Genomic DNA, 50413 nt, shown 5'->3' with positions numbered 1-50413 from the left:
AATTAGTACCCTTGTGGTATGAGAGAGAACCCCAGTTGCGATGCAGCTGGGGTTTTTTCGTTATGGCCGGAGATCAATCACGGCGACCCTCAGCACATTCGATATCCCTGCCAGATCAATCGGCTTCAGACTGGCACCGAACGCTCCCACCTATCACGACATTGTAGGGTTGTCTTCAGGCAACCCGGCAGGCTGCAGCTGCCTTCTGCCAATCACCTTAGTTCCGAACTTGAACAAGCCATCCGTGCTTCACCAAAGCGCTGGTCGCCTAAAGACGACCCTACAGTCTTGATGGTGAGCCTATTGAACGGTTACAACAGGCCCCACAAGGTGTCGAATACGATCTTCTGTGCGGCTGCAACCTCTGCAGAATCGATTACCACTGCGGTAGGGTAGTTCTCTGAGGCCAGTGAGATGATGGCACATTTTGGTGGGTAAACAGCGATATATGCGGCGTCAACGGGACCTTCGGTACGAATCCACTTACGTTCAGATAACTCGGCGTCTTCACCCCCGTCACCGATCGCAATAACACGTACCCCAATCCCTTTCTGTATACGTTGGTTTGTGAAGTTGGGAAAGGGTCTGTAGAGGTGGGGGCGGATAGGTTTGGAAGAGAACACGCAGTACTCTCTTTGTTGCTGGCTGGAGACCGTATTCAATATATCCTTGAGTACCAGCTCAATGCCCGCATCCCCTTCATAAAACTGTACGTTCGCCGCGCTGAAATCAGGTCGAAGGTGATTCAGGTCAGGAATAACTCTGCTTTTGAGTTGCTCAATCGCACTGTCTAACGATTGTCTTTTTTCCTCTGCCATTTGTAATAGGACGTCGGGATCTCGTGGTGCAAAATAACGCCGTTTACCTTTTGGGAGATAGGTGACAACGCCTTTGAGTTGCATCTCCTTTAGACATTCGTAGGCTGTACCACGGTTAATACCGGCCTGCTCAGCGATATTACGAATTGAGCTGGGACCCAATGTGAGTAGGGTACGATAAAGAATAACTTCTCGGTGAGAGAGGCCTAACTGTTCAAAAATTTTATCATTCATTTTGTCAATTTTTGTATGACAACCTGTATTGCAATCAGTGTGGATTAATTTAAAGTGCAATCAATCTTAGATACAAGTACTTATTTCTAATTGGGTCTGCGGACCAAGGAACATTTCTTACTCATGTCAGTTGATGTCGTTATTCTAGCTGCCGGCCAGGGCAGCCGTATGAAGTCTGCTTTACCCAAAGTTTTACATTCAGTGGGTGGTAAAGCGATGGTGCAGCATGTGATCGATAATGCCAGCAGTCTGGAAGACGCTGCGATCCATGCTGTCATTGGCCACGGTGCCGAAAAGGTACGCGAAACGCTTGCTACTCAACCGGTTCAGTTTGCGCTTCAGGAGCAGCAACTGGGTACTGGCCATGCAGTCGCACAGGCGATGCCTAATGTATCAGCTGATAGCACGGTGCTGGTTCTGTACGGTGATGTGCCACTGACAAGCGCTGCTACGATGCAGGAGTTGGTCGGAATTGCAGAATCTGGAGATTTTGGCCTGTTAACTGTGGACCTTCAGGACCCTACCGGTTACGGCCGTATTGTTCGTGATGACTCGGATAATGTTATCGCCATTGTTGAACATAAAGATGCTAGTGATGCTCAGCGTGAAATTCGCGAAGTGAACACGGGGATTCTTGCGGTATCGGCGAGTAAATTGAATGACTGGCTGCCTCAATTGTCATCTGAGAATGTTCAGGGTGAGTATTATCTGACGGATATTATCGCTATGGCTGCCAATCAGGGCTTGGCGATTAAGGCGATCCAGCCAAATACAGAACAGGAAGTGCAGGGTGTAAACAACCGTGTACAGCTGGCTGAACTGGAACGCTGGCACCAATTGCGTAATGCTGAGAGATTGATGCTCAATGGTGCAACATTGGCCGATCCTGCTCGCGTTGATGTAAGAGGCACGGTCACACAAGGCAACGATATCTGGATTGATGTGAACGTTGTACTGGACGGCGACGTATATATCGGTAATAACGTTCGTATCGAGTCTAATTGTGTTATTCGTAACAGCCGCATCGGTGATGGTACGGTGATCAAAGCGAACTCCCATCTTGAGGATGCTGTTGTTGCTGAGAACTGTGACGTAGGTCCTTACGCCCGCTTGCGTCCGGGTACTGAATTGGCGAACAAAGCCAAGGTTGGTAACTTCGTAGAGACCAAAAAAACGCTGATCGGCGAAGGCTCTAAAGTGAACCATCTGACCTATGTTGGCGATGCTAAGCTCGGTAAAAACGTAAACGTAGGTGCGGGTACGATTACCTGTAACTATGATGGCGTGAACAAATCACTGACCGAAATCGGTGATGGTGCTTTTATTGGTTCTAACAGCTCTCTGGTCGCGCCAGTTAGTGTCGGTGCGGGTGCGACAGTAGGCGCTGGTTCAACCATTACTAAAGCGGTAGACGACGACCAGCTGGCAGTAGCTCGTGGCAAACAAATCAACCTGAGCAACTGGCAGCGTCCGGTTAAAAAGAGCTAAGGAGAGGCATCTATGTGTGGCATTGTTGGCGCTGTAGCAGCGCGTCCAATTTCTGAAATATTACTCGAAGGTCTGCGCCGTCTGGAATATCGCGGCTATGATTCTGCTGGTATGGCGGTCTGGAACGGTGAAGCGATCGACCGTCGGCGTCGTACCGGTAAAGTTCAGTCCTTGGCAGATGCTTTGGCTGAACAGCCTTTGCCGGGTAGCTTGGGTATCGCCCATACGCGTTGGGCGACGCACGGAAAGCCGCTTGAGAAAAACGCCCATCCACACATGTCGACAGAGCGTGTGGCTGTTGTACACAACGGTATCATCGAGAACTTCGAAGTCCTTAAGCGTGAGTTGATCGAAAAAGGGTTCGCGTTTAGTTCTGATACGGATACTGAGGTCATCGCCCACCTGATTAATGATCGGCTGAACAATGGCGAAGAATTACTGGATGCAGTTCGTAACAGTGTTGCGCGTCTGGAAGGTGCATTTGCGCTGGGTGTGGTAGAAAAGAACCATCCTGATCGTCTGATTGCCGCGCGCCAGGGTAGCCCGCTGGTGATCGGTGTTGGTATTGGTGAGAACTTTATTGCATCTGATCAGTTAGCATTGTTGTCGGTTACTGACCGCTTTATCTTTTTGGACGAAGGCGATTTTGCGTGCCTGACAACAGACGATATCGCTATCTGGGATGCGAATGCACAGCCGGTAGAGAGAGACGTTCAACAATACGAACACAGTGTGTCTGCCGCGGATAAAGGCGAATTCAAGCATTATATGCTGAAGGAGATCTACGAGCAGCCAACCGTTGTAAAAGCGACAATGGAAGGACGTCTGGCAAATGGCCGTTTGTTAGAGCAGGCCTTTGGTGCAGGTGCATCCGAGATTTTCGATCAGGTTAAACAAGTACAAATTATCGCGTGTGGTACCAGTTACCATGCCGGTTTGGTGGCGAAGTACTGGATCGAAGAACTGGTTGGTATTCCGTGCTTGGTCGAAGTGGCGAGTGAATTCCGTTACAGAACTGTAGTCTTGCCGGAAGGTACTTTATTCCTGAGTATCTCCCAGTCCGGTGAAACGGCTGATACATTGGCCGCGCTGCGTGAGGTTAAAGACAAAGTACTGGCCAGCCTGACGGTATGTAATGTACCGGGCAGTTCACTGGTGCGTGAGTCTGATATCTGTCTGATGACCAATGCCGGTCCTGAGATTGGAGTTGCTTCAACCAAAGCGTTTACTACCCAGTTGGTTGCTCTGATGCTGACCACTCTGGCGTTAGGTCGTCGTCATGGTCTGACTGAAGAAAAAGAGATCGAGATTGTATCGGCTCTGCAAACCTTACCGGAACTGCTGGAAGAATCTCTGGCGATGGCAGCGGATATTGAAACGATGTCTGCGGCGTTTGCTGAAAAACAGCACAGCTTGTTCCTGGGACGTGGTCCGTTGTATCCCGTCGCGATGGAGGGGGCTCTGAAGTTGAAAGAGATCTCTTACATCCATGCGGAGTCTTATCCTGCTGGTGAGCTGAAACACGGCCCTCTGGCACTGGTTGATAAGGATATGCCGGTTGTGACGGTGGCACCCAAGAATGGCATGCTGGATAAACTCAAAGCGAATCTGCAGGAAGTACAGGCGCGTGGCGGCGAACTGTTTGTGTTTGCCGGTGACAGCAATGAACTGAAACAGGAAGAGGGCGTTCAGGTACTTCAGGTGCCCGAGGTTCCTGCTATTCTCGAAGCCATTGTCTACACCATCCCGTTACAGCTGCTTTCCTACTATGTGGCCGTATTGAAAGGTACGGACGTGGATCAGCCGCGTAACCTGGCTAAATCGGTCACTGTCGAATAACCCGCGTAGTCCTTTGGACTTTATGTTTATTCAGAAATAGCGGCTTAGGCCGCTATTTTTTTCAGGGATAAATCATTAAGTCATGTCAGTATTGTTCCGCTGATGGATACTAAGCGTCCTCAAAAAGCGGATGCGCCGTTAATGATCAATCAGTTACACTGCCAAAAATAACTCTAATAATCACTGGGATATGCCGCGAACTGGATCACGGATGTCTGTTGTGGAGGTGTTATGAACGACACAGTTACTAATTTCGCTATCAACTTTATCGCTTTTTCCGGTGCTATGTTGCTGCTGCTGGTTGTCGGAGGCATTGTTGCTGCTCTGGTGATTTATCAGGTTGATAAACATCAGACGAAGCAAGCGATTCGTCGTAATTATCCTCTGGTCGGACGATTCCGTTATCTGTTTGAGCATGTCGGCGAGTTCTTTCGCCAATATTTCTTTGCGATGGATCGTGAGGAGATGCCATTTAACCGAGCACAGCGTTCCTGGGTTTATCGTGCGGCGAAAAACGTCGATAACATGGTAGCGTTTGGTTCCTCGCGTGATCTGCGTGTTCCAGGTACCTATCTTTTTCTCAGTTGCCCGTTTCCGACCTTGAAGGAAGATGCCAGCGCGACGAAACCGCTGCGGATTGGCCAGTTTTGCCGTCAGCCCTACGATGCACCATCGTTCTTTAATGTGTCAGGTATGAGCTATGGCGCGTTGTCCCGGCCAGCAGTATTGGCACTGGCGAATGGTGCGAGACAGGCTGGATGCTGGATGAATACCGGTGAGGGTGGTTTATCGCCATTTCATATCGAAGGCGGCTGTGACGTTGTTTATCAGATCGGTACCGCGAAGTATGGCGTACGCAATGATGAGGGTGGGCTGGACGACGAGAAGCTGAAAGAGAAAGCAGCGCTGCCTCAGGTGAAGATGTTCGAAATCAAACTGAGTCAGGGTGCGAAGCCGGGTAAAGGCGGTATTCTTCCAGCGGAGAAGGTGAGCAAAGAAATTGCGGATATTCGTGGTATCCCATTAGGTGAAGCTTCCATCAGTCCGAACCGACACCCCGACATTGCATGTATCGATGATCTGCTGGATATGGTTGAACGTGTACGCGATGTGAGTGGAAAACCTTGCGGATTTAAACTGGTGCTGGGTGACGCGAGCTGGTTGGATGAGTTTTGCCTGAAAATAAAAAGCCGTGGTATAGAAGCCGCACCAGATTTTATTACGCTTGATAGCTCTGATGGGGGGACGGGCGCAGCACCGATGCCGTTAATGGACAGTGTTGGCCTGCCGCTGCGAGAGAGCTTACCTATTCTGGTGAATAAATTAGTAGAGCACGATCTGCGTGATCGTATCCGGGTGGTTGCATCGGGTAAGCTGATTAATCCAACGGATGTGGCTGGCGCGATCTGCATGGGGGCTGATTTTGTGGTGTCGGCGCGCGGTTATATGTTTGCGTTGGGCTGTATTCAGGCACTGCAATGCAATAAGAACACCTGTCCGACCGGAATTACTACACACGATCCTGATCTTCAGCGTGGTCTTGTTCCAGAAGATAAGGCAGAGCGTGTACGCAACTATCATGATCATCTGGTACATGAGGTTGAGATGATTGCACACTCGTGTGGTGTTTCCGAACCCCGTCAGCTGCGGCGCAAGCACGCCGCGATCGTGGTCGAAGGTAGCCGTTCAGTTCCGCTGGATATTCTTTACCCTGAGTACTGAGGCTCCACTGCTATAAGCGAAGCATCAAAAAGCCAGCGAGGTTAATCTCAGCTGGCTTTTTTGTTTGATTATTCGTTGAACCAGAGTTCGTCGATATCATCGTGCAGTTTTTTTTCTTCGAAGTGTTTTTCTATCGCGCGGCGGGCTCTTAAGGAGCGGCGGGAAGCAACTTTCTTTTTACTTAGCTGCTCTTCTTCTTGGTATCCGACCAGCAAGTCGAACACTTCTGTCTGAATAGTGTTGAGGTCCTGCTCTTTTCTAACCAGCATAATTCAAGCTCCTAGATCATCACAGTCAGGAGATCGATCTGCCATCCACCCGGACAGTCAAAGATCTCTCTGAGATAGTCTGTTGAAGGGTGTGCAAAGCTGGTTTTCCGCAATAAATACGCTGGTTACGTATGGGGAAATCAGCCTCTGCATTCATCCCTTGGTTTTTCTTTTATCGCAGATGTGAGCAAATATCAAACAATCTGAGAGTCAGAACGGATGCTAACGGCTCTGCATTGCAGAAAAATTAAAGCTGAGAAGGGAGAGGTAGACCTTAGTCTAAAAGCTAAAGATCAGTGGCCTGAACAGACCACTGATGCTGATCAGTGGAGGGTTATTCGTGATCCAGAGTGGATTGTCCCTGACGACGAATCGGAGGACGTTTGTCATTCTGGCGCAATGACCGCAGGCTACGCTTAATCGTTTTAAGGTGATCGAGCAAACCCGGTCCGAGCTTCATCGCCACACCCACTGCGAGGACGTCGATAACAACCAGATGAATCACGCGGGATGACATCAGGGTACTTAGATCTTTGTCTTCTTCCACATCAATGGGAATGGCAATGGTTGCCAGTTCGGCCAGAGGGGTACCACCCGGACATAAAGATATCACTGTAGCACCAGTCTCTTGTACCAGCTTCACGGTATGCAGCAGGTCTTTGGTGCGCCCCGTCTGGGAGATCGCGACAACAACGTCCCCTTCTTTGAGCGTCACAGCAGAGATGGTCTGCATATGTGGATCAGAATAAGACGTTGCGGTGATCTGCAGACGGTGAAACTTGTGCTGCGCATCCGTACATACCGGTGCTGATGCACCAAAGCCGTAAAATTCGACGCGGGTGGCCTTAGCCAGCACTTGAATGGCATCTTCAAGAATCTGCGGATCGAGCTGTTCGCGGATATTCATCAAGTTGCCGATCATAGAGTCGAAGATCTTGGTCTTGAACTCGGTGACTGTATCTTTGCGGTTCAGAGAAAATTGTTCAAAGTTAGGATTTGAAGCAACGCCCTGTGCCAGCGTCAGTTTGAAGTCCTGAAAACCGTCATAGTTTAACGCACGACAAAAGCGCACCACGGTCGGTTCGCTGACATTGGCTTCCGAGGCCAGATCAACAATACGCATGTGGATGACGTCATTGGGATGCGCCAGTACAAAGTCTGCAACCTTCTGTTCAGACTTTCGCAGCTTTGGCCGGGCATCGGCAATGGACTTCAACAGGTTAAAGGAGTTCAAGGTTATTCCCCACGGGCTAACAATCGCCAAAAGTATATCAAGCTTATCTACGATAGGGAGCCTTTTAGATCACGCTTTCATAGCCCCAACTGCTAAATATGTATCACAGCTCAAGTTTTTTCGGTGGTACCAGATGAAGATCAGGTGTAGTTCGCTGTTTCATGTCAATTGCGAGTCGGCGCCCTGAGTGCTATTTTCAATCCCACTGCAAAAAAAATAATTCAAGGGAGTAGGCTTGTGAAACGTCGTCAATTTTTGCAAGGCGCAGGTGCGGCCACATTGGCAGCCGGCGCAATGGCATCCGGCGCTGCCCATGCAGCACCAGAGTACAAATGGAAAATGGTCACTACGTGGCCGAAGAACTTCCCGGGACTGGGTACTGGCGCAAACTATCTGGCTAAGCTGATTGGTGAAATGACCAACGGCCGTGTTCAGGTAAAAGTGTACGGTGCAAAAGAACTGGTGGGTGCACTGGAAATCTTTGATGCTGTTTCACGTGGTACGGCAGAAATGGGCCACGGCGCTGCGTACTACTGGAAAGGTAAGAGCATCGCGGCGCAGTTCTTTGCTGCGGTACCTTTTGGCCTGACGGCTCAGGAGATGAACAGCTGGTTGTACCACGGTGGCGGTATGGAGCTGTGGGAAGAGCTGTACGCGAAGTTTGGTCTGGTGCCAGGTGCTGCAGGTAGCACGGGTGTGCAGATGGGTGGTTGGTTTAACAAAGAGATCAACAGCCTGGATGACGTTAAAGGCCTGAAGATGCGTATGCCTGGTCTGGGTGGCGAAGTCCTGAAACGTGCGGGCGGTACTCCGGTATTGCTGCCGGGTGGTGAGATCTTCCCTGCGCTGCAGTCAGGTGCGATTGATGCGTCCGAGTGGGTAGGTCCATACAATGACTTAGCGTTCGGTCTGTATAAAGCTGCTAAGTATTACTACTACCCAGGATGGCATGAGCCAGGTACTACGCTGGAAAGCTTCATCAACAAGGACGCGTTCGAAGCGTTGCCGAAAGACCTGCAGGTTGCGGTACGTAATGCTATCCGCGTGGCTAACCAGGATATGCTGGCTGACTTCACTGCGAAGAACAACCGTGCGCTGGAACAGCTGGTGACAGAGCATGGCGTACAGCTGCGCAAGTTCCCGGATGATGTACTGAAGAAACTGAAAACCTTGTCTGACGAAGTGGTTGCAGAAGAAGCTGCGAAAGATCCAATGGCACAAAAAGTGTATGACTCTTTCGTGAAGTTCCGCGATCAGGCGACTGCATGGCATGCGGTGTCCGAGCAGGCTTATATGAACGCTCGCTCCTTGAAATAAGATAAACGGTACACAAAAAAGCAGGCCCTAAGCCTGCTTTTTTTATGCCTGTTTTAGCTGCAGTCACGAGTCGCGTGCTGCAGCTTTAAATAGTTTACCCGTACACCAGATCCGGCAACCAGGTTGCCAGACTTGGCCAGTAGGCCAGTAGCGCCAAGGCAATCAACTGAATGGCGATGAACGGTATAACACCCCGGTAGATCTGCATGGTGGAGATACTATCCGGTGCTACCCCGCGCAGATAGAACAGGGCGAAACCAAACGGTGGCGTCAGGAATGAGGTCTGCAGGTTCAACGCAAACATCACACCCAGCCATACAGGATCCAGTCCCATATTCAGCAGAATCGGCGCGACAATCGGTATCACCACGAAGGTGATCTCAATGAAGTCGAGGAAGAAGCCGAGCAAGAAAATCACCAGCATGACCAGCAACATCGCACCGACTACGCCGCCTGGCAGTTCGGTGAGGAAGTCCCGCACCATGTCATCACCGCCATAACCGCGGAAGACCAGTGAGAAGATCGATGCGCCAATCAGGATGACAAAGACCATCGAGCTGACCTGAGTGGTGGAGCGCATCACCTCACGCAGTACATTCAAACTGAAGCTTTTACGTGCCATCGACAGCACAATCGCTCCGACAGCGCCGACAGATGCTGCTTCGGTAGGGGTTGCCAGTCCACCAAGGATGGAACCCAATACAAGGCCAACTAGCAGGACGGGCGGCACCAATGCTTTCAGTACCCGGCTACCAAGATTGTTAACGGCGTCACGCTCTTCGGCAGGAATCGCCGGTACTAGCTCAGGTTTCGTGATTGCTTTAAATACAATATAAAGAATATACGCACCCACCAACATCAGGCCGGGAATCAGTGCGCCAAGGAACAAGTCGCCGACCGTGACGGTATCCGGTGAAAAAATGCCCCGATCAAGCTGGGATTGCTGATACGCGGAAGAGATTACGTCACCCAGCAGTACCAGTACGATGGATGGCGGGATGATCTGACCCAGCGTACCGGAAGCACAGATAGTACCTGCCGCAATGGAGGGGTCATAACCACGGCGCAGCATGGTCGGCAGTGATAGCAGGCCCATCGTCACAACGGTCGCCCCCACGATACCGGTACTGGCTGCCAGTAGCATACCAACCAGAGTGACTGAGATGCCCAGTCCACCGCGCATGGGGCCAAACAGCAAGGCCATGGTATCCAGCAGCTCTTCGGCGATCCGGGATTTCTCCAGCATGACACCCATAAACACAAACAGTGGTACTGCGATCAGCACCTCGTTGTTCATGATGCCAAACAGGCGGTTCGGGATTGCTTCAAGGAAAACTGAATCAAAATGTCCGGTGTAAGCCCCGATGGCTGCAAACAGCAGACCGGTGCCCGCCAGTGCGAAGGCCACGGAATAGCCCAGCAACAGTACAAAAATAGCGCCAACAAACAGCAGCAGAGGTAGAAATTCCATCATAGTGCGTGACCCTCTTCTTCCTCTAGCAAGTGCCCCTGACCGGTCAGCACTAATATGCTGCGCAGGATTTCACCGATACCTTGCAGCATCATCATTGCAGGCATTAATAACAGACTGGTTTTAAGGATGTATCGAAAAGGGATACCCCCGGCTTCCTGAGAGCCTTCGGTCAGCTCCCATGACGTGGCTACATACTCCCAGGAGATATAGAAAATAAAACCGGTCACCGGTAGTAACAGGCACACTGTGCCGAAGAGGTTGATGATGGCTTTACCTTTTTCACCCATCGGGCGATAAAAAATATCCACGCGTACGTGGCCATCATGTTTTAGCGTATAGGCGGCCCCTAGCAGAAAGACGAAGCTGTGCATGTAGATCACAGATTCCTGCAAGGCGACATTGCCCGTGTTGAACAGGTAACGCATCACCACGATGGTAAACGTGGCCAGCACCATAGTCAGAGTCAGCCAGGAGATAGCCCGGCCAGACCACTCACTGATCCCATCGATCAGTCGCACGAGTGTGCTAAGAGGTGTATTTGAAGAGGTCATACGGTCGCATACCCTATGAAGCTTTTTATTATTAACGCCAAAGTATAACAATATTGCTCATGCTAATAGCATCCGTAGTATCGCGTACGTTGATCTTATTCGGATATTTGATTTAAAAACCGTACAATAGGCGCATATATATGTCCGTACCGGTGGAGAACAGAGACTATGTCCGATCAGTCTATTAACCCGCAGCTGTTTGAGCTGCAAGACTGGCAGCTGGTTGCCTTTAGTGCAGCCCTGAGTGAACGCATGTTTCCGAACTTTGCGCTTTTTTCGCGTCTGGTGGAGTTTGGCAACGCACAGCAGTTGCGCCAGATCCTGAATGGTGTCTGGGATAAGCTGGCAAACACCGGTGCCAAGATGAACTTCGAAGTTCAGCTTGATAAGGTTGAGGCCAATATTCCTGATCTGGAAGAGTTCTCGATGTATGGTGCGTTTCCGGCGAATGACGCGGTAGTTGCGTTGTACTCAACCCTCAACGTTGTGCTCGTCGCAGACGCTGAAGAAGCAGCCAATATTGCGAACTTATCCCGTGAATGCGTGGCGACATTTATCGAAGTGAGTGAAGCGGATGATCAGCTTTCCGACGAGGAGGTTGTTCGCCTGATCAACACGCATGAAATGATGGAGCAGGAAGAGGCGTTTCAGGAGGAAGTGCTGGCCCGAATTACTGCGGCGAAAAAGGCCAACAAAGAATTAATCACTGAACTGCGTGCGCTGGCGCACAACGAAGGTGTCAGCAATATCGGGATCACTGACAGCGAATGATTTTACGTATTGGTCTGTTGCTTCTCATATTGCCACTCGTGGTCATGATGGGTTCCTATTTCATTGAGTTGTCGGCGGTGAATGCCTGTCTGAGTGCTGGTGGCTCCTACGACTATTTTAACGGTGTGTGTGACCAGTCCCTGACCCATGCTTACAGCCCGTTTATGGAGCGCAACCCGCTGTTGGTAAACGGTGGTATGTTGCTGTCTGTGTTGGGGCTATTCCTCTGTTTGGCAGGACTCTATACCCGCGCACGTTGAGTCACGGCAACCCTCAGCGAGGGGCCATGAATGTGTGCACCAAGGATTGATCTGAGAGATTCACGAAATGAAAAAGAAACTGGGAATTGCCGCGCTGGCGGTAGTCATCGCAGGTGCATTGCTGCTTTTATGGATGGCAAACAGCGGTTGGCTGGAAGACTTCAATGCTGAGCAGAATCAGGTGTTTCAAGAAAGAATAGATGCCGGTACGGCGTTGGGTAAAGCGGCCAATCAGCAGCAGTGTCTGGATCAGGCGCTACAGGATTTTGATGGCTGCCTGGGTTATCAGTGCACAGTTTCTGCTGGCAAGTTTCTTAAAGCGTGTCTGGTACAGGCATCGCCGAGCGATGGATTTTGCGAAGGTGTTCCGGAGTTTCGTGACAAGCCGACCGAAGACGATAAGGACTGGGCAAAAGGTTACTGCCGTGAAAACAACATTCGTGGAGATAATTGCCGCTTGTTGATGCGTCAGCAACAGCTGTTCTGCAGCCAATAGTCACGAAACCTGACCTTACTCATCATACGGTTGCCCGTATTAGGATACACTCAGACCTTTACGGGCAGCTGACATATTTTGAGGAATATGGCACCCTTGCTCTGTTGTGGTGCGCGTTGCGTGACACACCATTTCGATAGCTGATTCTTCAGCGCATCACGTGTTTGGTGATTCTGAGCGCTTACGAAGTAGATTCTGCATGGAAAATCATAAAGTTCTCTTTATCGGGCCAGTAGGTTCGGGCAAAACAACTGCAATTCGTTCGATCAGTGACATCGATTGCCTGGACACAGAGGCTCAGGTATCTGATGTGACCGGACGTCGTAAGCAGACTACCACCGTTGCGATGGACTATGGTCGTCTTACGCTGAGCGAAGCATCACGTGTTCACCTTTACGGAACGCCGGGACAGGCACGTTTCCGCTTTATGTGGGAGCTGCTTTCGGAAGAGATTGCCAAAGATTGTGCCGGTGTTGTGATGATGATCGACAATACCCGCAACTACCCCATGCGTGACCTCAAATACTACGCCCGTGAATTTGCGAATGTAATTTCTGACAAGCGCTTAGTGGTTGCGGTGACACGTTCTGATCTGCGCGCACGTCCGTCACAGGATGAGTATTACGACCTGCTCAAAGAACTAGGCAAAGAAGCATCGGTGTGTTTCATCGATGGGCGGCGGAAGTCTGATCTATTGGGGCTGGTTGAACTGATTCTGGAAGGTCAGAGTGACTACAATGAATGGTCGACCCTCAAACGCATGGCTGAAGCCGAGCAGAAGGGGCTGCAGTTTTCCAGTGATGATACGGGCCTTGAGATCGATGACTATCATGGCGAACAGGTCGTTATCAAAGAGAGCGTCGTAAATGGGTTGCTCAAGATCGAAGGTGTTGAAGGCCTCGCGGCGACCGATATTAACGGTGATCTGATTACATCGTCGCTGGAAGGCAGCCAGTTGGAAAACTTTATCGCACTGGCCTCCGGTATCGTGCAGGATCAGGGTGAAAACTCTGCCTTGGGACAGGTGAACAATGTGGTCTTTCGTGATCGCAGTGAAAACAACCTGTCGGTGTTTGTCTGGGAAGGGATGGCCTTAGGTGTGGTATCGAGCCGAAAAACATCAACCCGCATGATTCGACAGCAGGTGAACGATCTGCTGCAGTGGGGGTAGACGTGCTAAGTATCTTACACGACCTGGAAGCATACAGCGGTGCGCAACATAGCGGTGTTAGTTGCCAGGGTAACCTGATCGCATCGACCTGTCCGGCGGACTTGCAGCAGGATCTGGTACGCAGCCAACAGGTGGTCAGTCAGCTGTTCAATGGCATTAACGAATGTGGCCACAGTTATGCCGAACTCCATCTGGAACTGGATCGCCATCTATTGCTGGCCTATCGCCTGTCAGAGGACTGCACTCTGCTGATGTTGACCCGTAAAGGAGTCAATATGGCATTGATGGCTACCTCTGTACGATCGGTTAAAAAGCGTATTTTGGGTGCCCTGAGCAAAGCGGCCGAGCTTCCGTCATCGGATCTTCAACCGGTTTTCCCGGTGGGTGAAACCGGCTTTATTCAGGCGGGTTCGGCGCAACATCAGGAAGACGCTGCGGCACTGAGCGAGCTGATGAATAAGCTCTGTGACAAGATGGTGGATACATTGGGATCGACCGGTGCGATCAGTTTCTACCGCATCCTCAACGAGTGGAAGCGCCAATACGGTATGAACAAATATAAGCTGCCCGCATTACTCAAGTTGCTGGCGGTCGAACTGGAAGCCGGTGCGTCACGGGACACTTTTCTGAAAGAAGCGGTCGTTCTGACCCGCGAGCTGGTACATCGAAGCTAAGAACGCTGCGAATGGGCCAGAGTCGTTTCTGACTCGTTCGCAGGTCCTCTAATTCGTTTTCCCTCCTGAATATCCTCCCGGTGTGTATGCCTATGCCGGGCTTTTCTATATCTGTCTTTTTTGCATATTTCCCGTGTTTCAGCTGTATTGCGGTGTCCAGTGGACAGCTGATCGTTCTTCGTTCGTCACACTAACGTCACACATCAGTGTTTCTATTGCGGTCTTGAATTCACGACCGGCGCAGAGGAAAGCGCCAGTTACGGACCGCTAACGGGATCACTCAGTCTTATGTCAGAACTTAAGCTTATCTTTGCAGGACCAGTGGGTGCGGGTAAAACCACGGCGATTAATGTCCTCAGTGATAAACCGAGTCTGAATACTGATGCTGCCGTGTCCGATGTTACTGCAGCGCGTAAAGCGACCACGACCGTGGCGATGGACTATGGCTCTCTGGCATTAAGCGATTCACAGAAAGTTCACCTCTACGGTACCCCCGGTCAGATGCGGTTTCGTTTTATGTGGGATCTGCTGGCCAATGATCTGGCGGCAGATTGTGCGGGACTGGTGTTGTTGATCGACAACACCCGAGCCTCGCCTTACAGGGACCTGAAATACTACGTGCAGGAGTTTTCCAACCTGATTGCGCGTAAGAAACTGATTGTTGGCGTGACCCGCTCGGATCTGCGTTCTGAACCTAAACTGGCCGAATACGAAGGCTGGATTGAGGAGTTAGGGTTGCAGGCAGAGGTCCGTTTTATCGATGCCCGCAGCAAGGTTGATCTGGTCAAGCTACTGCAGGACTTCGTCGGTGAAGAGGCACAGGCTGATTGGCAGCAGCTGTTGGATGATGCTGAGCAAGCGCCGGAGCGCAGTGTCGCCGATTCCCCCGCACCTGAGTCTCCCGTCAGTGATTACCTTGGAGAGAACATTGTCATGAAAGATTCCATTGTGGATGACGTATTAAACATCAAGGGTGTTCAGGGCGCTGCCTTGGCAACCGATATGGGCGATATTGTGACCTCATCGCTGGATGACACGGAGCTGGATGATTTTATTGGTTTTATGGCAGGGATTGTGCCGGTGTTCGAGCAGGTCTCTGATCTTGGACGCGTACGCAGCGTTGTGCTGAAGAGTGAGCGCAATGACAACGTTTCAGTGTACGTAGAGGAAGAGCAGGTGCTGGGGGTTGTATCCTCCAACCGTGCCTCCGTGCGGATTTTGCGTCAGCAACTTGATGATCTGTTGCAGTGGGGTTAAGGGCATGCAATCCATTCTGAAAGATCTGGAAATGCTGGGCGGTGTGCAACACGGGTGTGTTATCCATCAGGAGGCGGTTAAAGCCTCAACCTTTCCTTCGATTCTCAATGACAACCTGACTGGTATGGCCAAGGTCATGACCCAGATCTTTATGGGGGTTGAAGGCATGCAGCGGGATCATCGTGAACTGCATATTGAGCTGGAAGAGAACCTGATGATTGGGTACTGGCTGGAAAATGGCGCGGTACTGGCATTACTGGCGGATAAAAATATCAACTTGGCACTGATTAAAACCGCTGTACGTTCTGCAACCGCCAAATTATTAGATGCGTTGAGTGACAGTGTCCCCCTATCTGTTCCGTCACCGATGCCTGTTGAGTTGGCATCTGCCGAAGAACAGCCGGAAGTGCAAGCGGATAGCGCGCCGATCGCCGTTGCCGAGGCGTTACCGGCAGACGTGCTGAACGTGCACATGGAGAAACTCAAGTTGCTGCTGGCTGAGCAGATAGGTCCGGCGGCACGGGTTGTATTTGGCCGCGCTCAAAACAGCTGGCAAGCCGCCGGTGAACCGTTAACCGATCTGTGTGGGCGGCTGGCTGAATTTATCGACAACGAAGACAAACGGGCGGAGTTCATCCGTCGTGCCACTACATCACTGCCCAAAGGATAGAACGGAGAAACGCGGTGAAAACGATCAAGTCCAAAGTTGAGCGAGCCCTGATTCTGGTAGCTTTGCTACCCGTACTGATTCTCGCGGGTTACGTTTACTACTCCACCACCGATGCCCTGAAAAGCGCGAGTGTTAGCAGCCTGGAACGTCAGGTACAGCTGTTGTCAGGGTCCGCATTTGGGGTGCTGAAACATGTACCGGGTGACCTGAGTTATCTGCGTGATTCTGCATCGATGTTCCAGTACGGTCGTGCCTTGGTTATCAAGGATCAGAAAATTCTGGATGTAAACGGTCGTAGCTTGTCTCGTGATTTCCTGAGTTTGGCAAAAAACCGCCGTATCTATAATCAGCTGCGTTTTGTCGGTGCAGATGGCAATGAGCTGATTCGTATTGAACACAACGAAGACGAAGGTTTCAGTCGTGTCTTACAGCCGGAGCAGCTGCGTGACAAAAGCAACAGTCTGTATTTCCGCGAAGCCGCGAAGCTGGAGTTTGGGCAAGTCTACATCTCGCCGATTGATCTGAACCGTGAAGACGGGGAACTGGAAGACCCGGTACGGCCGACGATCCGCTTTGCAACGCCGGTGTTTGCCGTGGGTAATCGTTTGGTGGGTGTGTTGATTCTGAACGTGGATGCATCCGCTTTCCTGAATCAGATCAAAGCGGCTTCTACTGACAACGGTATTCAGTTTACGCTGGTGGATGATCACGGTTATTACCTGGCTAACAGCGATACAGGCCTGGAGTGGGGCAGTGCACGCGACTTGAATCACGGCAAGTCGATGTCAACGGAGCGGCCTATGCTGTCCCGTGAAGTACTGGCGGCTGACGGGATTGTACAGATAGACCTGTCAGATGATCTGGTCGCTACTTCACCTTTGTTTGCAGACGAAAGTAATCAGCACCAAATGGGTCGGCTGGTTGCCATTGCGCCGAAGTCGGTTGTCTTGAAGCTGCTGGACAGCTTTGTCATTGCACTGGCAGTGTTCGTTGTACTCGCGGTGGTGATGGCCTTCGTGATCGCAAAAATGCTTTCCAGTTCATTGACCAACCCGCTGATCTACCTGACTCAGGCGGCGGATCGTCTCAGTAAAGGTGAGGTTGATACCGCCATTACTATTCACTCGAATGACGAAGTGCAGCGTCTGGCGGAAGCGTTTGAACGCCTGCGTGAATCGGTGAAAATTTTGATGAAGCTAGGCTAAATTTCCGGGTGAGCGCTGTGTATACAAAGGCCGCATAAGCGGCCTTTTATGTGGTGACGAGCTAACAACCGTGATCCGCAGCTGAACATGGATTTATAGTGTAAGTACCAACTTACCCCGAACATGGCCTTCGGCACTGAGCCGAAACGCTTCGGCAGCCTGATCCAATGGATAGCTTTTCGCCAGACAAATACGCAAGTCACCCTGATCATACAGGTTGGCGATTTCCGCTAACTGCTGTGCGTTGGCTTCGGCACGGATGGGCAGTACGCTTAAGTTGAGTGCTTCGCCCGCAGCGATGACAGCATCTTTAGTGACGGACGGTAAGGTCACCATCGTGCCGCCGGGCTTCAAACAGGCAAGCGCTTCGATACCCGTTTCACCGCCCACGGCATCAATGATCAGATCGATGTTGTTGACGGCGTCCGTCAGGTTTGTGCTCTGATAATCGAACAATTTGCCGGCACCTAAGCTGCGCAGAAAGCTGTGATTTCGCCCCGAGGCGGTACCATACACGTCGGCCCCGGCCCATTTGGCGAGTTGGACGGCCAGATGACCGACACCACCGGCGGCCCCTAAGATCAGTACGCGCTGTCCGGCCTGGAGGCCTCCTTTGTCAAAGAGTGCCTGCCAGGCAGTCAGGCTCGCCGTTGCCAGACCGCCTGCTGTGACACTATCGAGACTCGGAGGACGTTTGCAGATTTCTGCTGCGGGAGCCGCGATGTACTCGGCATAACATTCGGCGCGATCAGGAAAACGGATCATGCCGAATACCGGATCGCCAGCTTTGAGGTGCGTAACATCCTCGGCAACCTGTTCGACCACACCCGCGAATTCCCAGCCTGGAATAAACGGCAAGTTGCCGATAAAGGGGGCAGCACCGCCACCGCTGCAGGTTTTCCAGTCGATCGGGTTAACCCCACAGGCCTGATTTCTGATCAGGGCTTCACCTGCGTGCAGTGAGGGGATAGGAACGTCCTCCAGCCTCAGGTTGTTTGTGTCGCCAAACTCACGGATCTGTATCGCTTTCATGGGGCTCTCCACTGAAGGATGCTGACTTGACGTGCAAACAGGTTGTCTTTGGACCTAGGGATTGCAGCCGTTTTGTTTAATTTTTGTTAGGCTTAATGCCTTTAGAAATTTAGCAGAAAGTAAGGCGAGTATGATGTATCTGGCTATGATTGAAGAATTTCTGTTCTGGGGCGGGCTGGTTGTTTTTCTGGTTTCGCTGGGGCTTTATGCAGGACGGACCAAAGATTTTAAGTCGGTTGTCATGTTCTGGCAGCCAACGGCTAACTTTAATGAAGTGGAGTTTAAGGTGAACCGCGCCGGGCTGAGCATGATGATCGTAGCAGTAGCGATGCGTCTAATTGCATTTTTTATGGGTTAAAAATACATGAAAGGTAATCCCGTTCGAGGTGCCGGATATCTGATTCAGGGACTAAAGATGCTGCCGGATCCGGCGATCCGTCCCTTTGTCCTGGTGCCATTAATGGTCAATATCCTGCTGTTTGTGGGTGCGATCTGGCTTCTGATGTCGCAGTTTGATATCTGGGTTGATTACTGGCTGGGGTTTTTGCCAGAGTGGGCATCGTTCCTGAGCTGGTTGTTGTGGCCGCTGTTTGCACTGCTGGTATTGCTGGTGGTTTATTACAGCTTCACGCTGGTGGCGAATCTAATTGCAGCGCCTTTTAACGGTTTCCTCTCTGAGAAAGTGGAAAAAAGCCTGAGAGGGGAAGTTGTCACGGATGAAGGCTGGCAGGCTGTATTGGCACTGATTCCACGCGCTGTAGGCCGTGAACTCTCTAAACTGGCGTATTACCTGCCGCGTTTTCTCGCGTTGCTGGTGCTGTCTTTTATACCGGTGCTGAACATTATCGCGCCTGTATTGTGGTTTCTCTTTGGGGCCTGGATGATGGCGATTCAGTATTGCGATTATCCGATGGATAACAACAAAGTCAGCTTTAAGCAGATGAAATTGCTGCTGAAGGCTAAGCGTATGACATCGGTAGGTTTTGGTGGCTTGGTACAGCTAGGGATGATGATTCCGATCGTTAACCTGATCCTGATGCCCGCGGCCGTCATTGGCGCGACCTGCTACTGGGTAGAAGAGCACGTAGAGGGACATTATGGAAATGAAACGTCCCCCGAGCAGCCGAAGCTTGATAACTAAACCCTGATACGGCTGGTCATAAAAAAGGCGTCGTTCCATAACTGGAAGACGCCTTTTTAGTATCCGGTCCGAGGGTTTAACCCACATCCTCCAAATCGTCATCATTGTCGCTGACAGAGACCAGCATCAGATATTCCAGCGGGAAGTGGCAGGTAAACGTACTGCCTTCACCTTTCTTACTGCGAATGGTCAGGTTACCGCCGTGCCGTGATAACACATGTTTGACGATGGCCAGCCCAAGACCCGTGCCACCACTTTCGGAAGAGCGGCTTTCATCCACGCGATAGAAACGTTCCGTCAGTCGGGCGATATGCATGGCGTCGATACCGATACCATTATCGGTGACGGAGAAATGCCCGCCATCCTTATCAACCCACCATCTGATCTCAATATGACCGTCCTGTGGCGTATAACGTGCCGCGTTGTAGACCAGATTGGAAAATGCGCTGTGGAGTTCAATTTCCTGACCTAGCAGGTCATGCTGCTGATCAAGTTCCAGATCAAAGGTATGGCCTTTGTCACGAGACAACTCGGTAGCCGCTTCATAAATATTTTGGATCAGGCTCTGAACCTTTACCGGATGTTCATCCGAAACCTGTCGGCTGGCTTCTAGCCGAGACAACAGCAGCAGGTCGGACACCAGGTTCTGCATCCGACGGGCCTGTTGTTGCATCTGGTTCATGCCGCGTTGCAGCGGTCGTGGCAGGTCGTGATCCAGAAAGGTCTCCAGATACCCCAGAATGACCGTCAATGGCGTACGCAGCTCATGGGAGGCGTTGGCGACGAAGTCCTGACGGGTTTGTTCAAGGCGCAACATCTGCGTGATGTCGCGGGCAACGAGCAGGCGATCTCCCGCGCCGAACCGGGTGATCTGGTACTGCAATTCCCGATCGTGGTTGATTGGCGATGGCAATTGCAGCGGGTCCTCATAACTATCGCGCTTGTAGTAGCGGATAAAACGAGGATCACGCAGCAGGTTCATGACCGGTTTACCACGATCTGCGGCGGCCTTGAAGCCGAGTAACCGTTCCGCGGAACGGTTCCACCACTCCAGATTATCCTGCGCATTGATGATCACAATCCCATCATTCAGTGCAGCGGAGGATTGTTGAAAGCGATTGATGACACTGCGCAGGAACACTTCGCGTGCGGCGGAGCGTTTTTGCTGACGGGATAATTCATCAAACAGATCTCCCCAGTGCCCAGAGTACTCGGGAGGTTCTTCGCTGGATTTATCGCGATGTAACCATTCGGTCAGGCGACCAAATTGTTTGACCTGCAACAGCGCCCAGATGAAGAGCCCGGCGGCAAGAAACTCAGCGGGATAACCGAATACGAACCCCACAAGCAACCCCAAACCTGAGAACAGGAATAGATTACTGAGCATTGAGTGGTGGTTACGCTGCATGCTGAACCTCAGGCCACGTTGATCGAGAAGCGGTAGCCGGTACCACGAACAGTCTGTACCAGGTAATCATGACGCTCACCCAGTGCTTTACGCAGGCGACGGATGTGTACATCGACGGTACGCTCTTCAACGTAGACATTGCCACCCCAGACCATGTCCAGCAATTGGCTGCGTGAATAAGCGCGGTCTTGGTGTGTCATAAAGAACTGCAGTAGACGGAACTCGGTTGGGCCCAGGTCAATGGGATTCCCCTCTGCGCTGACACGGTGCGAGACTGGGTCCAGCGTCAAGCCATCCACAGAAACCGGCTCTTCTACACCTTTAGGTGTCGTGCGGCGCAATACGGCTTTCAGGCGTGCAACCAGCTCACGGGGGGAGAAGGGTTTCGTAATAAAATCATCCGCTCCGGATTCCAGGCCTTTGATTTTATTCTCTTCCTCACCTTTTGCCGTCAGCATGATGATCGGCATATCGGCGGTCATCTCATCTTTACGTAAGCGGCGGGCAAAGTCGACACCACTGGTACCGGGCATCATCCAGTCCAGAAGGACCATATCCGGTTTGTTATCTACGATCAGTGCGTGTGCCTGATTAGCGTTTTCCGCTTCAAGACATTCGTAACCGGCCATTTCCAGTGCGACTGCGATCATTTCGCGAATTGGCGCTTCGTCGTCAACGATCAGCACCTTTTTCGTAGAAGACATGACGTCTGCCTCATTCAGGGTTATTTAAAGACCGCATCATTACAAGACAATATTGTTACACTAATATGACGTTGGCAGTATTTCCATCGCGTAGAGGCATATAAAGTAAAAATCTAGCCTGATCAGTGGTTTTACGCACTCAGATAGTGCGCAAAAATGCCCGCAAAGATAATCAGACCGACGTAGTGATTATTGAGAAAGGCCCGGAAGCAGGGATCGCGTTCGCGGTGGCGAACCTGATATTGCTGTCGGATAAAGAGGGCAGCAGCCCCTGTCAGTCCTGCGAAAAACCAGACAGATAGCTGCAGATGGAGACCCAGCCCGATGAGCAGAGCCAGCGTGATCAATTGCAGGATGGCGACGATCAGTTTATCCGCATCCCCAAAGAGAATAGCGGTCGATTTCACACCGATCTTCAGGTCATCATCACGATCAACCATCGCATAGAGCGTATCGTACGCCACAGTCCAGAGCAGTGTGGCGGCATAGATCAACCATGCATACCAAGGCACAGTACCTGTGACGGCACTGAAGGCCATCGGTACAGCCCAGGCAAAAGCGGCACCCAGGACGACCTGAGGGAGATGGGTGTAACGCTTCATAAACGGGTAAACCGCGGTCAGCGCGACAGCACCGAAGGAGAGCAACACCGTCTGCCAATTGGTAAATAGCACCAATACAAAGGCTAGCAACATCATGCCGCTGAACAGCAGAACCGCTTCTTTCGGCGTCACCCGGCCACTTGGAATGGGGCGTTGAGCGGTGCGTTTAACATGACCGTCGACTTTACGGTCGGCAAAGTCATTGATCGCACAGCCCGCCGAACGGGTCAGAAAAGCACCCAGTGTGAAGATAAACAGTAGCTTCAGGTCAGGGATGCCTTCAGCGGCAATCCACAGTGCCCACAGCGCTGGCCACAAGACCAGATAGGTACCGATGGGTTTGTCCATCCGCATCAATTGAACGTAGGCGGAGAGCTTCTCTTTTAAGCTGAGGGATTGTTGGGCCTGTGACTGCATAAGGGCTGCTTCTTGTGGTTGGTGAGCCTATTTTACCTGTTGCAGGGCGGGCAGAAAAACCTCGCAGACCAGCAACGGTTTATCGGATAGATAAAACAGTGAGCGACGGGCCCAGACATCGGTCTTTGTATCCTGCAAACGTAAGCGACTGATCTGCAGTGGACCGCGGCGCATTGTGGGATCGGTAAACAGCATCGATCCCAGCGAACGATTGCCCAGTAACTTTAATGGCCGCTGACGTCCGGTCAGGGTGGTGGCAGGCACAATGGTACGGGCATAGACCCACGGTTGCCCCTGGCCGATCAATTGAACTTCGCGGACCAGTGCATATTCGCGGCTGTTCATCCGTAAGGCCTTCGCTTCCGATCGTGTCGGTCGCTGCCAACCCTGACTGACCACCTCAACCCGGAAATCGCCCTTGCTCAGCTCAACTAGGCGTTTTGTCAGCGATCCAGAGTCGGTGAGCCAGCGACGCCATGCCTGTGGCGCCTGGGTCATACTAGGGCGACGCAGAGAACTCCAGCGGGTATCAAAGTTAGGTTGAGTCAGAGCTCGGGCAATAGGCACAGCAACATTTCCTTCAAAATCTGCGCGTATGTTATCACCGGCAGGGCGTAAAAGTCTGCTGTACGTCAACTCTCTGACAATCTGGTCTTTGCCTGTTGCAGGCCATCAGGTAGCATCGCCGCTATGAATACCAGACACTCACTCAAATATTGCCCTGAAAATGCCGAAGCACTTACCCGTCAGTGGGTTGAGTCGATGGTGGTGGGTCTTAATCTCTGTCCGTTTGCTGCGCCTGTGGTGAAACAAGCAACGATCCATTATGCCGTTGAAGAAGGCGACAAAGATGAGGCGGTGATTCAGGCCTTTCTCGCTGAACTGGACCGTATTCAGGCGAGTGAAGAGGATGAGCTGGCAACCACGTTACTAGTGACGCCGAATGCGTTACCTGAGTTTGAGCAGTATCTGGATATGTTGGATATTTTACAGGGCTTGCTTGATCGTTCAGGGTTGGGCGGGGTTTTTCAACTGGCGAGTTTCCATCCCAACTATCAGTTTGCCGGCGTATCGGCGAGCGACATCACTAACTGGACCAACCGCTCCCCGTTTCCCTGTTTTCATCTGATCCGCGAGGGCATGATGACACGGGTATTAATGAATTATGGTGACCCGGATGAGATTCCGGAGCGTAATATGACGTTAATGCAGGAGCTGGGACGGGACGGGTTAATCGAACGCTATCCGCCGTATGCGGACTACATTCGCGACTAACCCTGAATTAAATCAGGTGTGACCGCGTGGTTAGCTCGCCACGCAGTTACGGCCGTTATTCTTCGCTTTGTACAGAGCCTCATCCGCAATCTGAATCAGATCCCGCGGGCTACTGTTTTCAGCCGGATTCAGGCTGGCAATCCCCAAACTGATCGTGACGCATTCTGCGGCGGATGATTTGGCATGAGCAATCGCCAGATCTTCCACGGTTTTGCGGATTTTCTCAGCTAACACTTCTGCACCGTGCTGATCAGTTTCTGGCAGCAGTACGACAAACTCTTCACCGCCAAAACGACAGACCATATCCTGCGCACGTTTCACACTTTCGGTAATGGCGGTCGCGACATGCTGCAGACAGCCGTCACCGGTAAGATGACCGTAATGATCGTTATAGTCTTTAAAGTGGTCCACATCGAGCATGATCAGGCTCAGGGGCTGTTTCGAACGTTGGCCGCGCAGCCACTCGACTTCCAGGCTGCGTTCAAATTCACGGCGGTTATAGATCTGGGTCAGGCCATCAATACGGGCGGCCCGTTCCAGCAAATCATGACTACGTTTCAGCAACAGTAAGGTACGGATACGGGCTTTGAGAATACCATTGGCCCGGTCTTTGACCAGATAGTCGGCCGCGCCGGTTTCGTACACTTTGATCTCATCTGCATCAGATAGCATGTCGCCGACTAAGGCAACGGGTGTATGGTTCTCTGACGCCTGGTGCACAATCTCCGTCGTATCCGCCAGCATCTGCTGCCAGTGATTGATGCTGTTCAGCAGAATCAAATCCGGTGTTTCTCCCGGTTTATTGAGCATACCGCGCAGCTCTTGTATCGATGCAGGTAACAGGATGTTGTAGTCTTCGCGTACCGATGCAATCACGTTCCAGATCGACTGTACGCCGTCGTGCCCGTAAAAGGCGATGGTTTGCTGGTCACGCCCATGACACTGATCAAAGCTGCCCACAGGCCCCGGCGGCTGTTCTCCGCCAAAGAATGCACTGATATGTTCCTGACTGGGCAGTCCGAGCAAGGTGCGTTCATCATTATCGGTGGTCAGTACCGGAATACGCAGGTTGTAGCTACCGCGTTCCCACTGCTGCTGCCAGTTTTGCAGACACAGTTCATGGCTTTCTTCGATCGACAGTTCGCCCGGCAGACCTGCTTCCACAATGCAGTCGTAGATCACGGCAGTGGAGCTGATATCTTTGCCTTCAATCCAGAGTGCGCGGTAGAGGTTAGTCAGTAGGTCGAGCGCCTTAACTTCGTCGATTTCGCGGGCGGCGATAACACACAGAATGGCAAAGCGGCTGTCGCTTCGTAGGGGCGGCAGTGCGACTTGCACCTGCGGTGCACGGCTGCGTACGGTAAATACTTCGCTGGCCAATTCAGCCTGACTCTCGGGAGTCGCGTTAAATACGCTGATATCCGGGGCATGTTCGATTAAACGCCAATCAACCTGTTCGAGCAGGTCCATAGCGTGCAGTTGTTCCTGCATGGCATAACAGAAAGGGCAGTTCAGATCGGCGTAGATCACGTATTGCAGCATGATACTTCCTAGAGTGTTGACACAGCACTAGGGCAAAGTTACCACAAGTGATGGGTGGCAAGTCCAGTAATAAAACGGGCGTTTACCCGAATGGCTAGTCGGGTAAACGCGGGTGGGGCGGGTGCAGGTATGAAGCGGTTTATCCTTCGCCCTGCTGAGCGGCTTCTTTCATCTCTTTCAATGAGGCATGGCGGACATCCTGGCCGCTGACCAGATACACCAGATGCTCTGCCATATTGCAGGCATGATCACCGATACGTTCCAGACTGCGCAGTACCCAGATCACGTTCAGGCTGCTGGAGATCGCACGCGGATCTTCCATCATGTAAGTGATCAGGGAACGCATCGCCGTACGGTATTCCTGATCCACCGCTTTGTCCTGTTTTGCGACGCGGTATGCCAGTTCAGTATCGCTGCGGGCAAAGGCGGTCAGTACGTCTTTCACCATTTCACGGACCAGATTGCCAATGTGGCGTACTTCCTGATAACCGCGCTGTCCGTTGCCGTCGTCGGCCAGATCAATCGCGTGGCGACAGATACGACTGGCTTCATCACCAATGCGTTCCAGATCGGATACGGCTTTGGAGATCGCGGTGATCAGACGCAAGTCGCTGGCCGCAGGCTGGCGGCGGGCAATGATGGTGGTGCACTGTTCGTCGATCAGCAGTTCCATATCATTGGTTTGCTGGTCGGTCCGGCGCGATTTTTCTGCCAGATCAGCATCACCTGTCAGCAGTGCTTCTACAGCGTCGTTAACCTGACGCTCTACAATACCGCCCATGGTCAGAAGCTGGGTACGAATCTGTTCCAGCTCGTCGTTAAACTGCTGTGATATGTGGGTGGAGTAGTTGTCTTCAAAATTCACGTGTGTGTTCTCCATGCATGCAGTTACACAGTTATAGACCAGAGGGGATACGTGCGCATCCCCGCTTCAGCAATCAGCTGGGTCTTAACCGTAACGACCTGTAATGTAGTCTTCGGTCTGTTTCTTGGTTGGGTTGGTGAACAGGGTATCGGTTACACCAAACTCAATCAGGTCACCCATGTACATAAACGCGGTGTAGTCGGAGACACGTGCCGCCTGCTGCATGTTGTGGGTTACGATCACGATGGTGAAATCATTCTTCAGCTCGTGAATCAGCTCTTCAATTTTCAGCGTGGAGATTGGATCCAGTGCTGATGCCGGCTCATCCAGCAACAGAACTTCAGGTTTGACCGCAATGGTGCGTGCGATAACCAGACGCTGTTGCTGACCACCGGACATGCCGAGTGCACTTTCGTGCAGACGGTCTTTGACTTCATCCCACAGAGCAGCAGAACGCAGCGCCCACTCGACAGTGTCGTCGATCACACGCTTTTTCTTGATGCCCTGAATACGCAGACCGTAAGCCACGTTTTCATAAATCGATTTCGGGAACGGGTTGGGTTTCTGAAACACCATACCGACACGGCGACGCAGTTCAGCCACGTCAACACTGCGGTCATAGATGTTGCTGTCATCCAGCATGATCTGGCCGGTGATGTTGCAGCTATCAACCAGATCATTCATACGGTTGAAGCAACGCAATAGCGTTGATTTACCGCAACCGGATGGCCCGATGAAAGCCGTTACACGGTTCTTCGGGATTTTCATGTCGATGCCGTGCAGGGCTTCTTTATCACCGTAGGAAAGACGCAGATCCTTCACTTCCAGAGTGCAGGTTTCGTCTTCCAGATTCAGTACACGGTTGTCACGCTGCATGGCAGAAATATCAATGGCGTGGGTTTTTGCTTCACTAGTCATGGCTTAAACCTTTCGAATAAATTCCGCTATCCAGCGTTACATTTCAAGTGCTTTGTATTTTTCACGTAAGTGGTTACGAATCGCAATGGCTGAGAGGTTCAGCAGGGCGATAACGATAACCAGCAGCAGTGCAGTGGCATACACCAGCGGGCGAGCTGCTTCTACGTTCGGGCTTTGGAAACCCACATCATAGATGTGGAAGCCCAGATGCATAAATTTCTGATCCAGGTGCAGATACGGGTAGTTGGTATCCAGCGGCAGGCTCGGTGCCAGCTTAACCACACCAACCAGCATCAGCGGTGCGACTTCACCTGCGGCTCGGGCAATCGCCAGGATGACACCGGTCATCATCGCCGGGCTGGCCATTGGCAGTACCACTTTCCACAGTGTTTCCGCTTTGGTCGCACCCAGTGCCAGAGAGCCTTCACGTACCGCACGAGGGATACGGGAGAGGCCTTCTTCGGTTGCCACAATAACAACCGGTACGGTCAGCAGTGCCAGTGTCAGAGAGGCCCACATCAGACCCGGTGTACCAAAGGTCGGTGCCGGTTTTGCTTCCGGGAAGAATGCATCATCAATATGACCACCCAGGAAGTAAACGAAGAAACCCAGACCAAATACACCGTATACGATGGATGGTACACCAGCCAGGTTGTTCACCGCGATGCGAATCAGACGGGTCACAAAACCCTGTTTCGCATATTCACGCAGATAAACAGCAGCGATGACACCAAACGGGGTTACCATCACGGCCATCAGGATAACCATCATCACGGTACCAAAGATCGCCGGGAAGATACCGCCTTCGGTATTCGCTTCACGTGGATCGGCGGACATAAATTCCCAGATCTTGGCGAAGTAATGCAGGACCTTATCGGTGATGCTCATGTTGTTAGGCAGGAAGGCCCGCACAACTTTAGCGACATCGATTTCAAGTACCTGACCACCGGCCGCTTCTGCGGTGAATGTATCGCGGTTGATTTGTGTGTACAGATCCAGCAGGACTTGCTGCAGGCTCTGGTATTCTGCATCCAGCTCTTTACGGCGCTGATCGATCTCGGCATAGCGGGACTGATCAGTCACCTCTTTCAGCTGCAGTGAACGTTCCTTCAGACGCAGGCGCTCAAGCTCGTAGTTGATCGCCCCGATGTCGTCTTTTTCGATCTCTTCGATCTGATGGTGCAGATCCAGTGCGCGGTCGATACTTGCCTGGAATTTGTTCCAGACATTCATGTATTCCGCGTTTTTCTCGTAGCCATCGTGGCTGGCAACAACCTGACCGTTCTCTTTCAGGCTGCGCAGGTAACCGTAGAAGTTACCCCACTCACGACGTTCCGCCGCAAACATCATCTCAGGTGTGGTGCGGTTCAGCATGAAGTCGTCCAGTACCCAGATAAAGTCAGAACCGCCAACATCACGGTTACCAATCTTCATCAGGTCTCGCTGCATAAACTCGAGGCCTTCTGGCACGTTCACGCCGCTTTCGCGCAGCTGAGCCGCAGGTACATTTTCAATCTCAACCAGCTCACCTGCCATACGCAGGGTGTTGCCGTTTTCGGTGTAGTCTGCCTGATGGATGTTGGCAGGCCAGAAGTGACCCAAACCACGTACCGCAATCAGGGATAGCAGGCCAACCACCATGATCAGACAGATCGCAACGGCACCGGCGTTCAACCAAACCCACGGCTCGCCGGATTTAGTCCATTCTTTTAATGAAACTCGCATCGGTTATATTCCTCAATCAAGCCGGCTTACAGAGAGCCATACTTCTTGCGAAGGTGCTGACGAATGGTCTCGGCCAACGTATTCACCATGAAGGTGAACAGGAAGAGCACAAAGGCCGCCAGGAACAGAATACGGAAATGGGTACTGCCCACTTCAGATTCCGGCATCTCCACTGCGATGTTTGCTGCCAGTGTACGCATACCTTCAAAGATGTTGATGTCCATGATGGGGGTGTTACCGGTTGCCATCAGTACGATCATGGTTTCGCCTACCGCACGACCCATACCGATCATCACCGCAGAGAAAATACCCGGGCTGGCAGTTGGCATCACAACGCGTACCAGCGTCTGCCACGGGGTCGCACCCAGTGCCAGAGAACCGTAACTCAGATGTTTAGGTACGGCGAAGATCGCGTCCTCGGTGATAGAGAAGATGGTTGGGATAACCGCAAAGCCCATGGCGATACCCACAACCAGAGCGTTACGCTGGTCGTAGTTGATGCCCAGCTCTGTTGTGATCCATTCGCGCATATCACCGGCGAACAGCACCTGCTCAACACCGTCGGCGATCCAGAGGCCAAAGAAGGTTGCCAGAATGATCACCGGGATCAGCATGGCTGTATCCCAGCCTTCAGGGATCAGGTAGCGGATATGCTTAGGCATACTCGCCCAGGCAAATGCGAAGATCAGTATGGCGGCCGGTATCATCAACAGACAGACAAAGATGCCGGTCAGGTTGGTTTCCATAAACGGTGCGAGCCAGAGACCCGCCAGGAAACCCAGAATAACGGTGGGCAGTGCTTCCATCAGTTCGATGAACGGTTTCACCTTACGACGCAGAGCCGGAACCATGAAATATGCGGTGTAGATCGCACCACAGATCGCCAATGGTGTTGCCAGCAGCATGGCGTAGAACGCCGCTTTCAGTGTACCAAAGGCCAGTGGCATCAGGCTGTACTTGGGCTCAAAGTCGTTAGTGGATGCCGAGGACTGCCAAGTGTAATCAGGTTCCTGATATCCTTCGTACCAAACCTCACCCCACAACGCATCCCAGGATACTTCCGGATGTTCGTTGTCGATCAGCCAGAAGGACAGTTTATTGTCCTGTTCAACCAGCAAGGCATTGGAGCGTGGGGACAGTGCAATAGTCGAGGCTGTACCTGTTACTACTTGCTCTGTCAGCACGTTGCGGTTGGCGGTTGAGTTATACAGGCGCAGGCTACCGTTGGTATCAATGGTGGCAAAGCCTTTACGACGGTGTTCCATCGACATGCCATTGATTGCGGTGGTGCCGCCTTCAAATGAGCGAATCTTTTTCAGACGCCAGATGTTTTTATCGTCACGAATCAGGAACCACTGGCTGATGCCGCCATTATCGTCGGCCACCATCAGGGAGTTACCACCCAGCAGTAAGCTAAAGCCAGTGATGTTCCCCGTAGAAGCATCCAGAATCTGAGTGGTTTCTGAACCATCTGCGGCAAGATCCATGACGGCCAGTTTGTTGTCGTTGCCTGCGATCAGCAACCAGCGGCGATCCGGCATCAGCAATAGCTTGCTGACCGGTACGCGCAATTTAGGCAGCGCTTCGGTATCGACCGTGGTTTCGACTTCACCGGTGATGAAGTTTTCATCAAAACTCAGGTTTGCCAGTGCCAGACCTTGTTCAGTGCTGGCAATGATACGCCATGCTTCTTCGTCACCGTTCAGTGCCAGCTCGGTCACGGCACTGTCGGCTACGGAGAGAGGCTCTTCGCCGAACGGGAATTCGAGGAATGGAGTGATAACACGTTTGCCATCCGGGTAAGTGGATTTGTAGCTGTGTTTCATCGCAAGGACTTTACCGTCGCTCAGACCGACCGCAAAAATACGGCTGGCGTCTGAAGCCAGAGCAAAGCTGGTGATCTCCGTACCTGCAGGTACTGGGATATTCTGCTGCTGCAGAATGTCTCCGGTACGGGTATCGAAGAAAATGATCTCACCCTGATCCGTTACACGCAGACCAATCTCGGCCTGTTCTTCCATGGTCAGATAGAGGGTTTTTCCGCGACCTGGAGCTTCATACGGTGCTGCAGCCTGACCGTTCGCCTGCCATTGTTTAATTTCGGCAGAGTGGAACAGAGGCGCAACTTCATACAGCAGGTAGAAGAAGATCAGTAGGATTGCGACGATGACACTGATACCGCCAAAGGCGATACCAACAGAAGCCGACTTGTCTTTAAGCGCGCGAAATTTGCGCAGACGTTTGGCCGCTGGCGTGTCGAAATCGAGTTCGGTGGCTAGGGATGTGTTATCAATGCTCATGGCACAAAGGTCCTGAGAGGTCCTGAAATTAGCGTCGGGCGTACAATAAGACAAGTTTGTTACGCTTGTGTTACACGAAGCACACTAACGCAAACGGGGGGCTCCTTTCGGAACCCCCCTTTAATTGTGAGACCCTAAGATCTCGTCAGATGAACTGTGGGATTACAGGCCCAGAGCAGACATCTGTTTTTCTACCAGCTTAGCTGGCAGTGGGATGTAGCCGTCTTTTACAACAACTTCCTGGCCCACTTTAGACATCACCATCTTCAGGAACTCACGTTCCAGTGGAGACATAGGCTGACCTGGCTTTTTGTTCACGTATACGTACAGGGAACGTGCCAGCGGGTAAGAACCGTTCAGAGAGTTCTCAGGCGTTGCAGCAACAAACTTCTGACCAGGCTTTTTAGCCAGCGGCAGTGCACGTACGGAAGACGTTTTGTAACCGATACCGGAGTAACCGATGCCGTTCAGGGACGTGGAAACGGACTGTACAACGGAAGCAGAACCTGGCTGCTCGTTTACGTTGTTCTTGAAGTCGCCTTTACACAGTGCTTTCTTCTTGAAGTAACCGTAAGTACCGGATACAGAGTTACGACCGAAGATCTGGATGCTCTTACCCGTCAGAGTACCTTCTACGCCAGCATCGCCCCATTTGGTGATGTCAGCGGCGTTGCCACACTTACGTGTGGAGGAGAAGATTGCGTCAACCTGAGGAATCGTCAGGCCTTTCACTGGGTTATCTTTATGTACGTATACCGCCAGAGCGTCGATAGCAACGGCTACTGGAGTCGGCTTGTAACCGAATTTCTTCTCAAACGCAGCAATTTCTTTGTCCTTCATCTTACGAGACATAGGACCCAGGTTAGACGTACCTTCAGTCAGTGCTGGAGGCGCAGTAGAAGAACCTGCCGCCTGAATCTGGATGTTAACGTTCGGGTAGGCACGTTTGAACTCTTCAGCCCACAGAGTCATCAGGTTCGCCAGAGTATCAGAACCTACAGAAGACAGGTTTCCAGATACACCAGACGCTTTCTGGTAAGTAGGCAGGTTTTTGTCCAGCAGATCTGCAGCGTTTGCAGTCATGCAGGTTGCAGAGATAGCAACAGCTGCAAACAGCTTCTTCATCGGTTTCATCAGAATCTCCAGAGAGAATAATTTGGTTTGTATTTTGCGATGGAGGCTACTATAAAATCGATTTGTGACATTCATATGACATGTGCGTTCACGAATGTCTTTCGTGTGAAAAAGTTCTGATCCAAAGCAGAGATACCGAGGGTCTATAATGTGTAGACTTTAGTTGTAATCGGGTGTTACCTTGGGGCACGGCAGGTGCCCGCATTCAGCAAAGTGCCCTGTCTTGCTGTCTATATAAGGAGTCATGCGATAAGCAGGCCCGAGTAGCAGTTATCGGTACGCTGGTCTAATGTCCGGTACACTACAGACTATTACGATGTTACAAAGTACTCCAAGTGGAAGTCGCGCCATGATAAACAACAATGAAGATCAGATTCTGTCACCGGAAGGTCAGCTTACCCTGACATTACCCGCCGATCCTCAGGCCACCAACATGTTTGGTGATGTCTATGGTGGCTGGGTATCGTCCCAAATTGTGCTGGCGGCGGAGATTAAAGCGGCTGAAGTGACCAGTGGTCGGGTGGCGACGGTGTCTGTTGGCGGTATGGAGTTCATGTCTCCGGTGTTGGTGGGTACGGTATTGTCCTTTTACACCCGGGTTTTAGAATCCGGGCGCAGTTCATTACGCATTCGGGTCGAAGTCTGGGGACGTTGCCCGGATGGCAGTGATGTGCGTAAGGTGACAGAAGCTGAATGCGTTCAGGTGGCCATTGACGGTCATGGCCATATCCGGGCGATCGATTTCGGCTAACCATCCGGTCGTGCCTACGCAATAGAGGCGCGGCCTTGTTCGACTACGCTTGATTCATGATAGAGGTACACATGTTCATATGTTGCCTCACCTGCCAAGCGTTATCCGCTTAGGATAACGCTCTCTCATAAGACGCTTCTACCCAAAGAACCAGTACCCACATACGATAGCCGCAATAATGCCGGCTAAATCTGCTGTCAGACCACACGCCACCGCGTGTCGGGTATGACGAATACCGACCGAGCCAAAATAGACCGCCAGAACATAAAAGGTGGTTTCGGTTGATCCCTGAATAATGGATGCCACATGGGCGGCAAAGGAGTCGACCCCCTGCGAATGCATCGTTTCCAGCATCATCGCTCGTGCGCCCGAGCCTGACAGCGGTTTCATAATCGCGGTAGGCAGTGCCTCGGCAAAGCGCGTATCCATACCGAACAACGCAACGCCTTCACGTAATAACCACACGAACCCGTCCAGCGCACCGCTGGCCCGCAGCACTCCGATAGCCACCAACATGGCCAGCAGGTAGGGGATGATCATGATTGCGACATTAAAACCCTGCTTCGCACCTTCGATAAAGGTTTCGTAGATATTGACCCCTTTTCGATGGGCACTGACCAAAAAGAAAATAATGATGCTGAAGATCAGTAGATTGCCGATCAGCGATGACTGACGTTGTAACTCATCCACCGCCAATGTGCTGAAGTACGCGACAGAGGCCAGTAATACGGCGGCGAAACCGCCCAGATATAACAACGTAATACGATCCCAGAGCCGGATCTTTTGTACCCATGAAACCGCTAAGAGTCCGGCGAGCGTCGAGCAGGCGGTAGCGATCAGTATAGGAATGAAGACATCGGTTGGATTGGCTGCCCCTTGTTGAGCCCGATACAGAAACACCGTAATCGGAAACAGTGTGACCGACGAGGTATTGAGTACCAGAAATAGTATTTGAGCGTTGCTGGCGGTGTCTTTCTGCGGGTTCAGGCTTTGCAGGTCCTGCATCGCCTTCAAACCCAGCGGGGTCGCTGCGTTATCCAACCCCAGCATATTGGCTGACAAATTCATGGTCATTGAACCAATGGCTGGATGGCGGGGGGGCAGGTCCGGCATCAGCCGGGTAAACAAGGGGGTCAGCACACGGGCAAGCTTATCGATCAAACCGGCGGCTTCGGCCAGCTTCATGATGCCCAGCCAGAAGGCGAGGGTGCCGATCAGACCAATCGCCAGCTCGACCGACAATTTGGACATATCAAAGGTCGATTGCACCAGACGTTGAAAAACTTCGGCATCGTCCAGCCAGAGCCATTGGTAGAGGCCACCGGCAAACGCAGCCAGAAAAAAGAACAGCCATATCCGATGCAGCATAAGTGAGAAGGTCCTTATCTTGTTCAGAAGTATGATAGTGTAAACAACGGTTGATCGTAATCATCGTTCCTCACAAGATGGATTGCAGTTTCATATTTCTGCACCTAGACTTTTGAGCTAACTGTGCAGGTCAGGAAGACCGGCCGTCGCTTTAATAGGAGACTTCGTTTTGAGTAGCACGAAGAAAACTGCGTTTGATGACACGCTGGATGCAGTGCCATTGCTGGAGTATCAGCAGTCCCAGAAGTTGGTTCAGTGTTTTACCCAGAACGATAACGGGGAGCAACGGATGCGCCTTGTTGAGATGGAAAACTTCCGTCTCTGGGAATACATGATGACGACTAAGCATGGTCTTGAGATTCTGGAACCGGAGCCATGTCTGTGGATTCATCAGGGTGATTTCGACCGTAAGCAGGATATTTTTAGTCATGCGCCGAGTGTGCAAGCCGTTAATCGTGTTGTGCTGAGTATTTACGATGAAGCTTATGGTTTTAGTCACTTCATCAACCGTTTTGTCAGTGCCGCCGATACTGAGCAGCTGATTGAAATCCTGAAAAGCCATATGCAGGGGCGCTTAAACAAGGGTGATGAATGTGAAGTCATCGTGGTTGAGGGTTACTGTGTGCAGCGCTGGCAGCACGAAAGCCTGCCACCTTTGATGGTTGGTTTGTCCTGCTAATTATCTAATTCATAAATAAAAAAAGGCTGCGTTTGCAGCCTTTTTTATTGCCCTGAGAAGCATGTAGCTTAGAGCGGTTGGAGATTGGCGAAGCCAACAACCAGCCACTTCGGTCCTTCAAAGTCGAAATTGACCTGTACCCGTGCTTTAGGGCCTGAGCCTTCAAAGTTCAGTACGGTCCCTTCGCCAAACTTCTGATGGTTCACCCGTTGCCCCAACGACAGGTTAGTCGCTGGGATCTCAGCGCTGGAGAGCGAGCTGTTACCGCCAAACAGGCTGGATTTTTCGGGACGCGCTGAGATTGGACGCGAAACCGAGGCATTCAGGCGTACCTCTTCCAGCAGGTGATCGGGGATCTCTCGGATAAAACGGGAAGGGCGGTTAAAGGTTTCCTGCCCGTGCAAACGGCGCGACTCTGCGTAAGTAATGTGCAACTTCTTCATGGCGCGGGTAATACCCACGTAACAAAGACGGCGCTCTTCCTCGAGACGGCCCGGTTCTTCGGCAGACATCTTGTGTGGGAACAGTCCTTCTTCCATCCCTGCCAAAAATACCAGAGGGAACTCCAGACCTTTCGCAGAGTGCAGAGTCATCAGTTGTACGCTGTCCTGATGTTCATCCGCCTGTGCATCACCGGCATCCAGTGCAGCTTGATCCAAAAAGGCAGCCAGCGGTGAGGTGAAGGCCTCTTCAAAACTTTCATCCCACTGATGGAGGAACTGTTTCGCCGCGTTGGTCAGCTCCCCAAGGTTTTCGATACGGGACTGGGCTTTTTCACCTTTCTCTTTCAGGTGATGTTCAATCAGTCCCGAGCGCTCGACCACGTGTTCGGTCTGCTCGTGCAGCTCAACACCCTCGGTCTCTTTGGTTAACTCATTGATCAGATTGAGAAAGGCGACCAGTGCGTTGCTGGCACGGGCGGGTAACTTTTGCAGTCCGACCACTTCGGTTGCAGCACGCCACATGGAGATTTGTTCGATACGGGCGTGCTCACGCACCACTTCTACCGTACGGGTGCCGATACCGCGTGTCGGTACATTGATCACCCGTTCCATCGCCGTATCATCGTCGCGGTTGGCGATCAGGCGCATATAAGCCAGTGCGTTTTTGATCTCCAGGCGATCATAGAAACGTTGTCCACCGTAGATACGATAAGGCACTGCGGCGCGAATCAACGCTTCCTCAAGTACCCGGGACTGGGCATTGGAGCGGTAGAGAATGGCAGATTCGCGACGTAAATTCCCTTCGCTTGACCACTGACTGATCTGATCAACGATAAAGCGCGCTTCGTCCTGTTCATTGAACGCGGCATACAGCGAGATTGGGTCGCCGTCGCTGGAATCGGTCCGCAGCTCTTTACCTAGTCGTCCCTGGTTGTTGCGGATGACTTCGTTGGCTGCGCTCAGGATGGTATTGGTGGAACGGTAGTTCTGTTCCAGCTTAATGGTTTCAGTGCCGGGGAAGTCGTTATTCAGGTTCTGAATGTTTTCGATCTTCGCGCCACGCCAGCCGTAGATGGACTGGTCGTCATCGCCAACAGCCATCATCTTAGGATCGCTGCCGGTGAGCAGGCGCAGCCAGCCGTACTGGATGCTGTTGGTATCCTGGAACTCGTCGACCAGAATGTAGCGGAAACGCTCCTGATAGTGTGCCAGTAGGTTAGGACGTCGGTCACGCAGCAGTTCCAGTGCACGCAGTAACAACTCGCCAAAATCGATCATGCCGCCGCGTTCACAGGCTTGCTCGTACGCCTGATACATCTTTAGCATCATCTGGTTGAACTGATCACCTGAAGGTTCGATATGCTGGGAGCGCAGGCCTTCGTCTTTCTGTTCGTTGATGTACCACTGGAACTGACGTGCCGGCCAGCGGGTTTCATCGAAGCCCATCTCTTTGGACAACCGTTTGACCAGACGTAACTGGTCATCGCTGTCCATTATCTGGAAATTTTCCGGTAACCCTGCGTCCTGCCAATGTGAGCGCAGCAGGCGGTGTGCGAGGCCATGGAAGGTGCCGACCCACATGCCCTGAGGGTTAATTCCCAGCAGTTCTTCGATACGACCCCGCATCTCACGCGCCGCTTTATTGGTAAAGGTTACGGCCATGATGGAGTAGGGTGACATCCCTTCGGTCTGGATCAGCCAGGCGATACGGTGCACCAGTACACGGGTTTTGCCCGAGCCAGCGCCTGCCAATACGAGCAGGTTTTGTACCGGTGCGGTGACGGCCTGACGCTGAGCATCGTTAAGGGAGTCGATAATGTGGGTAACGTCCATAGAACTGTCGCTATCTGAAGTTGGGCTGGGAAAAGAGAGATTAGAAGGTACAGGGGGTAGAGTATACCCCCTGATACTGTATATGTTTACAGCGTTGTGCGTTTATTGCGGTAATGCAGCCGGTGTCTCGATACGAGCCAGCAGAATCTGCTTCAATTCATCCGGGTCTTTTATTTTGGTCTCGACATCTCCGGAGCGCGTCCCCTGCTCGACCCCCAGTGCTGGAATCAGGCGGGAGAGCCAGAATCGCATAGCGGCGGTGCGGGTCAGGATCGGCCAGGCTTCATGCTCAAAGTCTACAAACGGTCGTTCGCTGTTGTAGGCCTTCAGTAGCGCTTGTTCACGCGCGGGATCGATCTTCCCGTTAGGTAAACTGCACCAGTCGTTGGCGACAATGGCCAGGTCAAACAGCCAGAACGCAGTGGCCGCGTTGTAGATATCGAGAATCGCGCTGAGTTTATCGCCATCGAACAGCACGTTGTCATGGAACAGATCACCATGGATGATGCCGCTGGGCAGTTTGTCGCCTTGTTCGCGTAGCTCATCAAACAGTTTGACCTCATTCAGCAGCAGCGCAGCATCCTCTGCAGATAGCAGAGACTGAATACGGCGACTTTCACTGCGCCACCAGAAAACACCACGGTGCGCCTGACGGCTCAGATAAAAATCTTGGCTCGCCGTATGGAAGCGAGCGAGTGCTCGCCCGACTTCAGCGCAGTGTTCAGGTTTCAGCTGATCGCGTGCGATGTGACGGCCTGCGAAGCGCGGTTGCAGAATCGCCGGACGGTCATTGAGTCGCTTTTGCGCAATACCGTTTCGATCGGTAATGCCGTAAGGGAGCGGAATACCGCGTTCAGCCTGCCATTGGGCCAGCTCAACAAAAAACGGCAGTTCTTCGCCACTCAGCTCTTCAAACAGGGTCAGCACATATTGCTGCTCCTGTTTGTCCTGCTTCAGAGTGACAAAGTAGTTGGTGTTCTCGATGCCACCCTGAATGCCTTCCAGTGCGACCTGTGATCCCAGGTCAAAGTCGAGCAGCAGGCGATCAAGATCGTCTGGAGTTACTTGAGTATATACAGCCACGTGATTACCAGCGGAACAGAATCCATTTAGGGATGAGAAGTTGAGACTGATCGGCGCGAATAAACTCGTCGCCGTCGGCCGGTACCAGATAATACGGCTTACCGCTTTCGGGTACGACCTTGATTTCGCGCAGTTCACCGTTGATACGGTATTCGTAAAAGGTTGATCCTTCACCGTGACGGATAGTGACCTCAGGTTCGTTTTCATCGAACTGAGGCAGAGACTCCGCCTGTGCCAGAGGCGCGATCAGTAACAGCGCGGTCAGCAGCAATCGTTTCATAATATATCCTTTGTTTTGGTTGGCTGCATCGATATCGACTATGATTGTCGCCCTGAACCAGTCCGAACTGCAACCAACATGGATACCGCCATGAGCGAACAGCACTCCCCCCTCATTTTAGTTGACGGCTCTTCCTATTTATACCGTGCATTCTTTGCGTCACAACAAGCCGACCTCAGAACGTCGGATGGCGTGCCAACCGGGGCCGTGCGAGTGGTAACCTCCATGCTGCGTAGTTTGCTCAAGCAATATCCGCAGAGCCCGGTAGTGGTGATCTTTGACGCCAAAGGCAAAACCTTCCGTGATGATATCTATCCGGAGTACAAAGCGCAGCGTCCGCCGATGCCGGATGATCTGCGTCTGCAGATTGAGCCGATCCACAATATTGTCCGCGCCATGGGCCTGCCACTGATCGCCGTGGAAGGGGTGGAAGCCGACGATGTCATCGGAACCCTGGCGGTTGAAGCCAGCGCCAAAGGGATCGACACCGTGATCTCCACTGGCGATAAAGATATGGCGCAGCTGGTGGATAAGCACGTCACCCTGATCAACACCATGACCGATACCGTGATGGATGAGGCGGGTGTGGAAGAGAAGTTTGGTATCCCTCCGCACCTGATTATCGACTATCTGGCGCTGATGGGCGATAAGGTCGATAACATCCCTGGCGTGCCGGGTGTCGGTGAAAAAACCGCGCTGGCGTTGTTGCAGGGGATTGGCAGTATCAAAGATCTGTATGCGAATCTGGATAAAATTCCGGCGCTGGGTTTCCGTGGTTCCAAAACGATGCCGAAAAAGCTGGAAACGCATCGTGAAGAAGCGGAGCTGTCCTATCTGCTGGCAACGATCAAAACAGATGTGGAGCTGGATTCTCAGGTCGAAGACTTTGTGTTGCCTGCGCCTGATACCGCTGCGCTGAAAGAACTCTTTTCTACCTTTGAGTTTCGTAGCTGGGTACGTGATCTGAGCAGTGATGCCGCTGAATCTACCGATCAGCCGATGGACGATGCTGAACCTAAGGCGCCGGAAAACGTTGAATACGAAACCGTACTCGATGAAGTCGCGCTGGATCGTTGGATCAAAGTGCTGACAGAGGCGGAGCTTTTTGCGTTTGATACGGAAACGACCAGCCTCAACTACATGGAAGCGGAGCTGGTGGGGGTTTCGTTTGCAGTTGAGCCCGGTAAAGCCGCGTACGTGCCGGTAGCACACGATTATATGGGCGCGCCTGAGCAGATCAGTCGTGAATGCTTGTTAGAGAAGCTTAAACCGCTGCTGGAAAGCGAGAGCCATCTTAAAGTGGGTCAGCACATCAAATACGATATGAATGTGTTGGCGCGTTACGATGTCACTCTGCGGGGTGTCGCCTATGACACTATGCTGGAATCGTATATCTACAATTCCACCGCTACGCGCCATGATATGGACAGTCTGGCGGATAAATATCTGGGTGTTAAGACGGTCCACTTTGAAGATATTGCCGGTAAGGGCAAAAAGCAGCTGACTTTCAACCAGATTGAACTGGAGCAGGCCGCCCCTTATGCGGCGGAAGATGCCGATATTACTCTGCGTCTGCATCAGGCACTGGTCGCGAAGCTGGAGAGTACCCCGGACGTAAAGCCGGTATTCGAAGAGATTGAGCGTCCGCTGATTCCGGTGTTGTCACATATTGAACGGAACGGTGCACTGGTCGATGCTAATCTGCTGGGATTACAGAGTGTGGAGATCAGCCAGCGACTGCAGGAACTGGAAAAGGAAGCTCACGAGGAAGCCGGCGAGCCGTTTAACCTGAGCTCGCCCAAACAACTTCAGGTGATTCTGTTCGAGCAGAAAAAGCTGCCGGTTCTGAAGAAAACACCAAAAGGTGCACCGTCCACAGCGGAAGAGGTGTTGCAGGAGTTGGCGCTGGATTATCCGTTACCGAAGCTGATTCTGGAACACCGTAGTCTGAGTAAGTTGAAATCAACCTACACCGACAAATTACCGCAGATGATCAATCCGGCCACCGGGCGTATTCATACCTCGTATCATCAGGCCGTCACGGCGACCGGGCGTTTGTCGTCCTCTGATCCGAACTTGCAGAACATCCCCGTGCGCAATGCGGAAGGTCGTCGTATCCGTCAGGCATTTGTTGCCCCGCAGGGCTATAAAATTGTGGCAGCGGATTACTCTCAGATTGAGCTGCGCATCATGGCGCATCTGTCACAGGATCAGGGTCTGCTTAACGCGTTTAGCCATGGCGATGACGTGCACCGTGCGACGGCTGCAGAGGTGTTCAAAACAGAGGTTGCTGATGTCAGCTCCGAGCAGCGTCGTCGCGCGAAAGCGATTAACTTTGGCCTGATTTACGGTATGTCAGCCTTTGGCCTGGGTAAACAGTTGGGTGTCGGGCGGAATGAAGCGCAGCAGTATATTGAGCACTATTTCGAAACCTACCCGGGTGTCCAGCACTACATGGATGATATTCGCACTAAAGCGGCAGAGCAGGGCTATGTAGAAACCCTGTATGGTCGTCGCCTTTACCTGCCAGAGATTAAGGCAAAGAATGCCATGCGCCGTCAGGCTGCAGAGCGCACAGCGATCAATGCACCGATGCAGGGTACTGCGGCAGATATCATTAAGAAGGCGATGTTAAGTGTCGACGCTTGGTTGTCTGGTGGCGAGATGGACGCTCGTATCATCATGCAGGTGCACGATGAGTTGGTGTTTGAAGTGCGTGAAGACCAGGTGGAGGCGTTTGTGTCGGCGGTCAAAGATAAGATGGCTGCTGCGGCCAATTTGGACGTGCCGTTGGTGGTGGACGCCGGTGTGGGTGATAACTGGGAACAGGCACATTAGGATACCTCTGAATAAAATTTAAACAGAGGTTGAACCTTTCTGATCCAATGCAGTCACATACTGTGAGTCACATTCAAGACTGTGCCATGGTAGTGGCTCTCTAAAACAAGCATGCGTTGAGGCCCTAGATACCCCCTTGTTCCCCTTCCAGGTATCCAGGGCTTCTTTTTGTCCGCTGTTTGGCGCCGTTATTCTTCCGGCTGGTCGTCGAACTCGTCTTCCATACCCTCGAGCAACCAACTGTCGATGCGCATGCTGAGCTGGTCGATACCCTGACGTTTCAATGCAGAAAATATCTGTAGGGATACATTGTCGCCCAGTTCGTCTGTCAGCTCTTTCTTCAGCTTGAGTAGCGTGTTTTGCGCAGGGCCTTTCTTCAGCTTGTCGGCTTTGGTGAGCAAAACATGCAGTGGCATACCCGTGCTTTTGCACCATTGGGTCATCATTTGGTCGAACTCTTTCATCGGATGACGGATATCCATGACCAGCACGACACCCCGCAGGCATTCACGTTTTTGCAGGTAATTGTCGAGATGCTTCTGCCAGTGCAACTTCATTTCCAGCGGCACTTTGGCAAAGCCATATCCCGGCAAATCGACGATCCGTGTGTGCTCAATGTTGAGATCAAAAAAGTTGATCAACTGCGTACGGCCCGGGGTTTTCGAGGTTCTGGCCAGCTTTTTGTTGTTGGTCAGAGTGTTGATAGCGCTGGATTTCCCTGCGTTGGAGCGACCTGCAAAGGCTACCTCCGCACCGATGTCTTCCGGACACTGGCTGAGTTTGGCAGCGCTTTTGTTAAAACGTGCTGAGTTGTAGCTTATCGGTGAGCGTTTTATTGACATGTGTAGGGTTCGCGCCTTGTCGGAACAGAGATTGCCGTTCCAGTTTGTATGGATATTAGGTTATAATTGCGCCAAATTTTACCTGTGATAAGCGAAAGGCTCTAGTGTCACAGGCAAGTGAGGTTCTCACGATCATCGGATTTCAGCCCTGAACGCTGCCGGTGAACGTCAAAAAACTTATTAAAATCAAGAGTCTGGGTTCTCGTCGATGAATAAACTACTGATCAGCATGCTGTTGACCCTGGGTATCACTGGTGTAGCTCACGCGGCAGGTGATGCTGCTGCAGGGCAGGCAAAAGCGGCCGTATGTGGCGCGTGCCATGGTGCCGATGGTAACAGTGCAATCGCTAACTTTCCTAAACTGGCCGGCCAGAATGAAAAATATCTGGTTAAGCAGATGAAAGACATCAAAAACGGATCACGTCCGGTTGTTGAGATGACGGGGCTGCTGGACAACCTGGATGACCAGGATCTGGCGGATCTTGCGGCATTCTTTGCGAAGCAGGCGACTCAGATCGGTCACGCTGCTAAAGATCAGGTTGAAGCGGGTCAGAAAATCTACCGTGCAGGTATCGCGGCGAAAGGTGTTGCTGCGTGTACAGCTTGCCACAGCCCAACCGGTACGGGTAACGCTTCCGCTGCATTCCCTGCAGTGAGCGGTCAGCACTCAGCATACGTTGAGAAACAGCTGAAGATGTTCCGCAACGCTGAACGCTCTAACGATCCAAACAAGATGATGCAGGATATTGCTGCTAAGCTGAGTGATGCAGAGATCAAAGCCGTTTCTGCTTACATTCAGGGTCTGAACTAAGCAATATTCAGGCTAGATTAAATAAAGGCAGCTTAGGCTGCCTTTTTTATTAGCTGAAATCGAACTTTTTGATCCCTTTCGGAGTCTCACTCAGCTGCTTGAGTGTGAGTTGGAGAAATGAACATGCTAAAAAAACTTGGAATGATGCTAATTGCGTTGATGTTGCCAATGGCTGCGTCGGCGGAGACTGAGGCCGGATTTAAAGAAGGTGTGCATTACGCTGTCTTACCGTTTCCGGTAAAAACCGCAGATGCTAACCGAGTTGAGGTAGTAGAAGCATTCGGATACCCGTGTCCGCACTGTAATAGTTTTGAACCTTTGGTACAGAACTGGGAGTCGAAAAAGGCTGAAGACGTTAATTTTGTTCGTCTGCCTGTTGTGTTTGGCCGTAGCTGGGAGCCGTTTGCGCGTGCTTATTACAGCTCTGAGCTGCTGAAGACCGTTGAGAAAACCCACGTACCTACATTTAATGCGGTTCACGTAGAACGTCGTCGTTTTGGCAACAAGGATCAGCTGGTTGAGTTTTATGGCAAGCTGGGTGTTGATGAAGCGAAGTTTAGCAAGATGTTCGATTCTTTTGCCGTGACAATGAAGTTACGTCAAGGCGATTCTAAACTGCGTGGTTATGGTATCACCGGCGTACCGTCTATGGTCGTTAACGGCAAGTATCGCATTACGGCTCAGATGGCAGGAAGCCATCAGAAAATGCTGGAAGTGGTTGATTATCTGGTCGCGAAAGAACGTAAAGCGGCTCAGTGATCCCCGTTTCTGTTTGAAAAAACCGCCTTATATAGGCGGTTTTTTTATGCCTTCAACAGTTGAAGTTGTTTCAGATATCTAGAGTTGGCGGGCGGCTTCCTCTAACATAGAGGCAAGAGTTAAAAATTGTGCAGTTGTTTCGACTGAGGGTAGATCGTGTCAGCACAGAATGAAGACTGGAAGCAGAAGTATAGGGAGCTAGCGCTGGAAATTGAGGACACTCAGTCTCAATTTCAAAAACAGGAAGGACTTCTGAATCAGATTATCGGTAGCATGGTTTTAGGTCTGGAGGGCGAGGACGCCAAACTGGACCTTGAATTAAACGAACTCAGAGCAGGGCTAACCCAAGGCGGGAATGGTTCGACGCTGGGGCGTGTCTCCAAGAGTCTGGACAAGCAGATCCGTCGGCGTGATGAGTCCCGTGAAAAACAGTCCAAGTCAATTCTGAAAGCGGTGCAGCGCTGGATCCGCCAGTTGCGCTACTCCACCGAAGAACAGCATATTCATAATTTGCTTGATGCATGCGAGCAGCGCAGCAAAAAACTCACCGAAGCCGCGTATGAACTGCCTGCGTTGTTAACCGATCTGGTTGAACTGCAGGCGGGGATGTCAGCAGAGCAGCCGGAGCCATCTGCAGAGAATACGACCCCTACCAGAACAATATCCGAAACAGAGGATTCCTCTGAAGAACAAAGGCGTTTGTTGCAGGCGGTTGCAACAGAACTAACGATGCTGCTGACAGGGTTGCCGTTGTCCGATCAGGAAGCGGATGAAAGCAGGGACCTGTTGCGTCGAATTGATGAAGGGATTGCCTTGGCGGATCTACCGTCGATGTTACGCCAGATCATCAGCTTGGTGGGTAAAAGCAATGGTAAGGGTGATGAAGAGTTTGAAACCTACCTGCTGGACCTGAGTTCACAGTTGAGTGAAGTTGAGAGTTTCATCAAAGAAAGTCATCACGAGCAGCAAAGTATCGGTGAGAATCAGCGTAAGCTGGATATACAGGTACGCTCTAATGTTCAGCAGCTGCACGAAACAGTTAAAAGTAGCCATGATCTAAAAGAACTGAAGATGGCGGTTGCAGGAAAACTCCAGCATGTTGTGCAGGCGATGGATGACTTCAAGCGTGATGAAGACGAGCGAGAAACCCGTCTTCAGGAGCGCTATGAAAATTTGCTCGAAAAGGTTGAGCAGATGGAACAAGAAACACGTGAAGTTCGGGCCCATATGGAAGCGGAAAAAGCCCGAGCAACCACCGATGCTCTGACGGGTTTACCAAACCGTGCTGCATACGACGAGCGTATTGCCGAAGAGGTAGCTCGTTGGCAACGTTATCAGACGCACTTCTCTGTAGCGGTAGGGGACTTGGATTTCTTTAAGCGGATCAATGACACCTACGGGCATTTAGCGGGCGATAAAGTGCTGCGTCTGATTGCGAAAGTGGTTAAGTTGAAGCTGCGAGGATCCGATTTTGTAGCGCGTTACGGTGGCGAAGAGTTCGTTATATTGATGCCATCAACAGGAGCAACAGAGGCCCATCAGGCCGTGGATAAAATCCGTCAGGCGGTAGCAAAAAGCCCTTTTAACTTCCATGGTAAGCCCGTCACTGTCACGATGTCGTTTGGTGTAAGCGAATCAAAGGAAGGCGATAACGAAGAGTCTTTATTTAGCCGTGCAGATGAAATGCTCTATAAAGCCAAGGCGAATGGACGCAATCAGGCGGTGATTGGCTGACCTGATTTTAGGCAATGAATTTCTATTGGGATGGTGTAGCATTGTCGCGCCGAATTAGCTGATTACAGGATCACCTGTTTGTGAAACGTCTGCTCAGAAGTGTAAAAATCCTGCGGGTTGTTGCCCGCTACCGTCTGGATACGTTCTTCGACGGGATGAATCTTCCATTTTATCTGCGTGTACTGCTAAAACTGTTACCGTGGCGCTATACGGTCGCGGCAGACCTGCCTCGTGGCGAACGCCTGCGTCTAGCATTGGAGGCATTGGGGCCGGTATTCATCAAGTTTGGCCAGATGCTCTCTACCCGGCGTGATTTGTTACCCGATGATGTGGCGGAAGAGCTTAAAAAGCTACAAGACCAAGTGCCTCCTTTTGGTGGTGCTGAAGCACAGCATATTATTGAACAGTCACTAGGGCAGCCGGTCAGTGAACTGTTTGCTCAATTTGAACAGCAGCCTCTGGCATCCGCATCCGTTGCTCAGGTTCATAAAGCGACATTGGGTGATGGTCGTGATGTTGTGGTCAAAGTGATCCGTCCGGGTATTGAGCGGACTATCCAGAAAGATGTCGCCTTGCTTTATAGTCTGGCTCAGATCGCACAGGCGATCTGGGCGGATGGTCGCCGCTTACGCCCGGTTGAAGTTGTTGCAGAGTACGAGCAAACGATCTTTGATGAGCTGGATTTGCGTAAAGAGGCGGCAAATGGCTCGCAGTTACATCGTAACTTCGACGGTTCTGATGTGCTCTATATTCCAGAGATTTATTGGGACTATACGCGTTCCAACGTACTGGTGATGGAACGTATCCATGGTATCCCTGTCGCGGATATAGCGCAGCTTGAAGCCCAGAATACGGATATGAAAAAACTGGCGGAACGTGGAGTAGAGATATTCTTTACTCAGGTGTTTCGTGACAGCTTCTTTCATGCGGATATGCACCCGGGCAATATCTTTGTGTCTCGTGATAATCCTCAGTCACCTCAATATATCGCCGTTGATTTTGGTATTGTGGGTTCGCTTACCCCGGAAGATCAGAGCTATCTGGCACGAAACTTCCTGGCGTTCTTCCAGCGCGACTATCGTCAGGTCGCACAATTACACGTGGATTCAGGTTGGGTGCCTTCAGATACCAACGTAGATGCCTTTGAAACTGCCATTCGTAGTGTGTGTGAACCCATTTTTGAAAAGCCGCTGAAAGAGATCTCCTTTGGTCAGGTGTTATTGGGACTTTTCCAAACTGCGCGACGCTTTAATATGGAAGTGCAGCCCCAGCTTGTCTTGTTGCAAAAGACGCTGCTGAATATTGAGGGACTGGGTCGCCAGCTTTATCCAGAACTGGACTTGTGGAAGACCGCTAAACCTTTCCTTGAAGGCTGGATGAAGGAACGGATGGGGCCTAAGGCAGTCTACCGTAGCATCAAGCAGCAGGCGCCGGACTGGTTGGAAAAAATGCCTCACATGCCGCAACTTGTGTTTGATGCACTGAATCAGGTGCGCCGATTGGATGATAATCGTGCGCGTGATCTGCGGGCATATGCCGCCGCGCGTGATGAACTTGAACGCAGACATCGGCCTACGCGTTATTTGGGTGGGGCGTTGATATTATTGGCGCTCATCTCGGGTAATGACCAGGCGATGGATTGGTTAGCATCAGTTTCTACCGCCTCCTGGATCGCTGCGGGTGTTGGTTTGTATCTGGTAGTACGACGCTAAAAATCTGGCACTACGCCTCGGTTATACGCCTGTTGTATATATGGTGGAAGGCAGTTTGTTCAGGTATGCTTGCCGCTTTGAATTAGAATTTGCTAAAGAAGTAAACACATGTCTGCACCTTGGCTTGAACAGGTAAAATGGAACAGTGATGGTTTGGTCCCAGCGATTGCGCAGGACCATGAAACAGGTCGTATCTTGATGGTCGCATGGATGAATGAAGAGGCTCTGTCTCTGACCGTCAAAGAACAGCGAGCCATCTATTGGTCACGTTCGCGTAACAAACTCTGGCGCAAGGGTGAAGAGTCAGGGCATGTGCAGCAGTTACATGAAATTCGGTTGGATTGTGATGCCGATGTCATATTGATGCATGTTAAACAGCTGGGCGGTATATCCTGCCATACTGGGCGAGAGAGCTGCTTTTACAGCGTACTGAAAGATGAAGAATGGGTGCCGGTAGAACCGGTGCTGAAAGACCCAGCAAGTATTTACAACAAATAGGCTGTATTCGATGAGTGACGTATTGACCCAATTGGGAGAAATTCTGGAAGAGCGGAAAAATGCAGCTTCTGAGAAATCCTACGTAGCGAGCCTGCACGCCAAAGGTCTGAACAAGATCTTGGAAAAAGTGGGTGAAGAGTCGGTCGAAGCTATCATTGCTGCCAAAGATGCAGAGAAAAGTGGTGATAACAGTGATGTTATTTATGAGACTGCTGATCTCTGGTTCCATAGTTTAGTCATGCTGTCCCATTTGGGAGAGAAGCCGCAGACGATTCTCGACGAATTAGCACGTCGATTTGATATGTCAGGCCTTGAAGAAAAAGCGGCGCGTACCAATAAATAAGGCATGGCAGGATGCATTATCTGTCAGATCATCGTAGGTAATGTACCTGCAAAGATTGTGTATCAGGATAAGTACTTTGTGATGTTTCGGAATGGACCACACCAAGTGGCGTTTCACGATATTGCGAAGGCGTGTACGAAATGTAGATGACCCGCAGGTGGGCGGTATCAGACTTATCGCCCAGTGATGATCCTGTCGCACCATTATTCAATAGGGGCGGGATCAACATCAGAAGGTCTACCCTATTCATTTTCATCTGTTGAGTGGCGGAAGTCTGCCCTCAATATAAGAATAAAAGCGGAGAGTTTTAGTATGGGCATTGGTGGTATCAGTATTTGGCAGCTGTTGATTGTTGCACTGATCATTGTTCTTCTGTTTGGTACTAAGAAACTGCGTGGCATGGGTGGAGACCTGGGCAGCGCGATTAAAGGTTTCAAGAAAGCTGTAACCGAAGATGAAGAGAAAAAAGAAGAAACGACTAAGAAGCTGAATAAAGAAGACGCTGACTTCAATGAAGCTGATTCAGCTACTGCGAAGAAAGAAGAAACTAAGTCTGACAAGTAAGCCGGCGGCATAGTAGATGTTTGATATCGGCTTTGCTGAACTGCTTATTGTTGCTGTTGTAGCGCTAGTGGTCCTTGGGCCAGAGAAGCTGCCAACTGCGGCCCGTACTGCGGGCTTATGGGTTGGCCGCATCCGGCGTACGCTCAGCGGTATTCAGAGTGAAATCTCTGAAGAACTGCGTATTGATGAAATGAAGCGCACAGTAGCCATCCAAAAAGAAGAGCTGGATAAAGAGCTGGCAGAAATGCGTACACCTTTTACTGAGGGCAGCAGTGATGACTCGCCTTTTGGTAACAGCGTCTCTTCGCCAGAAGAACTCAAGGCTAAGCAACCTGTCTCAGGTGAGAGTGCATCTCAGCCTGAAAACAGTATCGCTCCACCGGTGTCGACGGGAAGCGAACAAACGGCTCCAGATGCCGCAAATAAGACTGAGAAGTAATGAGCGAGCATAGTAATAACCTGCCGGGTCAGGATCAGGAACAACCTCTTATTTCCCATCTGTTAGAGATGCGTCAGCGCCTAATGAGGGTCTTGCTGATTGTATTGCTGATCTTTCTGTCGTTATTCTATTTTGCCAACGACCTTTACACCTATCTGTCTGATCCGCTGACATCTTTGCTGCCGGAAGGCACTAGTATGATTGCAACGGATGTTGCATCTCCCTTCTTTGCTCCTTTCAAACTGACCCTGGTTGCATCTATCTTTCTGGCGATGCCCGTCATTTTGCATCAGGTTTGGGGGTTTATAGCACCGGGCTTGTATCAAAATGAAAAACGATTAGCAGTGCCGCTACTGGTTTCCAGTATTTTCCTGTTCTATGCAGGTATGGCTTTTGCGTATTACGTTGTATTTCCATTGATGTTTGGTTTCTTTACCAGTGTTGTACCCGTTAATGTCGAGATTGCGACTGACATCAGTAGTTATCTGAACTTTGTACTCAAACTGTTCTTTGCGTTTGGTATCGTTTTTGAAATACCTATAGCAACGTTGCTGCTCATTTGGACCGGCGCGGCCACTGCTGATGGTCTGGCACAAAAGCGAGCTTATGTGCTGGTAGGGTGCTTTGTTCTTGGGATGTTGCTAACTCCTCCAGATGTGATCTCCCAGAGCCTGTTGGCTGTACCTATGTGGTTGCTGTTTGAGGTGGGGATCATCATGGGGCGTATCTTCGTCAAAAAGAATAAAGACGAAGACGATGACGAGCTTGATGATGAGTTTGAAGATGCCATGAGTGAAGAAGAAACGAATAATCGTGATTAAGGTACTTTCTTAATTCATATAAAAGGGGCGCCGTCAGGCGCCTTTTTTGTGTCTGGTGCTTTGGTTTGATTGTTATTTAATCGGAATTGGTTGTTTGTTGAG

At 51.4% G+C, this 50413-nt stretch carries 48 protein-coding genes; 27 read left to right on the top strand and 21 right to left on the bottom strand.

Going from position 1 to position 50413, the window contains the following annotated elements; translation table 11 throughout:
- Positions 1-311 precede the first annotated feature (311 nt).
- Positions 312-1052 (bottom strand): TrmB family transcriptional regulator, encoded by a 741-nt coding sequence (locus IOQ59_RS20235; protein WP_193955292.1) that lies wholly within the window; start codon positions 1050-1052, stop codon positions 312-314.
- A 123-nt stretch (positions 1053-1175) separates the two neighbouring features.
- Here IOQ59_RS20235 and glmU point away from each other — a divergent pair, with 123 nt between their 5' ends.
- The 3 genes from glmU (at position 1176) to IOQ59_RS20220 (ending at position 6101) form a co-directional block, all read left to right on the top strand.
- Positions 1176-2540 (top strand): bifunctional UDP-N-acetylglucosamine diphosphorylase/glucosamine-1-phosphate N-acetyltransferase GlmU, encoded by a 1365-nt coding sequence (gene glmU, locus IOQ59_RS20230; RefSeq protein WP_193955291.1) that lies wholly within the window; start codon positions 1176-1178, stop codon positions 2538-2540.
- Between the two features lie 12 nt (positions 2541-2552).
- Positions 2553-4379, top strand: a complete 1827-nt coding sequence (glmS, locus tag IOQ59_RS20225; RefSeq protein WP_193955290.1) for a glutamine--fructose-6-phosphate transaminase (isomerizing) — start codon at positions 2553-2555, stop codon at positions 4377-4379.
- A 231-nt stretch (positions 4380-4610) separates the two neighbouring features.
- Positions 4611-6101, top strand: a complete 1491-nt coding sequence (locus IOQ59_RS20220; RefSeq protein ID WP_193955289.1) for an FMN-binding glutamate synthase family protein — start codon at positions 4611-4613, stop codon at positions 6099-6101.
- Positions 6102-6169: 68 nt separating this feature from the next.
- Here IOQ59_RS20220 and IOQ59_RS20215 read toward each other — a convergent pair whose 3' ends face one another.
- Positions 6170-6370, bottom strand: coding sequence for a PA3496 family putative envelope integrity protein (locus IOQ59_RS20215; RefSeq protein WP_193955288.1), 201 nt, complete (start codon positions 6368-6370; stop codon positions 6170-6172).
- A gap of 334 nt (positions 6371-6704) precedes the next feature.
- Positions 6705-7604: an SIS domain-containing protein gene (locus tag IOQ59_RS20210; protein WP_193955287.1), complete on the bottom strand. Its 900-nt coding sequence runs from the start codon at positions 7602-7604 to the stop codon at positions 6705-6707.
- A 237-nt stretch (positions 7605-7841) separates the two neighbouring features.
- On the opposite strand from IOQ59_RS20210, the gene IOQ59_RS20205 reads away from it, so the two are divergent.
- Entirely contained in the window at positions 7842-8921 is a 1080-nt protein-coding gene (locus IOQ59_RS20205) for a TRAP transporter substrate-binding protein (protein WP_371871901.1), read from the top strand.
- A 94-nt stretch (positions 8922-9015) separates the two neighbouring features.
- Here IOQ59_RS20205 and IOQ59_RS20200 read toward each other — a convergent pair whose 3' ends face one another.
- Both IOQ59_RS20200 and IOQ59_RS20195 read right to left on the bottom strand, forming a co-directional pair.
- Entirely contained in the window at positions 9016-10395 is a 1380-nt protein-coding gene (locus IOQ59_RS20200; RefSeq protein ID WP_193955286.1) for a TRAP transporter large permease, read from the bottom strand.
- Positions 10392-10946 carry a TRAP transporter small permease subunit gene (locus IOQ59_RS20195; protein ID WP_193955285.1) on the bottom strand — a complete coding sequence of 185 codons (555 nt, stop codon included), beginning with the start codon at positions 10944-10946 and terminating at the stop codon, positions 10392-10394. The genes IOQ59_RS20200 and IOQ59_RS20195 overlap by 4 nt, the downstream gene beginning before the upstream one ends.
- Positions 10947-11114: 168 nt before the next feature.
- Between IOQ59_RS20195 and IOQ59_RS20190 the strand changes: the two genes are divergently transcribed.
- From IOQ59_RS20190 to IOQ59_RS21540, 8 genes are all read left to right on the top strand, one after another.
- Complete coding sequence (locus tag IOQ59_RS20190; RefSeq protein WP_193955284.1) at positions 11115-11717, top strand: YjaG family protein; 603 nt, start codon at positions 11115-11117, stop codon at positions 11715-11717.
- A complete protein-coding gene (locus tag IOQ59_RS20185; RefSeq protein WP_228051048.1) occupies positions 11714-11977 on the top strand; it encodes a hypothetical protein in 264 nt (87 codons plus the stop codon). The genes IOQ59_RS20190 and IOQ59_RS20185 overlap by 4 nt, the downstream gene beginning before the upstream one ends.
- Positions 11978-12044: 67 nt before the next feature.
- Positions 12045-12473 (top strand): hypothetical protein, encoded by a 429-nt coding sequence (locus IOQ59_RS20180; RefSeq protein ID WP_193955283.1) that lies wholly within the window; start codon positions 12045-12047, stop codon positions 12471-12473.
- A gap of 199 nt (positions 12474-12672) precedes the next feature.
- On the top strand, positions 12673-13644 hold the full coding sequence (locus tag IOQ59_RS20175; protein WP_193955282.1) for a GTP-binding protein: 972 nt from the start codon (positions 12673-12675) through the stop codon (positions 13642-13644).
- Between the two features lie 2 nt (positions 13645-13646).
- Positions 13647-14318, top strand: coding sequence for a hypothetical protein (locus tag IOQ59_RS20170; RefSeq protein WP_193955281.1), 672 nt, complete (start codon positions 13647-13649; stop codon positions 14316-14318).
- 288 nt (positions 14319-14606) lie between these two features.
- Positions 14607-15575, top strand: coding sequence for a GTP-binding protein (locus IOQ59_RS20165; protein WP_193955280.1), 969 nt, complete (start codon positions 14607-14609; stop codon positions 15573-15575).
- Between the two features lie 4 nt (positions 15576-15579).
- A complete protein-coding gene (locus tag IOQ59_RS20160) occupies positions 15580-16245 on the top strand; it encodes a DUF8082 domain-containing protein (RefSeq protein ID WP_193955279.1) in 666 nt (221 codons plus the stop codon).
- Positions 16246-16259: 14 nt separating this feature from the next.
- Positions 16260-17450, top strand: coding sequence for a HAMP domain-containing protein (locus IOQ59_RS21540; RefSeq protein WP_193955278.1), 1191 nt, complete (start codon positions 16260-16262; stop codon positions 17448-17450).
- A gap of 93 nt (positions 17451-17543) precedes the next feature.
- On the opposite strand, the gene IOQ59_RS20150 is transcribed toward IOQ59_RS21540, so the two are convergent.
- The gene (locus IOQ59_RS20150) at positions 17544-18482 is read right to left on the bottom strand and encodes an NADP-dependent oxidoreductase (RefSeq protein WP_193955277.1); all 939 of its coding nucleotides are present in this window, start codon (positions 18480-18482) and stop codon (positions 17544-17546) included.
- A 145-nt stretch (positions 18483-18627) separates the two neighbouring features.
- Between IOQ59_RS20150 and IOQ59_RS20145 the strand changes: the two genes are divergently transcribed.
- Both IOQ59_RS20145 and cysZ read left to right on the top strand, forming a co-directional pair.
- Entirely contained in the window at positions 18628-18840 is a 213-nt protein-coding gene (locus IOQ59_RS20145; RefSeq protein WP_228051047.1) for a hypothetical protein, read from the top strand.
- 6 nt (positions 18841-18846) lie between these two features.
- Positions 18847-19623 (top strand): sulfate transporter CysZ, encoded by a 777-nt coding sequence (cysZ, locus tag IOQ59_RS20140; RefSeq protein WP_193955275.1) that lies wholly within the window; start codon positions 18847-18849, stop codon positions 19621-19623.
- Between the two features lie 76 nt (positions 19624-19699).
- Here the strand turns inward: cysZ and phoR are convergent, their stop codons facing one another.
- The 4 genes from phoR to IOQ59_RS20120 all read right to left on the bottom strand — a co-directional run bounded on the left by phoR (position 19700) and on the right by IOQ59_RS20120 (position 23321).
- On the bottom strand, positions 19700-21031 hold the full coding sequence (gene phoR / locus IOQ59_RS20135) for a phosphate regulon sensor histidine kinase PhoR (RefSeq protein WP_193955274.1): 1332 nt from the start codon (positions 21029-21031) through the stop codon (positions 19700-19702).
- Between the two features lie 8 nt (positions 21032-21039).
- On the bottom strand, positions 21040-21735 hold the full coding sequence (gene phoB, locus IOQ59_RS20130) for a phosphate regulon transcriptional regulator PhoB (protein ID WP_193955273.1): 696 nt from the start codon (positions 21733-21735) through the stop codon (positions 21040-21042).
- Positions 21736-21866: 131 nt separating this feature from the next.
- A complete protein-coding gene (gene ubiA / locus IOQ59_RS20125) occupies positions 21867-22754 on the bottom strand; it encodes a 4-hydroxybenzoate octaprenyltransferase (RefSeq protein ID WP_193955272.1) in 888 nt (295 codons plus the stop codon).
- A gap of 27 nt (positions 22755-22781) precedes the next feature.
- Positions 22782-23321 (bottom strand): chorismate--pyruvate lyase family protein, encoded by a 540-nt coding sequence (locus IOQ59_RS20120; protein WP_193955271.1) that lies wholly within the window; start codon positions 23319-23321, stop codon positions 22782-22784.
- A gap of 123 nt (positions 23322-23444) precedes the next feature.
- Here IOQ59_RS20120 and IOQ59_RS20115 point away from each other — a divergent pair, with 123 nt between their 5' ends.
- Positions 23445-24029 carry a DUF1415 domain-containing protein gene (locus IOQ59_RS20115; RefSeq protein WP_193955270.1) on the top strand — a complete coding sequence of 195 codons (585 nt, stop codon included), beginning with the start codon at positions 23445-23447 and terminating at the stop codon, positions 24027-24029.
- A 30-nt stretch (positions 24030-24059) separates the two neighbouring features.
- On the opposite strand, the gene IOQ59_RS20110 is transcribed toward IOQ59_RS20115, so the two are convergent.
- The 6 genes from IOQ59_RS20110 to IOQ59_RS20085 form a co-directional block, all read right to left on the bottom strand.
- On the bottom strand, positions 24060-25571 hold the full coding sequence (locus IOQ59_RS20110) for a diguanylate cyclase (protein ID WP_193955269.1): 1512 nt from the start codon (positions 25569-25571) through the stop codon (positions 24060-24062).
- 139 nt (positions 25572-25710) lie between these two features.
- Positions 25711-26436, bottom strand: a complete 726-nt coding sequence (gene phoU, locus IOQ59_RS20105; RefSeq protein WP_371871900.1) for a phosphate signaling complex protein PhoU — start codon at positions 26434-26436, stop codon at positions 25711-25713.
- Positions 26437-26520: 84 nt separating this feature from the next.
- Positions 26521-27354, bottom strand: a complete 834-nt coding sequence (pstB, locus tag IOQ59_RS20100; RefSeq protein WP_193955267.1) for a phosphate ABC transporter ATP-binding protein PstB — start codon at positions 27352-27354, stop codon at positions 26521-26523.
- 36 nt (positions 27355-27390) lie between these two features.
- Complete coding sequence (gene pstA / locus IOQ59_RS20095) at positions 27391-29079, bottom strand: phosphate ABC transporter permease PstA (protein WP_193955266.1); 1689 nt, start codon at positions 29077-29079, stop codon at positions 27391-27393.
- Positions 29080-29105: 26 nt separating this feature from the next.
- A complete protein-coding gene (locus tag IOQ59_RS20090) occupies positions 29106-31379 on the bottom strand; it encodes an ABC transporter permease subunit (protein ID WP_193955265.1) in 2274 nt (757 codons plus the stop codon).
- A 162-nt stretch (positions 31380-31541) separates the two neighbouring features.
- A complete protein-coding gene (locus tag IOQ59_RS20085; RefSeq protein WP_193955264.1) occupies positions 31542-32513 on the bottom strand; it encodes a PstS family phosphate ABC transporter substrate-binding protein in 972 nt (323 codons plus the stop codon).
- 349 nt (positions 32514-32862) lie between these two features.
- Between IOQ59_RS20085 and IOQ59_RS20080 the strand changes: the two genes are divergently transcribed.
- Positions 32863-33264: an acyl-CoA thioesterase gene (locus IOQ59_RS20080; RefSeq protein ID WP_193955263.1), complete on the top strand. Its 402-nt coding sequence runs from the start codon at positions 32863-32865 to the stop codon at positions 33262-33264.
- 138 nt (positions 33265-33402) lie between these two features.
- Here IOQ59_RS20080 and IOQ59_RS20075 read toward each other — a convergent pair whose 3' ends face one another.
- Positions 33403-34632, bottom strand: coding sequence for a spore maturation protein (locus IOQ59_RS20075; RefSeq protein WP_193955262.1), 1230 nt, complete (start codon positions 34630-34632; stop codon positions 33403-33405).
- A gap of 169 nt (positions 34633-34801) precedes the next feature.
- On the opposite strand from IOQ59_RS20075, the gene IOQ59_RS20070 reads away from it, so the two are divergent.
- Entirely contained in the window at positions 34802-35311 is a 510-nt protein-coding gene (locus IOQ59_RS20070; RefSeq protein ID WP_193955261.1) for a hypothetical protein, read from the top strand.
- A 68-nt stretch (positions 35312-35379) separates the two neighbouring features.
- On the opposite strand, the gene uvrD is transcribed toward IOQ59_RS20070, so the two are convergent.
- From uvrD to IOQ59_RS20055, 3 genes are all read right to left on the bottom strand, one after another.
- Positions 35380-37587 (bottom strand): DNA helicase II, encoded by a 2208-nt coding sequence (gene uvrD, locus IOQ59_RS20065; protein ID WP_193955260.1) that lies wholly within the window; start codon positions 37585-37587, stop codon positions 35380-35382.
- Positions 37588-37689: 102 nt separating this feature from the next.
- Complete coding sequence (locus IOQ59_RS20060; RefSeq protein ID WP_193955259.1) at positions 37690-38670, bottom strand: homoserine kinase; 981 nt, start codon at positions 38668-38670, stop codon at positions 37690-37692.
- Positions 38671-38674: 4 nt separating this feature from the next.
- Positions 38675-38950 carry a DUF2782 domain-containing protein gene (locus IOQ59_RS20055; protein WP_193955258.1) on the bottom strand — a complete coding sequence of 92 codons (276 nt, stop codon included), beginning with the start codon at positions 38948-38950 and terminating at the stop codon, positions 38675-38677.
- Positions 38951-39040: 90 nt separating this feature from the next.
- Here IOQ59_RS20055 and polA point away from each other — a divergent pair, with 90 nt between their 5' ends.
- Positions 39041-41788 (top strand): DNA polymerase I, encoded by a 2748-nt coding sequence (gene polA / locus IOQ59_RS20050; RefSeq protein ID WP_193955257.1) that lies wholly within the window; start codon positions 39041-39043, stop codon positions 41786-41788.
- 188 nt (positions 41789-41976) lie between these two features.
- Here the strand turns inward: polA and yihA are convergent, their stop codons facing one another.
- Positions 41977-42630 (bottom strand): ribosome biogenesis GTP-binding protein YihA/YsxC, encoded by a 654-nt coding sequence (gene yihA / locus IOQ59_RS20045; RefSeq protein WP_193955256.1) that lies wholly within the window; start codon positions 42628-42630, stop codon positions 41977-41979.
- 208 nt (positions 42631-42838) lie between these two features.
- Between yihA and IOQ59_RS20040 the strand changes: the two genes are divergently transcribed.
- From IOQ59_RS20040 to tatC, 9 genes are all read left to right on the top strand, one after another.
- On the top strand, positions 42839-43441 hold the full coding sequence (locus IOQ59_RS20040) for a c-type cytochrome (protein ID WP_193955255.1): 603 nt from the start codon (positions 42839-42841) through the stop codon (positions 43439-43441).
- 123 nt (positions 43442-43564) lie between these two features.
- Entirely contained in the window at positions 43565-44200 is a 636-nt protein-coding gene (locus IOQ59_RS20035) for a thiol:disulfide interchange protein DsbA/DsbL (RefSeq protein WP_193955254.1), read from the top strand.
- A 156-nt stretch (positions 44201-44356) separates the two neighbouring features.
- Complete coding sequence (locus tag IOQ59_RS21535) at positions 44357-45934, top strand: diguanylate cyclase (RefSeq protein ID WP_193955253.1); 1578 nt, start codon at positions 44357-44359, stop codon at positions 45932-45934.
- An 80-nt stretch (positions 45935-46014) separates the two neighbouring features.
- The gene (gene ubiB / locus IOQ59_RS20025) at positions 46015-47646 is read left to right on the top strand and encodes a ubiquinone biosynthesis regulatory protein kinase UbiB (RefSeq protein ID WP_193955252.1); all 1632 of its coding nucleotides are present in this window, start codon (positions 46015-46017) and stop codon (positions 47644-47646) included.
- Between the two features lie 108 nt (positions 47647-47754).
- Positions 47755-48144 (top strand): phosphoribosyl-AMP cyclohydrolase, encoded by a 390-nt coding sequence (hisI, locus tag IOQ59_RS20020; RefSeq protein ID WP_193955251.1) that lies wholly within the window; start codon positions 47755-47757, stop codon positions 48142-48144.
- 10 nt (positions 48145-48154) lie between these two features.
- The gene (locus tag IOQ59_RS20015; protein WP_193955250.1) at positions 48155-48487 is read left to right on the top strand and encodes a phosphoribosyl-ATP diphosphatase; all 333 of its coding nucleotides are present in this window, start codon (positions 48155-48157) and stop codon (positions 48485-48487) included.
- Between the two features lie 312 nt (positions 48488-48799).
- Positions 48800-49051, top strand: coding sequence for a twin-arginine translocase TatA/TatE family subunit (gene tatA, locus IOQ59_RS20010; RefSeq protein ID WP_228051046.1), 252 nt, complete (start codon positions 48800-48802; stop codon positions 49049-49051).
- 16 nt (positions 49052-49067) lie between these two features.
- Positions 49068-49490 (top strand): Sec-independent protein translocase protein TatB, encoded by a 423-nt coding sequence (gene tatB / locus IOQ59_RS20005; protein ID WP_193955249.1) that lies wholly within the window; start codon positions 49068-49070, stop codon positions 49488-49490.
- On the top strand, positions 49490-50311 hold the full coding sequence (gene tatC, locus IOQ59_RS20000; RefSeq protein WP_193955248.1) for a twin-arginine translocase subunit TatC: 822 nt from the start codon (positions 49490-49492) through the stop codon (positions 50309-50311). The genes tatB and tatC overlap by 1 nt, the downstream gene beginning before the upstream one ends.
- The last annotated feature ends 102 nt before the right edge of the window (positions 50312-50413 follow it).

This window comes from Pontibacterium sinense, assembly GCF_015209595.1.
GTDB lineage: Bacteria > Pseudomonadota > Gammaproteobacteria > Pseudomonadales > Balneatricaceae > Pontibacterium > Pontibacterium sinense.
This window is presented reverse-complemented; position numbering and strand designations above follow the sequence as displayed.

Coding starts and splice junctions, on each gene's coding strand:
- IOQ59_RS20115 (WP_193955270.1), top strand. CDS start 23,445: ATGAATACCAGACACTCACTCAAATATTGCCCTGAAAATGCCGAAGCA.
- IOQ59_RS20185 (WP_228051048.1), top strand. CDS start 11,714: ATGATTTTACGTATTGGTCTGTTGCTTCTCATATTGCCACTCGTGGTC.
- IOQ59_RS20235 (WP_193955292.1), bottom strand. CDS start 1,052: ATGAATGATAAAATTTTTGAACAGTTAGGCCTCTCTCACCGAGAAGTT.
- phoB (WP_193955273.1), bottom strand. CDS start 21,735: ATGTCTTCTACGAAAAAGGTGCTGATCGTTGACGACGAAGCGCCAATT.
- glmU (WP_193955291.1), top strand. CDS start 1,176: ATGTCAGTTGATGTCGTTATTCTAGCTGCCGGCCAGGGCAGCCGTATG.
- uvrD (WP_193955260.1), bottom strand. CDS start 37,587: ATGGACGTTACCCACATTATCGACTCCCTTAACGATGCTCAGCGTCAG.
- IOQ59_RS20175 (WP_193955282.1), top strand. CDS start 12,673: ATGGAAAATCATAAAGTTCTCTTTATCGGGCCAGTAGGTTCGGGCAAA.
- IOQ59_RS20075 (WP_193955262.1), bottom strand. CDS start 34,632: ATGCTGCATCGGATATGGCTGTTCTTTTTTCTGGCTGCGTTTGCCGGT.
- IOQ59_RS20145 (WP_228051047.1), top strand. CDS start 18,628: ATGATTGAAGAATTTCTGTTCTGGGGCGGGCTGGTTGTTTTTCTGGTT.
- IOQ59_RS20015 (WP_193955250.1), top strand. CDS start 48,155: ATGAGTGACGTATTGACCCAATTGGGAGAAATTCTGGAAGAGCGGAAA.
- IOQ59_RS20195 (WP_193955285.1), bottom strand. CDS start 10,946: ATGACCTCTTCAAATACACCTCTTAGCACACTCGTGCGACTGATCGAT.
- IOQ59_RS20215 (WP_193955288.1), bottom strand. CDS start 6,370: ATGCTGGTTAGAAAAGAGCAGGACCTCAACACTATTCAGACAGAAGTG.
- ubiA (WP_193955272.1), bottom strand. CDS start 22,754: ATGCAGTCACAGGCCCAACAATCCCTCAGCTTAAAAGAGAAGCTCTCC.
- glmS (WP_193955290.1), top strand. CDS start 2,553: ATGTGTGGCATTGTTGGCGCTGTAGCAGCGCGTCCAATTTCTGAAATA.
- IOQ59_RS20190 (WP_193955284.1), top strand. CDS start 11,115: ATGTCCGATCAGTCTATTAACCCGCAGCTGTTTGAGCTGCAAGACTGG.
- tatA (WP_228051046.1), top strand. CDS start 48,800: ATGGGCATTGGTGGTATCAGTATTTGGCAGCTGTTGATTGTTGCACTG.
- IOQ59_RS20080 (WP_193955263.1), top strand. CDS start 32,863: ATGATAAACAACAATGAAGATCAGATTCTGTCACCGGAAGGTCAGCTT.
- IOQ59_RS20220 (WP_193955289.1), top strand. CDS start 4,611: ATGAACGACACAGTTACTAATTTCGCTATCAACTTTATCGCTTTTTCC.
- pstA (WP_193955266.1), bottom strand. CDS start 29,079: ATGCGAGTTTCATTAAAAGAATGGACTAAATCCGGCGAGCCGTGGGTT.
- tatB (WP_193955249.1), top strand. CDS start 49,068: ATGTTTGATATCGGCTTTGCTGAACTGCTTATTGTTGCTGTTGTAGCG.
- IOQ59_RS20165 (WP_193955280.1), top strand. CDS start 14,607: ATGTCAGAACTTAAGCTTATCTTTGCAGGACCAGTGGGTGCGGGTAAA.
- IOQ59_RS20160 (WP_193955279.1), top strand. CDS start 15,580: ATGCAATCCATTCTGAAAGATCTGGAAATGCTGGGCGGTGTGCAACAC.
- phoR (WP_193955274.1), bottom strand. CDS start 21,031: ATGCAGCGTAACCACCACTCAATGCTCAGTAATCTATTCCTGTTCTCA.
- IOQ59_RS20180 (WP_193955283.1), top strand. CDS start 12,045: ATGAAAAAGAAACTGGGAATTGCCGCGCTGGCGGTAGTCATCGCAGGT.
- IOQ59_RS20035 (WP_193955254.1), top strand. CDS start 43,565: ATGCTAAAAAAACTTGGAATGATGCTAATTGCGTTGATGTTGCCAATG.
- yihA (WP_193955256.1), bottom strand. CDS start 42,630: ATGTCAATAAAACGCTCACCGATAAGCTACAACTCAGCACGTTTTAAC.
- pstB (WP_193955267.1), bottom strand. CDS start 27,354: ATGACTAGTGAAGCAAAAACCCACGCCATTGATATTTCTGCCATGCAG.
- IOQ59_RS20150 (WP_193955277.1), bottom strand. CDS start 18,482: ATGAAAGCGATACAGATCCGTGAGTTTGGCGACACAAACAACCTGAGG.
- tatC (WP_193955248.1), top strand. CDS start 49,490: ATGAGCGAGCATAGTAATAACCTGCCGGGTCAGGATCAGGAACAACCT.
- IOQ59_RS20200 (WP_193955286.1), bottom strand. CDS start 10,395: ATGATGGAATTTCTACCTCTGCTGCTGTTTGTTGGCGCTATTTTTGTA.
- IOQ59_RS20085 (WP_193955264.1), bottom strand. CDS start 32,513: ATGAAACCGATGAAGAAGCTGTTTGCAGCTGTTGCTATCTCTGCAACC.
- hisI (WP_193955251.1), top strand. CDS start 47,755: ATGTCTGCACCTTGGCTTGAACAGGTAAAATGGAACAGTGATGGTTTG.
- cysZ (WP_193955275.1), top strand. CDS start 18,847: ATGAAAGGTAATCCCGTTCGAGGTGCCGGATATCTGATTCAGGGACTA.
- IOQ59_RS20040 (WP_193955255.1), top strand. CDS start 42,839: ATGAATAAACTACTGATCAGCATGCTGTTGACCCTGGGTATCACTGGT.
- IOQ59_RS20055 (WP_193955258.1), bottom strand. CDS start 38,950: ATGAAACGATTGCTGCTGACCGCGCTGTTACTGATCGCGCCTCTGGCA.
- polA (WP_193955257.1), top strand. CDS start 39,041: ATGAGCGAACAGCACTCCCCCCTCATTTTAGTTGACGGCTCTTCCTAT.
- IOQ59_RS20090 (WP_193955265.1), bottom strand. CDS start 31,379: ATGAGCATTGATAACACATCCCTAGCCACCGAACTCGATTTCGACACG.
- IOQ59_RS20110 (WP_193955269.1), bottom strand. CDS start 25,571: ATGCTGCAATACGTGATCTACGCCGATCTGAACTGCCCTTTCTGTTAT.